We start from the raw sequence: 57671 nt of genomic DNA, 5'->3' as shown, positions 1-57671 counted from the left end.
TGAAGACCATATGTCCTTCGGAGATGTCGGAGATGTCAGTGTCATCCCGCACGATGTACCGGGGACGATGGACAGGATTGAATCCTTTGCGGAAAATCTGTGGAAATCCGGTAAATTCATCGTCGGACTTGGCGGCGACCATGGTATTACTTATCCGGTGGTAAAGGCGCTGACAAACACTGGGAAAAAAGTCGGCATCATCCATCTGGATTCCCATTACGATAATATGCCGCATCATGAAGGGGATAAGTTTGCACGCAGCACGCCTTTCATGCGGCTGTATGAAACTGAAGGCGTGCGTAATGAAAGCCTGATCCATACGGGGATTAAGGGTCCGAGAAATAAACCGGAAACCGGAAAATACGCGGCTGAAGCCGGGGCTGTCACGCTGACGATTAATGATATTAAAGAGGCTAAAGATTTAAAAGCTTACGCAAATGAAATATACGATATGGCCAGCAGGGATGTCGATGTCGTTTATCTCACAATATGCAGTGATGTACTGGACTTCGCATTTAACCCGGGCGGTCCTGTCGATGGCAATGGTCTGACTTCCTATGAGCTGCTTACCATGATTCATGAATTCGGCAAAAGAGGTGTTTGCGGCATGGACTTCGTGGAAGTGTATCCGCCGCAGGACGCCAACCAGAATTCAGCTCATTTTGTTTCCACGGCTGTGCTATATGTCCTTGCAGGCCATATAAACGGCGGCCATCATAAATAGGTTTTCAGGAGAGCTCAGGCTCTCCGTTTGATACTTAAACAAAGGGTGTGGAAAATAGTGATCAGTAAGATAAAAGAAAAAATATCCATTATTGGTCCTGGCGCGATCATCACGGCTTCATTTATCGGCCCGGGAACTGTGACAACCGCAACACGCGCAGGTGCCGGATTCGGTTTTGCGCTTCTATGGGCGGTTGTTTTCTCCATATTTGCCACGATTGTACTGCAGGAAATGGTGGCGAGGATCGGTATCGTAACTAAACAGGGGCTGGGTGAAAATATACGCGATCTTTTCGATAACGTCATATTGAAATTTGCAGCAGTGTGGATTGTTATGATTGCAGTGTGTGTGGGGTGTGCTGCCTACATAAGCGGCGACCTTCTCGGCACTTCGCTCGGCGTGTCCTATTTGACTGACATTCCTGAAAATTTCGTAGCGCCGGTGATAGGACTCATTATTCTGGCAATCGGACTCAGCGGCAGCTACAAGATCATTGAAAAAATTATGATTGTACTCATTGCCATAATGAGCGTCACTTTCCTGACAACGATGATTGTTTCAGCATCTGATATAGGGGCGATTCTGCAAGGGGCATTCATCCCGGGAATACCGAACGGCTCAATCGTTATGATTATTGCTTTAATAGGAACGACGGTCGTCCCGTATAACTTCTTTATCCATGCCTCGACAGTCAGTGAGAAGTGGAACAGTACTGATGGACTGAAAGCGTCCCGAACAGATACGATACTGACGATTACCATCGGCGGAATTATCACTGCGGCGATCCTCATTACGGCAGGCGCTCTGATTGAGGGACGGGAGGTGACGAATGTGGTTGAATTGGCAGCGCCGCTTGAGCCCCTAATGGGTGCATTCGCACCGCTTTTCATCAGTATCGGACTGTTTGCAGCCGGACTATCTTCAGCAATCGCTTCACCGATGGGGGCGGCGGTGACTGTGAGCAGTTTTATGGGATGGAAAGGCGGTTTTGACAATACGAAATACAAAATCGTTTTTGGGTCAGTGATTAGCCTCGGCATCATCACCTCTGCCATTGGTTTTGAACCCTTGGAAGTACTGTTATTCGCACAGGCACTCAACGGACTGATCCTGCCGATCATAGCGATCATCATCATGGTGGTCATCAACCGTAAAAACTTCATGGGCAGGCACGTCAATCCGCTCTGGCTGAATATCATCGGCTGGGCAGTGGCTGCTGTGGTGTCATTCCTCGGTATTTACAGTCTGGTTGATGCGGTCGGCACGTTCCTATAATCAATTTGTTTAAAGTGAGTGTGTTGAATGTTCTATAATATAAGTACTATACTTTGAAAGGGTGTAATTATGAATATACAGGCGAAATGGCAAAGCGGTATGTCCTTCAATTCATATGGAGACAGCTCAGGATATGATATCACTATGGATGCTTCCAGCGATGTTGGCGGCAATGATTCCGGTCCCAGACCGATGGAAGTGCTGCTGCACGGTGTGGCAGGCTGCATGGGTATTGACCTGACAGTCATCATGCGTCGCGAGATGGAAAAAATCGAATCCATAGAGATAGATATTTCAGGTGAACGCAGGGAGTCGGATCCGAAGAGTTTCACCAATATAGATCTGATCGTCAGGATCAGGGGTGATGTAACAGCCAAAAAAGCGCAGCGCGCTGTTGATCTATCAGCGGATAAATACTGTTCGGCTATCAATTCCCTGACTGCAGATGTGAATACGAAGCTCGAACTCAATGGAGAGATGCAATAAAAAAAGAGCCTTTGGCTCTTTTTTTATCCTTCATAAAATTCTGTATCTTCAAGGTTTTTATACTGAATGACGATTTCAGTGATCCTGTTATCCTGATCATAGTTCAACATGACGAAATAATCATTTTCAGTATCGCTGTCGTAAAACATGCGGAAGTTGGATACATCATCAGTCGTCGGCCAGCCGAAATTTGACACCGCATCTTCCTTATAGAAATCTTCAGGGAAAATGACAATGCCGTCCACGCTCAATTCACTGGTATCTCCGGCATCTTCCCGGCTTTCGGGAAAATTGAATCCGATATGATCATAATGATAGTATGTGCCGTCTACAACACTCCCGGAGCCGGAAGGTTCTCCAAGCATGTTGACCATATAATCATAACTGGACTGGACTGAAATGGTTCTGTATTCAAAGTTGCCGTTGAAGAAACTGGAGATGAATCTTGAGCTGGTAATGTCAATCGGTGTCACTTCCGGCGGTTCTTCCGTTTCATTTCCCGAATCGCCCTCTGTTTCAGCTGTTTCTTCAGTGTCATCCTCTTCAGTGTTTTCCTCTTCAGGGGCATCTTCGGTAATCCCAAAACAGGCAGTGAATGCTAAAGGGATAAAAAGTATGGATAAGAAAAGTTTCATGGGGAGCCATCCCTTCTTATATATTCTGATCAGATGCTGTTATAGCCTCCGGATGCGTAAGTTATGTATTATTATAATAGAGGAATTTAGAAAATACCAGTGGGTGTTGAGTGTTATGTTAGAAATCCAGAATCTTGGGATGGACTATGGAAAATTCAAATTATCAGTGAATCAGCTGGCTTTTGGGAGAGGGCTTCATGTCATTCTGGGGGCGAATGGAAGCGGTAAAAGCTCTTTGCTTAAAGGCATCATCGGTTACGGCGGAGAGAAACTGAGCAGCCGTGAAGTGTATTGGAACGATTTTAAGGCTGCAGAGACAGCATCATTTATCAGCTATCTTCCACAGATGAACCCTGTGTTTAAGATAAGGGTCAGCGACTATATAGGATTGACTTCCCGTAAATCAGACAGCAGCCGTAAGGGTGAATTGCTCCGGTATTTTGATATAGAACATTTGATGCATCAGTCTGTGGAATCTCTTTCAGGCGGGGAATTAAAACGGGTGCAGTGCGCCCAGGTGGCGATGGAACAGAAGGAGATAATGATGTTTGATGAAGTGGAGCAGGGATTGGATTTAAAATATCAGCACCACATATTAAACTGGATGAAAGAAGCAGGAAACAATAGGACAGTCATCGCAAGCATGCATGATGCTGCCCTTGCGATGACTTATGCAGACAGTGTGACTTTATTGAAAGATGGCGGTGTGATTGCCGGGAGCGAAAGTCCCCGGAACATCACTTCAGAGATGTTGTCTGAATGCTATGATATCCCATTGGATGTCGGAAGAGTTAATAACCGGATCATCATTTTCACCAGGGCATTATAATATTGCTCCGATTGCTCCGGAAAATTCACCGTTCTTTATAATGTGTGCATCGGCACCCTTCAGCCCTGCATACCTGAGTATGATTTTTTCCATTACTTCATTGTTTAGCAGTGTTGATCCGATAAAGACGATATCTTTTGTTTCGAAGCCATCTGCCAGACTGATGCCAACAGCAGTTACGGTTTCTGCTATAAGTGCAATGACCGATTGGATCTTATCAGCATCATTTAAATCTGCGTTGTCGTGGTTTAATACATTACCAAAGTTACTGGCAGTCAGATCTCCTGGAATCGGCGTGGGTCTGCCGGCATAGATATGATGGACCTTAAGGTCGATTTCATCACGATTACCTTCTTTTGCCAGGCTGACAATTTCCTCAAAATCACTGATGCCAGTGAGCAGGCTGGAAAGCCCTAAAAGCGTGCCGCCCCCGACCCCGGAGCCCCCCACGCGTTTTTGGCCATCATGATCCGCCTGATGGAAACTTGTTCCTGTACCCACATTCAAATACACGAATCGCTTGAGTCCGAGACCCTGTTCTTCTATCAGGGACATCAACCCTGAGTATGTGGCATCAAATTCCACAGATATACCGGCATTTTGATTTAAATTCTCACTCATGTATTCAGCCTTACCGCCTGTGAGGTAAATTTGATCCTGAGAATGGTGATTGTTCAGATCGTCAATCAGATGATCGATATGTGAGGAAGGACGTTTTTCAAAGCGCCTTTGGCCGCCGTTCACATAAACGATTTTTAAGAGTGTTCCCCCGGCGTCAATTCCTATTTTCATATGTGCCTCCAAAAAAAGAATGTCATTGGTCCATTATACCAATGACACTCATGGATTTTAACTTAATTTTTATGCTTTAGTTCTTTTTCGTTTTTTTCTGTCTGCGTTTCATGGCATCATTCGGTTCCCGTCTCAGTGACTTGGTTACTGAAACAATCATTAGTATGAGGACGATGCCAAATGGCAGGCCGGCAAGTAATGAAGCGGCCTGGAGACTTGTCAGCCCTCCAGCGATGATCAATGTAACAGTCAGTGTACCCAGCAATACGCCCCATAAGATTTTGAGTCTCATCTGAGGATTGTCAGTATTCCCTGAAGTCATCCCCGCAACGATGAAGGTTGCAGAATCAGCTGATGTCACAAGGAATGTAAAGATCAGCAGAATCGCCAGTGCTGAAAGAATGTCAGTCATCGGCAGCTGCTCGAACAGAGAAAACAGCGCTGCGGTATCATCTTCCAATACGAGCTCACCGATATTTGTACCGTTGAACAGATCGCTGTAAACAGCAGTGCCTCCAAGTGCACCGATCCAAAGGAATGACAGCATCGGCGGTATGATCAGGATCCCCATGACATATTCACGGATGGAGCGCCCTCTGGAGACACGGGCGACGAATGAACCGATGAACGGGCTCCAGGCGATGACCCACGCCCAGTAGAATACAGACCATTCCTGCACCCATGCTTCTCCGGAATACGGCTGCAGCCGAAGTGAATACCCTGCATAATTGGAGAGGTAATCACCTAATCCGACGACGATGGATTCCATGATGAAGGTAAATGGTCCGACTGCCATCACGAATATTGTAATGACGGCTGCAAGGAGCATGTTCAGGTTGCTCAGCCATTTGATCCCGCGTTTTAGGCCGGTTGTTGTAGAAAGGATGAATAATCCTGTCATCAGAGCTGTAAGGATAATTTGTGTCCATGCCCCGGAAGGCAGACCGAATGCGATGCTCAGACCGCCGTCCATCTGCATGATGCCGAGGCCTACGGATGTTGCCATACCAGTCACTGTAGCGATGATAGCGAGAATGTCGATTGCTTTTTTAGCTTTTTCGTTATAGCCTGTGCCGAACAGCGGCTCAAGTGAAGTGGATACCAGTCCGTCCTTTTGCTTGCGATACTGGTTATAGCCTATAGCAAGTCCTGCCACTCCGAAGATCGACCATTGGGAAATCCCCCAGTGGAAAAAGGAATATCCCATCGCTATCCGTGCGGCTTCAAACGTTTCAGTTTCTCCGTCAACGAAAGGTGAAATCATGTAATGGCTCATCGGCTCGGCAACGCCGAAAAACACAAGCCCGACACCAAGACCGGCTGAAAACAGCATCCCCACCCATGAACGGAATGAGAACTCCGGTTTGGAATGATCCCCACCGAGCTTGATGCGGCCATAGGGCGAAAGGGCAAGGAATATCAGGAAGACCCCGAAGCCGAAGACCGACAGCATAAAGAACCAGCTGAAATAGGATGAAATCCAGCCGTATACGGATTCAGAGTATGTCTGGACCAGGCTTGGAAATATGGCGGCAATAATGGCCGTCAGAAGAATGATGCTGCCTGAGGCCCAGAACACTATGCCAAGTTTTGATTTGCCATCCGTTGCCTTTCTATTATTTATGTTTCTATTTTTTCGATTCTTGTCATTATCATTATCACTGTCATTATCCACTGTTTTCCCCCTAGATTTTTCAAAATCAAATTTACAATACCCTGACGGTTCTGAATTAAACGTCTGTTATCAATTATAAAACTGACAGCTGAATATTTTATACTGTTCAGGGTATAATGTGTATCATAACAAAATGATAAAGTATGTCAAAAAGGAGTTAATGCATGAGTGAAATTACAATGAGACCGTTCAAAGAGGCAGACAGAGACGGACTGTTGGATTTTGAACTGAGTGAAAAGCAGCAGGTATATTCCAGTCTGCCGAAAGAAGTGCTTGATGACGCGATAGAAGATCCTGACCGTATGCCCTCTGTTGTACATAATGAGGAAGGTGAAATAATAGGCTTCTTTATATTGCATAAGCATTATCAGCATGAAGGTTATGACACACCATATGAAGTTTTATATATCCGTTCATTGTCCATCAATGAAAAACTGCAGGGCAGAGGTTACGGGACAAAAGTTGCGATGGCACTGCCGCAATATATTCAGAATGAATTTTCTTCACTGGATCATCTGTACCTTGTCGTGGATGCTGAAAATCAGGGCGCATGGAACCTTTATGAACGGGCAGGGTTTATGCATACAGCAACCAAAGAGGACGGGCCGATTGGCAAGGAGAGATTATATTACCTGGATTTGGACCAGAAATATGTACGTAATGTTAAATTACAACGCAATGAAGATATTTTACAGCCGGCAGTGAAAATTGACATAGTGCAAAATCAAAAAAAACATGTCGGATATATAGAAGGAGAAGCATATGGTAATACGCTCCGTATCAGGCATTTATTTGTAGAGGAAAAAGAGAGGGATAAAGGCATTGCTTCCAGCGGACTTCGCCAGCTGGGCACATTTCTGAGAAGGAATATGCCTGACATAAAAGTGCTTGTTGTTCATACGGACGATGCAGCAGAGCGCATAAAATTATTTGAACGTGTCAATTTTGTAAAATTTGATGAGGATGAAAACAGGAAGTTGTATAAGAAGTATATCAAATATTAAAATAACGCTTGATTCAAACAGTAATTCACTGTATGATATCCCTTGATATTCCAGACTGGAAAGGATGATTTTTTTGATGCGACTGGATGACTATTCCAAGGAAATGATGGACGAGAACTCCTTTATAGACATGGCTCACATGTATTTGGTGGATAAAGGCAAAGAAGCAAATCTATATGATATTATTGATAAATTCAAGGAGATAGGCGGATACTCTAATGATGAAATAGAAGAGCGCGTGCTTCAATTTTATACAGACTTGAATACTGACGGCAGATTCCTGTCTACAGACGATGGTGTATGGGGATTGAGGGACTGGTACTCAGTCGATGATATTTCTGATAAGATCGCACCGACGATTCACAAGATTGAACTGGCCACCCAGGAAAATGAGCCTGAGATCTACGATGAAGAAGCTGGGGTTGACCAGGATAAAGAACTTGTGCAGGATGACACTGAGGGCATCGATTCGCCGCTCAATGAAAATGAAGTGGAGTCTGAGAGCGATCTGGAGGATGCGCTTGACGACTCTATTGAGGAAAATGTCGAATACAATGATACAGAGGATCTTGAAGATGACTACGAGGATAAAACCGAAGAGTAAGGTTTTAGATTCTATTTGACTTTATGTTTAAACGTGATATTATTTTATTGGGCTCCCTGAAAACAGGGAAAGTTAATGAACAGCTCCTTCTCACCAAGTGTGAAAGGGAGCTATTTTTATTTTTACAGGAGGAAGTGCAATGACTAAGTATATTTTTGTAACCGGCGGCGTCGTCTCATCCCTGGGCAAAGGCATCACTGCTGCTTCACTGGGAAGACTGCTCAAGGACAGAGGCTTCTCTATAACAATACAGAAATTTGATCCATACCTGAATGTTGACCCGGGAACGATGAGCCCGTATCAGCATGGAGAGGTCTTCGTTACTGAAGACGGCGCCGAAACAGACCTTGACCTTGGCCATTATGAAAGATTTATAGACATAAATCTTCACAAATATTCCAATGTAACTGCCGGCAAAGTGTATTCTGAAGTGATCAGAAAAGAGCGTCGCGGAGACTATCTTGGCGGCACCGTCCAGGTGATTCCCCACATTACAAATGAAATTAAATCACGGTTGCACCAGGCAGGGCAGGAATCAAATGCAGACATTGTCATTACAGAGATCGGCGGCACCACGGGGGATATTGAGTCACTGCCATTTTTGGAAGCCATCAGACAGCTCAGAAGCGATCTGGGTACAGAAAATGTGATGTTTATCCACTGCACCCTTCTGCCATATATAAAAGCGGCCGGTGAAATGAAGACGAAGCCGACACAGCATAGTGTTAAAGAACTGAGAGGCCTGGGGATACAGCCTGACATGATTGTTGTCCGTTCAGAATATGAAATGGCTGAAGACCTGAGAGATAAAATTGCACTCTTCTGTGATATAGAGAAACAGAGCGTCATTGAGGCACGAGATGAGGATACGATATATAAGATCGTCATTCGTCTGCAGGAACAGCACATGGATACATTAGTCATTGATCGTCTGGGACTGTCCAGCGTACCGGAAGCGGAACTCAAAGACTGGAATCATCTCCTTGATCATCTAAGAAGCATCAGCCGAACGGTCAAAATTGCACTGGTCGGTAAATACGTCACGCTGCAGGATGCTTATCTTTCAGTCGCTGAATCTTTGAGACATGCAGGGTATGAGTATTATGCTGATATCGATATTGAATGGATCAATTCCGAATTTCTTACAGAAGACAACTGCCATGAGAAGCTGGATGGTACAGACGGCATCCTGGTTCCGGGCGGATTTGGCGAGCGCGGGGTGATGGGTAAAATCCATGCATTGAAATATGCACGTGAAAATAACGTACCGCTTCTGGGGATCTGTCTTGGCATGCAGCTTGCCACAGTGGAATTTGCGCGTAATGTGGCCGGTTTGGAAGACGCCCATTCAAGTGAACTTGATCCAGACAGTCCGCATCCTGTCATCGATTTGATGCCGGACCAGAAAGATGTGGTTGATCTGGGCGGCACACTGCGTCTGGGCAGTTTCCCATGCGAGCTTGAAGCAGGGACGATTGCACAGAAGCTGTATACAGCAGATCATATCGAAGAGAGACACCGCCACCGCTATGAATTTAACAATAAATATAAAGCGCAGCTTGAAACGCATGGAATGGTTTTCTCAGGATCCTCGCCGGACGGGCGCCTTGTAGAGATGATTGAGCTTAAAGATCATAAGTATTTTGTAGCCGTGCAGTTTCATCCGGAATTTCAGTCCAGACCGACCAGACCGCATCCTTTATTCCTCGGTTTGATCAGTGCATGTATAGAGTAATTGATTTATGATGTCGGGATTCATATTAGAATCCCGTGTTTTTTGCGGTTTTTCTGTCGGAAGCCGCAGTGTAATAAAACAGCCAGCCGAAAGGCTGGCTGATCAGTAATCTTCATTGGTCATTTCATCGATCAATACATATATATGATTATATAGATAAAGGAACGCGGACAGACAGGGGTTTACAATTTTATCAAAATTCGGCGTAGGTACCAGCGGCCTGGGTGATGACAGGTCGATGTAATGATGGACTGTATCCAGGAAACGGGATTCATGTTTGTTGTAGTTGGATATGAGCACGAAATCGGCAGCACTATCACTCAAGTTTTTTACAAACGCTTTAACTTCATCATCAAAAGCGTCTGCAATCACAAGAACGCGGTCCGGCGTATCGACAAGATCTATGCCTTCAAATGATCTGACTCTTGGCAGGGAGAGGGCGCTCTCTTTTAAATAGCTTTCTATGCCGGTAAAGTCATGGAACGTTTTCAAATGAATTTCACCTTCGCCCCCTGTCGCCTGTGCGAGGAGTCTTGCTGCCATCTCGATCTCTTCTTCCTGAGCGTTGATATGCTCATAAATATTCACGAGCTGAGTCTGTAAGATCTTATCCATTGTGACCCCTCCGTTCGTTGGAATAGTAAAGCAATGTTACCAGACGTTTGACAATATTTAAATCCTTTTGAATGAAACAGTGGTTTCAATGGCAAATTAACAGAGTTTTAATCATTTTTAATCCTTCCTTAATTGTCATTGGCACGCTTTTTTGTCAGATTCACATATATAAGATGCATCAATATTTCATGATCTGACAGAAAACGTATACATGGTCAGAGAGCGCCAAATTCATTGCCCAATCCATCATAACTGCTTTATAATGAAATGAAGAATTGTTAAAAAGAGAAAAATTATTAAAGTACGTAACCTGGAGGTTTGATTATATGAAATATTTTATCGATACAGCGAACATGGATGAGATCAGAGAAATACACGAATGGGGGGTGCTGGCAGGTGTGACTACCAACCCTTCACTTGTGGCGAAAGAACAGGGGATTTCCTTTCATGAACGGCTTGTTGAGATCTGTGAACTGGTCGGCGGCCCAGTGAGCGGCGAAGTCATTGCACTTGATGCTGAAGGTATGATTGATGAAGGCAGGGAACTCGCCAAGCTTCATGAGCACATCATTGTTAAAATCCCGATGACACAAGATGGGATGAAAGCAGTGAAAGTTCTGTCTTCTGAAGGGATTAAGACGAACGTCACGCTGGTATTCAATACGGTACAGGCATTGACGGCAGCCCGCGCAGGAGCGTCATATGTTTCACCTTTCATCGGGAGGCTTGATGATATTGGGCTTGAAGGTCTTGACCTGATAGAGGATATCAATCATATTTTCACAGTGCACAACATTGATACTGAGATCATCGCAGCTTCCATCCGCAATGAAACCCACATACATGGTGCCGCAATGCGCGGGGCGGATATCGCTACCCTCCCATTTAAGGTGCTGAAAAATCTGACTGCGCACCCGCTGACTGACAAAGGGATAGATAAATTCCTTGAAGACTGGAACAGTATTAAAGACCAATAGACGTATTTAATGTATAAGGAGAAGATTATGAGTAGAGAAGTGATTAAAATCAGAGGCGGCAGCACGCTTTCTGGTGAAGTTGAAATCAGCGGTGCCAAAAATAGTGCTGTTGCCCTTATCCCTGCTTCGCTGATGGCCGCTGAAGGTGAGGTGGTCCTGGAAGGTCTGCCTGAAATTTCGGATGTCAACACGCTGATGAGCCTTTTGAATGATCTGAATATCAGAACAGAACTTGATGGTACTGTGCTGAAAATCAATGCCGACAAAGCCGAGAATATGCCTCTGCCGAATACGAAAGTACAGTCGTTACGCGCATCATATTATATGATGGGTGCAATGCTGGCGCGGTTCAAAAAGTGTGTGATCGGGCTGCCCGGCGGCTGTCCGATCGGCCCGCGCCCGATTGATCAGCATATTAAAGGCTTTGAAGCTCTGGGTGCAAAGGTGACTAATGAACACGGTGCGATGTATCTTGAAGCAGAAGAATTGAAGGGTGCCAAAATTTTCTTTGACGTTGTTTCCGTAGGCGCAACAATCAATATGATGATTGCAGCAAGTGGTGCAAAAGGACAGACTATCCTTGAAAATGTCGCAAAGGAGCCAGAAATCGTAGATGTCGCATCACTGCTTAACAGTATGGGTGCGGATATTCGCGGGGCAGGCACTGACAGTATTAAAATTAACGGTGTGGAAAAACTTCACGGTACAACACATAGTATCATACCGGACAGGATAGAAGCAGGGACGTATATGATTGTCGGTGCGGCTGCCGGCGAAGATTACACGGTGAGGAACATCATCCCGACGCATATGGAATCTCTGATATCAAAACTGCAGGAGCTCGGGGTCAGGATTGAGACGGGAGATGACTTTGTCAAAATGACCAAACCTGCCAAGTACAGCCCTGTATCTGTAAAGACGCAGGTGTATCCCGGATTTGCCACTGATCTTCAGCAGCCGATGACACCGCTGCTATTCATGGCCAATGGTGTGAGCAAAGTAACAGAAACGATATATCCCGCCAGGTTCAGACATATTGATGAATTGTCCCGCATGGATGGTAAGATTGAACAGAAAAGCGGCTCTGCCCTCATATTCCCTTCGAATCTTAAAGGCGCAGATGTTTATGCCAGTGACTTAAGGGCCGGCGCCTGTCTCCTCATCTCCGGATTGATTGCAGAAGGTGTTACAACGATCCATAATGTAAACCATATCGACCGCGGTTACACGGATATCGTGAAAAAATTGCAGACACTGGGCGCAGATATTTGGCGTGAAGAGATTTCGGACCACTAAATTGAAATACAGACATGACTCAGCGGACGTCAATTTCTTCATGGGGGGAATCAGACGTCCGTTTTCCCTTTGGTTTTTGGACATGTATCGTCCCTTCCGCCTTTTATTTTATCTTTGAATGGTGTAGAATATGAAATTGTTAAATTCTCGTATATCCTCGTCTATCTTTCCTTTTGAAAAAGTAATATCCCGAAAATATGAAAGTGAAGTGAATATATGGCAGACCGACAAAAGCAAGGATTGAAATATGAATCCTTCGACGCACTCTATAAGAAAAACAACACGAAAGAACTGACGGTTCGTGCAAAAGAATTAGGACTGGCAAACTATAGCAGACTGAATAAGAAAGAACTTGTACTTGCTATAATGGAAGCCGAGATGGAAAAAGAGGGCAATTACTATATGGAAGGCGTCCTTGACGATATCCAGCAGGACGGCTATGGCTTCCTGCGCACTGTCAACTTTTCAAAAGGTGAGAAGGATATTTATATTTCTGCATCACAGATCAGACGCTTCGAGTTGAAAAAAGGTGATAAAGTTACAGGGAAAGTCCGCCGTCCGAAAGAAAATGAGAAATACTACGGCTTGCTTCAGGTTGATTTCATCAACGACCAGAATGCGGAAGATATTAAAAAACGGCCGCACTTTCAGGCTCTGACGCCGCTTTACCCTGACACCCGCATAAATCTTGAAAATAACTCAACAGATCTATCCACGCGTATTATGGACCTGGTGACGCCCATCGGTTTTGGCCAGCGCGGTATGATTGTTGCGCCCCCAAAAGCAGGGAAGACTTCTTTATTAAAAGAGATTGCCAACGCCATTACAAAGCAGCATCCGGACACCAAATTATTCATACTGCTTATCGGTGAACGGCCGGAGGAAGTAACGGATATTGAGCGTTCTGTGGAAGAAGCGAATGTCGTACATTCCACGTTCGACGAGCCGCCGCAGCATCACGTCAAAGTGTCTGAACTATTATTGGAACGGACTAAGCGCCTTGTGGAAATGGGAGAAGATGTTATTATTCTTATGGATTCCATTACACGCTTAGCGCGGGCCTACAACCTGGTCATGCCGCCGAGCGGCCGTACTTTATCGGGCGGTCTGGACCCTGCCAGTCTGCACCGTCCGAAGCATTTCTTCGGAGCTGCAAGGAATATAGAAGCTGGCGGCAGCCTGACCATCCTTTCGACTGCGCTGGTGGATACTGGGAGCCGTATGGATGATGTCATTTATGAAGAATTCAAAGGCACGGGAAATATGGAGCTGCATCTTGACCGGAGCTTAAGTGAACGGCGTATTTATCCGGCCATAGATATAAGACGTTCCAGCACCCGCAAAGAAGAATTGCTGCTCAGCAAGAAGGAGCTTGAAATTCTATGGCAGCTGCGCAATCTGTTTACAGATGCACCGGATTTCACCGAAAGGTTCCTGAAACTTCTGAGGCAGGCGGAGACTAACGAGGCGTTTTTTGATGTACTGAGACAGAGAATGCTGTCGTCCCAGCAGACAGGCAGACCTGTGATTTAAGTTGAAACAGAACTATTGATTTTAAGCGATACTCAGTGTATAATGTATAAGTACTGAAGTGGAAACCCACTAATTAACTCTGTTCCAGATGGTTCAGGGCAAAGGAGCTGAATGTAATGAAACAAGCAATTCATCCGGAATATAACCAAGTCAAAGTGACGTGCTCATGCGGTAACGAATTTGAAACAGGTTCAGTAAACAATGATGACATTAAAGTAGAAATATGCTCTGAATGCCATCCATTCTATACCGGCCGCCAAAAATTCGCATCTGCCGATGGCCGTGTTGAGAGATTCAACAAAAAATTTGGCTTCAAATCCGCAAACGAATAAACACTTGATCAACTGCACTGAGGATTGCACTTCAGTGCAGTTTTTTTGTGTATGAAATATGATATAATTAACAGGATTAATGAGACGAAAAGGTGAATATTATGTTTGATCAACTTGAAATCATAGAAAATCGATATGAACAACTCAATGAACTGCTGAGTGACCCGGATATTGTCAGCGATTCCGACAAGCTGAGAGACTATTCGAAGGAACAGAGTGACCTGCAAAGGGCTGTTGATTTATTCAGACAATATAAACAGCAGAAAGAAACGATTGAAGAGTCGAAAATGCTGCTGGGTGAAACTGGAGACAAGGAGATGCTGGATATGCTCAAAGAAGAGATATCCGATGCAGAGAAGCGCATTCCCGACCTTGAAGAACAAATGAAGCTTGAGCTCATTCCTAAAGACCCCAACGATGACAAGAACGTGATCATGGAGATCCGGGGAGCTGCGGGCGGCGACGAGGCCCAAATTTTCGCCGGCGATCTGTTTAGAATGTATTCCAGGTATGCAGAATCAAAAGGATGGAATATTGAAGTGGTTGAAGCCCATGAAAGTGATCAGGGCGGATACAAGGAAATCAGTTTCATGATTCAGGGTCAGGGCGCTTTCTCCAAATTGAAGTATGAAAATGGCGCCCATCGTGTGCAGCGGGTCCCGGAAACTGAATCCGGCGGACGTATTCACACTTCTACTGCAACAGTCGCAGTCCTTCCCGAAGTGGAGGAGGTGGAAGTTGATATCAAAAATGAAGACCTTAAAATTGATACGTACCGTTCGAGCGGTGCCGGCGGACAGCATGTCAACACGACTGATTCAGCTGTAAGGATTACCCACTTCCCGACAGGATTGGTCGTCACTTCACAGGATGAAAAATCACAGATAAAAAACCGCGAACGTGCGATGAAAGTTATGGTAGCGCGTATATATGACATGAAAGAAAAGGAAGCAAAGGCAGAATATGCCGAAAAACGCAAAAGCGCTATAGGTACCGGTGACCGTTCAGAGCGTATCAGGACGTATAACTATCCGCAAAGCCGTGTGACCGATCACCGCATCGGGCTGACAATTCAAAAACTGGAACAGATTGTTGAAGGCAGGTTGGATGAAATCATTGACGCCCTGACGATTGAAGAGCAGACATCAAAATTGGAAGATTTAAACAATGCAGCCATATAGTTATAAAAGTATGGTTCAGGAGGCGGAAGCCTCTTTAGTTTTATCCGGGAAAGACCGGGGGATCGCTATGCTTCTGCTGGAAGATTTGTTTGACATCAGCCGGGCGGACTTCCTGCTGGACGGGGAGGAGCCAGTGAGGGATGATGAACACATGCAGTTCAGGGGGGTGATTGACGATGTCATATCCGGTGTGCCTTATCAGTATGCCATCGGTTTTGCGTGGTTTTTTGGTGAGAAATTCAAAGTGGATGCTCACACTTTAATTCCCAGAAATGAAACTGAAGAGCTTGTTGAACATATTTTAAATTCTGAAACTGATGACGGCAGGACGGTTGTGGATATCGGCACCGGGACAGGGAATATCGGACTGATTCTGCAAAACAGCTGGCAGAATAATGAAGTGATCCTGACAGATATGTCAACGGAAGCTTTAAGCGTGGCAATGTATAATGCAGAACAATTTAGTATTTCTCCGCTGATGCTGGCAGGTAATATGTACGCCCCTCTGATTGATAGAGGATTAAAGGCCGATGTTATAGTGTCGAATCCGCCGTATATAGGATACAATGAAACAGATGAAATGGATGTTTCAGTGCTTCGCCACGAGCCGCATGAAGCGCTTTTTGCATCAGATGACGGACTGGGGTTTTATAAAGAGATGATTGACGGTCTGCCTGAAGTACTGAATTTCGGAGGGGCAGTTTATTTTGAAATCGGCTGGCAGCAGTTTCAGCCGTTGCAGCAATATATCTCAGCAAAGTGGCCGAACACCCGTCCGCATCTCAAAAAAGACATAAATGGCAATGACAGAATACTCTTTTTCAGGTGGGAGGATTAAAATGGATACCAAAGTATGGGAAATCAATATAGAACAGTTGAAGCATGATGAAACACAAGACAAGTTGGATGAGATAAAAACTGCCCTGGTCTATGGCGAAGTGGTCGGTATTCCGACAGAAACAGTATACGGCCTTGCCGGAGATGCGCGCAATGCCGAAGCCATACATAAAATATTTTCAGCCAAAGGGCGCCCCGGAGACAACCCGCTCATCGTCCATATTCACAGTCTTGAACAGCTGGATGATTTCACTGTACAGAGGGACAGCAGAGTAACTGCGCTGATGAATCATTTCTGGCCTGGCCCGATTTCCTTTATACTTCCTTTGAAGGGGAGTATGCTCTCGGGTAAGACGGTGGCTGAATTAAGTTCCGTAGCAGTCAGGATGCCCAGCCACCCCGTCGGCCATGCGATTTTGGAACATGTGGACTTCCCGTTGGCGGCACCCAGCGCAAATTTGAGCGGCAAACCCTCCCCGACAGATCACAAACATGTCATCGATGATTTGAATGGCAAGGTGTATGGTGTTGTAGCAAGTGATCCGGCCACCTACGGACTCGAGAGTACAGTGCTCGACTGTACCCAGTATCCATACAGGATCGCCCGGCCGGGCAGTATTACCAAGGAAGAATTGGAAAATGTACTTGAAGAAACAGTCGGAAAACATGAACCAGGCTCAGAACAGCCGGTTTCACCCGGCATGAAATATAAGCATTATGCGCCTCGCCAGCCATTAATCGTCATTGAAGGCGGCATCAGATCAAAGGCGCATTTCAAGGGCTATGGAACTCAGAAAATCGGAATCATTGGGCCTGAAACGGTACGGGAGTATGCGCCTAATGAAGCACTTTTCATCAGTCTGTGCTCAAGTGAAGCTGATTACAGGGAAGCTGCCAGAAATCTTTATGCCGCACTCAGGAAAATGGATAAATCAGAGGCGGATGTGATATTCATACACGGCTTTTCGAAGAATGAAGACTCTGAGGCACTGATGAACAGGATTTATAAAGCAACAGGGGATAAGATAATCAAGGGTGAGCAGGAATGAGGAAAATATTCGTCTGTACGGGAAACACCTGTCGAAGTCCGCTTGCAGAAAGCTATGCGAATACCAAGTATCAGAATGAAAATTTCGAGTCCAGGGGGCTGATGGTCACTTCAGGTGCAACAAGTTGTGAAAGTATTGAGATCATAAAACGGGAGTCGCTGCTCCACCCTTCCGCCCCTGAACAATTGACTGAAGCAGATACCGCAGACTCGCTGATTCTTACAATGACAGCACCCCATAAACAGAGGATCAAAGCGCAGTATCCGTCGGCCAATGTGATGCTGGTCAGCGAGTTCGCCGACGGTTCAAAAGTGTCGGTTCCTGATCCGGCTGGCGGCAGTAAAGCGCAGTATGAAGATGTATTTAATCAGTTGAAACATTATATCGATCAGTTCGATTCGTAATAAATACAAAAGTTTATTTTTATAAAATCGTATTTCAGATATAATATAAGTTAAAGAGGTGAAATTATGAAAGTAATCATTGCTTCAGATCATGGTGGAGTAAAACTGAAAAGGTCCGTTTTCGAAATGTTGAAAGCACAAGGCGTCGACGTTACAAATTTTGGACCGGATACGGATGAATCTGTAGACTATCCGGATTATGCACAGCCTGTAGCTGAAAAAGTGTCCGATGGTGAATTCGACCGAGCGATTTTAATCTGTGGGACAGGAATAGGCATGAGCATTTCAGCGAATAAGGTCAAAGGTATCCGCTGTGCTTTAGTGCATGACAGCTTTTCGGCTAAAGCTGCCAGACAACACAATAATTCCAACGTGCTGGCGATGGGGGAAAGAGTGATTGGGCCGGGGCTGGCCAATGAAATTGCTAGTCTCTGGCTAAATACTGAATACGAAGGTGGCCGTCATGAGAGAAGAGTTAGTAAGATTGAAAAATGATATCGACACTCTGATTGCAAACCTCGAATCCAATGATTTCTTTACACCGGGGGATGATCTCATCATTGGAAGTTCAACATCTGAAGTCCTTGGTCATCATATCGGAAAAAACAGTTCAATTGAGGTGGCTGAAATTCTATTTGAAGCGTTTTTAGAAGCTGCTGAGAAGCACGATGTCAATTTAATGTTCCAGGGATGTGAGCATATTAACAGAGCCGTTACGATGGAATATGAAACAGCACAGTCGAAAGGCTGCCGCCCGGTCAATGTAATCCCTCACAGTCAGGCAGGCGGCAGCTTGAGTGAATACGCGTATAAGCATCTCAGGCACCCTGTTGTTGTTGAATACGTGGAGGCGGATAAGGGTGTCGATATCGGTCAGACATTGATCGGAATGCATCTGCGACATGTAGCAGTACCACTCAGAACTGAACAGAAACAGGTCGGCAACGCGAATGTTACGGTTGCATTTACCAGACCGAAATTAATCGGCGGTCCGCGCGCCCGCTATTAATGAAACAATTATTTTCACTTGAAGGAGAGAGAGTATGTCACATATCGAGTCACAAGATCCACAAATTTTTGAAGCAATGGAAGCAGAGCTTGGTCGTCAGAACAACAACATTGAACTGATTGCGTCAGAGAATTTTGTATCAGAAGCTGTTTTCGAAGCTCAAGGTTCAACACTGACTAATAAGTATGCGGAAGGCTATCCGCACAAGCGTTATTATGGCGGGTGTGAACATGTTGATGTTGTAGAAGACCTGGCACGTGAACGGGCTAAAGAGCTTTTCGGAGCAGACCATGCAAACGTGCAGCCGCACTCTGGCTCACAGGCAAATATGGCTGTATATTTTTCAGTGCTTGAACCGGGGGATACTGTGCTCGGTATGAACCTGAATCACGGCGGGCATTTGACCCATGGCAGCCCGGTTAACTTCAGCGGTAAAATTTATAAGTTTGTTGATTATGGTGTCAGGCAGGATAATGAACAGATCGACTATGATGAACTGCTGGCACAGGCAAAAGAACATGAACCAAAGCTGATTGTAGCCGGTGCAAGTGCTTACTCAACAGCCATTGATTTTGGCCGGTTCCGTGAAATCGCTGATGAAGTCGGCGCCTATCTGATGGTGGATATGGCACATATCGCCGGTCTTGTAGCTTCCGGTATTCATCCGAACCCGGTCCCTCATGCAGATTTTGTTACTTCCACTACACATAAGACGCTCAGGGGACCGCGCGGCGGATTGATCCTGACTACAGATGAATATGCCAAGAAAATAGATAAGAATATTTTCCCGGGCATCCAGGGCGGACCGCTCATGCATGTCATTGCTGCAAAAGCGGTAGCGTTCGGTGAAGCACTTTCCCCGGAATTCAAGGCGTACCAGGCGCAGGTGGTGAAAAATGCCAAAGCGCTTGCTGAAAGGCTGAACGACAAAGGCTTGAGAATCGTTTCAGGAGGTACCGATACCCACCTTTTACTCGTCGATGTTAAAAGTTTCGGCCTGAGTGGCAAACAAGCAGAGGAAGCGCTGGACGAGATTGGTATTACATGCAACAAAAATACGATTCCTTTTGATGAAGAATCTCCATTCGTAACGAGCGGCATCCGCCTTGGAACGCCTGCTATGACGACACGCGGCTTTACCGAAACGGATATGAGAGAAGTTGCAGATCTGATTGCTGAAACGCTCGTTCACGTCAAGGAAGGCACTAAATTTGAAACTTTGAAAGAAAGAGTTACAGCTTTAACGGATAAATATCCGCTGTATAAATAAAAATCATTCGCCGGAGTAAGACTTCTTATTCCGGCATAATTGAGCAGACAGGAGGAAAAATATGTCCAAGGTTCAAGTCATGCATCATCCGCTGATTCAGCATAAGATGAGTTATATCAGGGATGAGCAAACTTCTACAAAGGAATTTAGAGAGCTTGTCGATGAAGTTGGGGCACTGATGGCATATGAAGTGACCCGTGACCTTTCACTTGAAGATGTTGAGGTGGATACACCCGTAGAGCGCACAACCGCCAAGAGGCTCACCGGCAAAAAACTTGGAATCGTACCGATTCTGCGTGCAGGATTAGGAATGCAGGAAGGCATCCTTAAACTCATTCCATCTGCCAGAGTCGGACATATTGGCCTTTACCGTGATCCTGAGACACTTGAAGCCATTGAGTATTATGCAAAATTCCCCGGAGATATCGTGGAAAGGGATATTTTTGTCATTGATCCGATGCTGGCGACGGGGGCGACTGCAGTGGAAGCTATAACAGCGATTAAGAAGCGCGGGGCCACCAAAATCCGATTCATCTGTCTGGTTGCCGCCCCTGAAGGAGTGGAAGTGCTCAAAGAAGCGCATCCGGATGTCGATATTTACATCGCTGCTCTGGATAAAGGCTTAAACGAGAAAAGTTATATCGTTCCAGGACTTGGAGATGCCGGAGACAGACTTTTCGGCACAAAATAGACCAAAGCAAGGAGAAGAGTGATGAAAAAAATCATGACAATTTTCGGTACTCGTCCAGAGGCTATAAAAATGGCACCTCTTGTACTTGAGCTTGAGAAAGACCTTGAACTGGAATCTGTTGTAGTTGTTACAGCACAGCATAGGGAAATGCTGGATCCGGTGCTTGAAACTTTCGATATTACACCTGATTATGATCTGAACATCATGCAGCAGGGACAAACGCTTGCGGAAGTTACCAGCAGAGTGGTAGAAGGGCTTGAATCTGCGATTAAAGAAGCGCAGCCTGATATGATTTTAGTCCATGGTGATACAACAACCACTTTTGCAGGCAGCCTGGCTGCTTTTTATAATGAAGTGGATATCGGTCATGTGGAAGCCGGTCTCAGAACAAACAACAAATATTCCCCTTTCCCCGAGGAGATGAACCGTCAGATGACCGGAGTGCTTGCTGATTTGCATTTCGCGCCTACTGACAATTCAAAAAATAACCTGCTTAATGAAAACAAGGACGGCACCTACATCTCAGTCACAGGCAATACCGCAATCGATGCGTTGAAAACAACTGTCAATGAAAGTTACAGAAGTGATATCATAGACAGACACCAGGATAAGAAAGTCATATTGCTCACAGCACACAGACGGGAAAATATTGGTATGCCGATGGAAAATATTTTCAGTGCAGTACGTGAGATTGTTGAGGAATTTGAGGATGTGACAGTCGTCTATCCAATTCATAAGAATCCAAAGGTCCGGGAGATTGCATCAAAATATTTGGCGGACCATGACCGCATTGAAATCATCGAGCCACTCGATGTATTTGATTTCCACAATTTTGCAGCAAAGAGTCATATCATTATTACGGACTCTGGCGGGGTGCAGGAAGAGGCACCGTCACTGACTAAACCAGTGCTCGTATTGAGGGATACAACTGAAAGACCGGAAGGTGTTGAAGCAGGGACGCTGAAAATAGCCGGGATTCAAAAGGAGAATATTTACAGCCTTACCAAAAAGCTGCTTACAGATGAAGAAACATATGAAAGAATGGCCCATGCATCGAATCCGTATGGAGATGGTGGAGCCTCAAAACGCATCTGTGAAAACATCAAATATTACTATGGATTCATAGAAGACAAACCCAAGAATTTCAGAATGTGAAAAATATGTCAATAATATGTCAGAACTATTGCCATAACAATTATTTAGGGACTTGTTATTGACATAAAATTTTCGCTAATATATCATTATAAGAGTAAAGTAACGGTTTCATCACAATCGTTAAAACACACTAGGAGACAGTGTTAGAAGTGCCATTTTTCAGACGGTTTACAAAACATTTCTTGAATTTTTTACTCTTCCCTCTTATTGTAAGTCTACTCATTTATGTATTTACAACTTCATCCATTGCAGCTGGATTCGCACTCGGTACTTTTGCGTCAATTCTGTTACTGTGGAACTGGTATTATAATCTTGAGAAGTCTTATGAAAATGAAGAAGGCAGGGTAAGCACTGGCACAGTTATGCGGTTAGTGATTGTGGTGGTTACATGTTTATTTTGGGTGAGATTCCCGGATACATTCAATATCTTCGCTATAATGGCTGGTCTTGTTCTCAGCTATATTATGATTATGTTTCAGGGGATTAAAGAATTAACGAAGTGAAAGAGGTGAGAAAATGGATCACGGAGCTCCGATCGTTGAATTAGATATTTTTGGTTTTCCCATTTACTTTAACTTGTCAACGGTAATGATGATTGTAATTTCTTCATTACTTGTGTTTTTTCTAGCGTTCTTCATGACAAGGAACCTTTCAGTAAAGCCAACAGGTAAAAAACAGGTGCTTATGGAAGTGCTGATGAACTTCGTTAAAGGCATAATTTCAGGGAACATGGCATGGAAACAGGGCGGAAGATTCCACTTCCTGGCTTTGACACTTATTTTATACATAGCCATTTCGAATTTCCTCGGGCTGCCATTTATGTTTGTAGCACCGGATGAAAATCATACGCTTTGGTGGAAATCTCCAACTGCCGATCCGGTGGTGACATTGACACTGGCAAGTCTGATGATTATTTTAACCCACTATTATGGTATTAAGATGCGTGGCATAAAAGCTTATTTTAAAAGCTACGCAACCCCTGTCTGGTTTATGGCACCGTTCAATATTATTGAAGAATTCACATATAACCTGACTCTTGGTTTACGTCTTTACGGTAATATTTATGCTGGTGAAATCCTTCTGGGATTACTTGCCGGGTTAATGACAAGCGGTATAATCGGTTTTGCAGGCGGTATTATCCCGATGATGGCATGGCAGGGATTCTCTATCTACATCGGCGCAATACAGGCATTTATCTTTGTTATGTTATCAATGGTCTATCTGTCCCACAAGGTCGCTGATGACCATTAATATAAAATTATGTTTATTATTTAAAAAATATTAGGAGGAACTATTTCTTATGATGAATTTACTGGCAGCAGCCATTACAGCAGGACTTGCAGCACTTGGTGCAAGTATTGGTATCGGACTTATCGTTTCTAAAACAGTAGAAGGGGTTTCACGTCAGCCAGAGGCCCGTGGACCGCTCATGACAATTATGTTTATTGGTATCGGTGTTACAGAGGCTGTTCCGATTATCGCGATTGTTATTTCATTCATGCTTATGTTCATGTAAGTATCGTTACACCAGGCGAAGTCTTTAATATTGGATTTCGCCCTCTTATTATGTCGACCGTGAATAAAGAATGAAACTCTCGCGAAAGGAGTGTACACAGGTGGAATTTCTATTTTTAACTACTTTGGGCACAGTGCCGACAGCAATCGGGACAAGTCTTGTACAATTGGTTGCTTTTCTTATCCTGATCGGGGCGCTTTCATATTTTGTCTGGAAGCCGCTAAAAAAAGTAATGGATAACAGGGAGCAGCTGATCCATACAGAAATCGATGATGCAGAAAGCCAGAACAAGGAAGCTGCACGCCTGAAGGAAGAGAACGAAGCTGTTCTGAGAGATACACAGGCTGAGATCTCAACAATGATGGACAATGCGAAGCAGCAGGCGAAAAAAGAGCAGGAAGATATTATCCATGATGCGAATACACGTGCGAATCAGATGATGGCAGATGCAAGAACAGACATCGAGAGAGAAAAAGAAAAAGCGATTGAGGACATTAACTCACAGGTGTCCGAGCTTTCGGTATTGATTGCGGAAAAGATGATTTCCAAGGAAATCGACCAGGAAGATCAGAAGGAACTTGTATCGAGGTACCTGAAGGAAGCAGGGGATAAATAATGGCGAATGCAGCTCAAAAATATTCCCAGGCGCTTTTTGACAGCGTTCCAGAGGAGAAACAGCTTGAAGAAGTGAAAACGGATTTCGACGAGGTCGTCAAAGCGGTTAAAGCATTGCCGGTTTTTATAGAATTCATGAACAACCCAAAAATTTCTAAAGGGGAAAGAAAAAAAACGGTGGAGGCCACATTTGAGAACGTCTCACCGCCACTTTTCAATCTGCTTTTGATTTTAACGGACAGGCATTTATTTGAAGAAATAGAGTCTGTATACAACAGTTTTTTGAAGGTCTATAATGCACATTACAATCAGGAGCATGCCATCATCGAGTCGGTGTATGCACTTTCTGATGAAGAGATACAAAGCATCGGGAAAGTGTTTGTCAAAAAGACCGGTTTCTCGAAACTCCTCATTGAAAATAAGGTGAATCAAGAATTGATTGGCGGCATCAGGGTGTTTGTCGGCACAAAGGTTTATGACGGCTCTGTTGAAGGGCAGCTTGCAGACCTGAAAAATCAATTCAAAGAACGGACAATCAGTTAATTAAGGAGTGATATTTTATGGCAATTAAAGCTGACGAAATAAGCGCTCTTCTCAGAAGCCAGATTGAAAACTATGAGGCAGATATGAAAGTATCTGACGTCGGTACAGTCATCCAGGTTGGTGACGGTATCGCACTTGCTCACGGACTTGAGGATGCAATGGCTGGAGAATTGCTTGAATTTCCAACGGGAGTTCTGGGGCTTGCCCAGAACCTCGAAGAAAATAATATTGGTATCGTACTTTTTGGTGAGGATACCGGCATTAAAGAAGGCGATGAAGTGAAGCGTACAGGACGCATCATGGAAGTGCCTGTAGGCGAAGAACTTATCGGACGTGTTGTAAACCCGCTGGGTCAGCCGATCGACGGCAAGGGAACAATCGAAACAACCAAATCAAGGCCGATTGAAAGTCCGGCGACAGGCGTCATGGACCGCCAGGAGGTCAATGAACCGCTTCAGACTGGCATCAAAGCGATCGATGCGCTTGTACCTATCGGCCGCGGACAGCGTGAACTGGTCATTGGTGACCGTCAGACCGGTAAAACAACTGTGGCAATCGATACAATTCTCAACCAGAAAGATCAGGATATGATTTGTATCTATGTAGCTATTGGACAGAAAGAATCGACTGTCCGTTCCACTGTAGAAACATTCCGCAGAAACGGTGCGCTGGACTACACGATTGTAGTTTCTGCAGGTGCGTCCATGCCGGCGCCGTTACTCTATGTGTCACCATATGCCGGCGTCGCAATGGCGGAAGAATTCATGTTCAACGGCAAAGATGTGCTGATTGTATATGACGACCTGACAAAACAGGCGGCTGCCTACCGTGAACTGTCATTGCTTCTGCGTCGTCCGCCGGGCCGTGAAGCATTTCCGGGTGATGTATTCTATGTACACAGCCGCCTGTTGGAACGTGCGGCGAAATTAAACGATGATCTCGGAGGGGGTTCAATCACTGCACTCCCATTCATCGAGACACAGGCCGGGGATATCAGTGCCTTCATCCCTACGAACGTGATCTCCATCACCGACGGACAGATATTCCTGCAGTCCGACCTGTTTTTCTCGGGTGTCAGACCAGCGATTAACGCCGGGCTGTCAGTTTCCCGTGTCGGGGGCTCTGCACAGATCAAAGCGATGAAAAAAGTTGCCGGTACACTGCGGTTGGATCTTGCGGCATTCCGTGAGCTGGAATCATTTGCCCAGTTCGGTTCTGACCTGGACGAAGCAACCACAGCTAAACTGTCACGGGGTCAACGCACTGTTGAAATTCTGAAACAGGGAGAAAACAAACCGCTGCCAGTAGAACGTCAGGTAGTGATCATTTATGCACTTGTAAATGGCCACCTGGATGATATCCCTATAAAAGATATCACTCGCTTTGAAGATGAATTCCTCAGCTGGCTGGATTCAAACAATGCTGAGCTGTTAGATGGTATCCGGGAAACGAAACAGCTGCCGGATGAGGACTCATATGTGAGTGCGGTCAACAGCTTCAAGAAACTATTCAATCCTTCAGAATAAGGCAGTTGAATAATTATTAAGGTGGTGAATTCATGGCTTCGATAAAAGAGATTAAAGGTCGTATCGGTTCGACCAAAAAAATGAGTCAGATCACTCGGGCAATGCAGATGGTTGCGAACTCCAAACTGAAAAGGGCGGAGGAGAACTCCAAACGTTTCCGCCCTTACATGGACAAAATTGAGGAAACTGTTCAGGCAATGGCATCCGGGGACGATGCGAGCTCTCACCCGATGCTTGAAGAAAGACCGGTGAAACGTACAGGATATATCGTCATTACCTCGGACAGTGGTCTCGCCGGTCCATTTAATGCCAATATATTAAAAACTGTGACGAACGAAATCAGAGAACACCATAACAACAATGAGGATTCATATGATTTGTTTGTAGTGGGAAGCAAGGGTATGGAATTTTTTGAAAACCGCAAATACACTGTTGCTAACTCCCGTACAGGACTCGCTGATCAGCCTGATTTCAGCAGTGTGAAGGAGATCACCCAGGAGGCAGTAAGCGGTTTTGCGGAAGAAGTATTTGATGAACTTTTTATCGTCTATAACAAATTTATCTCAGTACTTTCACAGGAAGTGGCTGTCAGAAAGCTGCTGCCTTTAACTGATAGTGAACTGTCAGATCAGTCAGAATCTCCAACTGTTGCAAAGTATGAGTACGAACCGGACAAAGGATCCATTCTCGAAACCATACTTCCACAGTATGCCGAAAGTCTGATATACGGAGCGCTGCTCGATTCCAAAGCGAGTGAACATGCTATGCGGATGACAGCCATGCAGGCTGCTACAGACAACGCAAAAGAACTGGTTGATGATCTGACACTGCAATACAATCGTGCTAGACAGGCCGAAATCACACAGGAAATCAATGAAATCGTGGGCGGCGCGGCAGCACAAGAATAAAGAATGACTAGGAGGAAATCTAATGGCTTTAGGTCAAGTAATTCAAGTTATGGGACCGGTTGTAGACGTTAGATTCGAGGAAGGCCAGCTTCCCGATTTGAACAACGCGCTATTTGTCAATATTGAAAAAGACGACCAAACTGTTTCCCTGGCTCTTGAAGTCGCGCTCCATCTGGGGGATAACGTTGTAAAGACCATTGCAATGAGTTCAACTGATGGACTGCAGCGCGGTGTTGAAGTAACGAATAGCGGCAGCCCAATTTCTGTGCCGGTAGGCCAGGTCACACTTGGCCGGGTGTTTAATGTACTGGGTGAGAATATCGATCTTGAAGCAGCGATCCCCGAATCCGAAAGAAGAGATCCGATTCACCGTCAGGCACCTGACTTTGATGAGCTGCAGACGGGCGTAGAAATATTGGAAACAGGCATCAAAGTGGTTGATCTGCTCGCGCCTTACACCAAGGGCGGAAAAATTGGTCTGTTCGGCGGTGCCGGTGTCGGGAAAACGGTGCTGATCCAGGAACTGATCAACAATATCGCCCAGGAACACGGTGGTATCTCCGTGTTTGCGGGCGTAGGTGAACGGACGCGTGAAGGGAACGACCTTTATTATGAAATGAAAGATTCCGGAGTCATCGAGAAGACCGCGATGGTATTCGGTCAGATGAATGAGCCGCCGGGTGCGCGTATGCGTGTAGCCCTTACAGGGCTTACCATGGCGGAATATTTCCGGGATGAAGAAGGGCAGGATGTGCTGCTGTTCATCGATAACATCTTTCGTTTCACCCAGGCTGGTCAGGAAGTTTCCGCATTGCTCGGGCGCATGCCATCAGCCGTAGGTTATCAGCCGACTCTGGCTACTGAGATGGGACAGCTCCAGGAACGTATTACATCTACCGGTACGGGTTCAGTCACTTCCATCCAGGCGGTATTCGTACCTGCCGATGACTATACAGACCCAGCGCCTGCACAAACGTTCGCCCACCTGGATGCGACGACTAACCTGGAAAGAAGTCTTTCCGAGATGGGAATCTACCCTGCGGTTGACCCGCTTGCTTCAACTTCCCGGGCATTGCAGCCTTCTGCTGTCGGTGAAGAGCATTATGAAGTGGCCCGCGGTGTCCAGTCTACGATTCAAAAATATCGTGAGCTTCAGGATATCATTGCAATTCTTGGAATGGATGAACTGTCCGATGAAGATAAACAGACAGTTGCCCGTGCACGCCGTCTGCAGTTCTTTTTATCACAGAACTTCCACGTGGCGGAACAGTTCACCGGCCAAAAAGGGTCTTATGTCCCGGTTTCAAAAGCTGTAGAAGACTTTAGAGAAATTCTTGATGGCAAATATGACCATATTCCTGAGGATGCATTCCGTCTTGTTGGAGGAATTTCAGATGTGCTTGATAAAGCACGTGATATGGGTGTAGAAGTTTAAAATCGGGGGTGTAGCAAATGAATACAATGGCACTGGATATAGTCACGCCGAACGGTTCTGTCTTCTCGGAAGAGGACTGTGAGATCATCATACTCCAGACCAAGCAAGGTGAGCTTGGCGTTATGGCCGGCCATGTCCCGACAGTATCTGCACTGAAGATCGGCAGCCTTCGCGCAAAAATAGACGGCCGCTACGAATATTTTGCAGTCACAGAGGGCTTCGTTGAGATTCGTCCTGAGAGAGTTTCCGTACTTATTCAGGCGGGTGAATTTGCTGAGGATATTGATACTGCAAGGGCAAGACAAGCCAAAGAACGGGCGGAGCAGCTTCTTGAACAGGCGAAGGATGAGAAAGTTGACCGCTATCGTGCAGAACTCGCCCTGAACAGAGCAATCAACAGGATAAATGTGTCTGAGCACGCATAAAATACTACCCGGGCGAAAGCCCGGGTTTTTAAAGGTGATCTAAATGATGTTAGCCCAACTGTCATTCATCCATATTATACTTCATATTCTCTGTGTCATATTTGCTTTCTGGGTGTTGGGCGCACTCAATGTTGATGGATGGTTTAAGAAGTACGATACAGGGAGAATCCGGTTGTTCTTCATACTCATGGCTATTCTGTTAGGAAGTGCACTGAGTAATTTCATCATGGATTTTTTCAGGCTGGTCCAGGAGGCTGCATTGATGTTTTGACAAATGCTTTGCAAACATGTTTATACATATTTAAAATGGTGAAAAGTGTATTGTAAAGGTTATTGAAAGTATGGAGTATGGAGTGAATGATATGGATAGTATTATTGTTAAAGGCGGGAACCGATTATCGGGTTCAGTGCGTATAGAAGGGTCGAAAAATGCTGTATTACCCATTCTAACTGCATCTTTACTTGCTGAGAGTGGTGTGTCTTATTTAAAAAATGTCCCAAAGTTATCCGATGTAGATAATCTGACTGAACTGTTAGAGCATTTAGGCGCAGATACTGAGCGAGATAACGGTACAGTTGGAATTGATGCTGCAAAAGGTTTATCATGTGATGCGCCTTATGAGCTGGTCAACAGAATGCGTGCGAGCATGCTGGTGATGGGGCCGCTGCTGGCAAGATACGGGTATTGTAATATTGCTATGCCCGGTGGATGTGCAATAGGTTCAAGGCCAGTTGAGCAGCATATTAAAGGTCTGGAAAAAATGGGTGTGACTTTCAGGACGGTTGATGGCAGTTTTGAAGGTAAAAGTGACGGGCGGCTAAAAGGGTCAAAAATCTATCTTGATTTCCCGAGTGTCGGGGCTACACAAAACCTGATGATGGCCGCAAGTCTTGCTGAAGGGACAACTTATCTTGAAAATGTGGCCCAGGAGCCCGAAATTGAGGATTTGGCGCAATATATCAATGCAATGGGGGGCAACGTTAAAGGTGCAGGTTCCGGACATATCACCATCGAAGGGGTGGAGTCGCTTCACGGTATAGAACATGAAGTGATTCCGGACCGCATCGAGGCCGGTACATTGATGGTTGCCGGCGCAATTACAAAAAGTGAAATTGTTCTTGAGAATGTAGTCACTGATCACCTGACTGCTGTCATTTCAAAACTTGAGGAAGTGGGCGTCAGGATTGTTCAGGAAGGCAGGAATGTACGCGTGGTGCCAGCGGACACACTGAAACCTCTGAGATTAAAAACAATGCCGCATCCCGGCTTTCCGACAGATATGCAGAGTCAGATGATGGCGTTGCTTGCTTCCATCAAAGGAACCAGTGTCATTTCTGAAACTATTTTTGAAAACAGGTTCATGCACGTGGAAGAGTTTATAAAAATGGGTGCAGATATAGATCTTGAGGATAACAATGCAATGATTAAAGGCGTTGACAAACTGAAAGGCGCATCTGTGAAAGCGACAGATTTAAGAGCTGCATCGGCACTCATTCTTGCAGGTTTAGCTGCTGAAGGTTATACTGAGGTGACCGAGCTTAAGCATCTGGATCGCGGATACGTTGACTTCCATAAGAAGCTTGAAAAGCTGGGCGCAAATATTGTTCGTACAGGTGATGAAGCTGTTCGAAAAAGTGTGGTAAAACAGAAGTAAAGAGGTAATTGTATGGCGGAACAATCCAAAAATCTAGTCCACCGCAGATTCCCGTTAATCGTCCGGATATTGTTATTTGTCTACATTGCAGTCATCGTATTCTTCGTGGGATTGATGATTGGCTATGGCATACTAGACAATCCGATCGAAGTTTTCCGATTGGAAACATGGGAACACATCATCAATTTGACCAAGGAATGATAACATGCTGACGTACGACCAAATTAAAGCAATAATACCCCATCGCCCGCCGTTTCTGCTTATAGACAGGATTACGGATATTGAACCGGGTGTGAAATGTACTGGTGTGAAGCAGGTTTCAGGCAACGAACCCTTCTTTCCCGGCCATTTTCCTGATTATGCAGTAATGCCGGGTGTGCTTATTGTAGAAGCTTTAGCACAGACGGGAGCAGTTGCGATTCTTAAAGAAGAGCGGTTTAAAGGGAAACTTGCCTTTTTTGCCGGGATTGATAAATGCAAGTTCAAAAAGCAGGTGACTCCTGGTGATACTGTGGAGTTAAATGTTGAAATCACTAAACTCAGGGGGCCGATTGGCAAGGGAGAAGCAGTTGCCCGTGTAGATGGTGATATCGCCTGCCAGTGTGAGATTACATTTGCGATACAGGACAGTAAAACATCCGATGATTAATTATCATCGGATGTTTTTAATTCCGTTCGGGATTCCATCATGGCTTTAAACTCGTTGAGCAGATCTATATCCTCGTAACCTTCTCCGATAAGGTATTCAAGCACCTCCTCGGGATAATTGGGACTTTGAACAATAATTCTGCCGGTGAAAATGAGTGACAGGGCATTGTCGATTTCAATCATCTCATTGAATACCCCCGTGAACCTTGCCGGTTCATTTGAAGGTCTTGTAATTGTCACTAACAGGTTGACTTGCTGCCCCACAAAATCCTTCAAAATATCTTTAAAATCAGGGGAAATGGAGGTTTCCAGCAGCCATGGATCTTCTTCTGTTTCCTTATTTATGATAATTCCGTCAATCAGGTCGAAAATGATAAAATTATTGTTGTGTTCCAGTCTGATTTCTATCACTTTAAACGATTTCATTCAAATTCCTCCCTTCGAACCAAAAATTTTAAATCACAGATAAGGCAAAACTGCCTAATGCATCTCATCCGTTACATACAGTTCACTTCGAATATAGTCTAATTGTATAAGAAATGGATATAAAATCAAATATCTGTTATTTGCAGAATATTTTGTGCCGTCTTATCTTTATATCAGGAAGGGGGTGAACATATGATGAATAAAGTTCTGCTGGTCGGAGAACTTGTAAAAAATGCAACCATTTCTAAAACTAATAACGGCAGTATCAATTCTTTTGTTCTGGCTACAATCAGGGTGCCCAAAGACGAGCGGAAGCAGAATGAGGTGCACTTCATCTACTGTAAAGCTTTCGGAAAAGCAATACCGGGGATACTGTCAGCTACCAGAGAAGGGGAGATAATCTGTGTCAGCGGACAGATTGCTACTGCACTCTATACGATGCCCAATGGGGCAAAGGAATACAGAATGGAAATCTGGGCTGAAAGCATAAAGCGGATGCCTGAAAAAATGGCTGACCAGAAAGACTTTAGCAATCCTTCCCAGATGATCGGTGATGCAGTCCGCTATTACGATCAATTTGATATCGTCGGCCAGAAAGAAGTTCATGTACTGAGCAGTGATAAGGCTGACACAGACACCAATGGCCGGGATACGCATCTTGATCCAATTGAAAAAATACTGGGAAAGGAAACACCGCTCATCAGCCCCGATCAAGGGGAACAAAAAGAAAAAGGTAATGACAAGAAAGATGAGAAAGCTTTTGCCTGATTGACACATCGTCACTTAATCTTTTGAAATTCTACACTCACACACTACTCACTTGTCCTGCGGCAGGCAAACATTGCTGCGAAAAAAAGCCTGTGCAGGGCTTTTTATTTTTATCAGAAAAAATTTAATCATTTATTTGTTACATTTCAAGTCGTTGTATTACTGTTTTCTGATAATAAGCTTTATTCATTTTTTTATATAGATAACAGATATATTTTAAAACATTGATATGACAGTTTTTACAGTTACTTAACTTCAGTTTATTTGCGTTTGGATCTTGTCTGTAATTATACGTTTACATAATTAGAGTACTTCATTGCAACACTTTGGCTTAGGGAGAAATCTTTCTGTAATATAAACGTAAAAGAACAGTTTATATTTTATATTCCTGTAACCTGCGAGATATTTTTTTCTGATATAGTTCAACATAGTTAATAAAATCGTACGAAATCAGGAGATCTAATATTAAGAGGTAAACGGGAGGAAAACAATAATGAAAAAAGTATTATCCATCGGTACAGCACTAGCTGTGTCATCCACTTTAGCCTATACTGCGGAAGCTTCAGCAGAAGATCATACAGTAGAAAAAGGCGATACGATTTCAGAGCTGGCTCATGCCAATAATACTACTGCAGATGCAATTAAATCAAACAACAATCTTGATTCAAATATCATTGTTCCAGGACAAGTTCTAGAAATCAATGGCGAAGAAAGCTCAGAGAAAGAAAGTTCTCAAGACGGAAATTATGAAATCCAGCCTGGCGATACACTATTTGAAATTGCAGCTGAATTTAATGTCTCAGTTTCAGAACTTAAAGAATGGAACAACCTTTCGTCAGACCTCATTTTCCCAGGTAAAACAATTGCAGTAACTGGAGGCAATGCAGAGCAGGTGCCGGCAGTTGAAGCAGCACAGGTTCAGGAAAATGAAGCCAGAGAAACAGCAGCTCAGGAGCAGCAGCAAACAGAACAACAAGTTCAACAGCAGCAATCTGAAGATGCTCAGCCAGTTGCACCTGAACAGAACACAGAGCAGCCTCAAACTGAAAATGTATCAACTTCAAGTAATGACAGCGGTCAAAACTGGGGCGCACTGGCTCAATGTGAATCCAGCGGGGACCCTAATGTTGTCAGCTCAAACGGACTTTACCACGGACTTTATCAGTTTGATGTACAGACGTGGCAGTCTGTAGGCGGAAGCGGGGTACCGTCTGACGCATCTGCAGCTGAACAGACTCAAAGGGCTCAAATGCTTTATCAAGACAGAGGTGCTCAGCCTTGGCCTGTATGTGGTTCAAACCTTTAATACAGTAAAATTAAATGAATACGAAAAATTTAGACGCCAGGTGTTTTCACCTGGCGTCTTTTACAGTGTTTGACAAATCATAAGTACTCTAATATTATGACTATTAAGTGAATATTTCTACCGCTAGGGGTGCAATTTGCTGAGACAGCCACGGGCTGATCCCTTTGACCTGATCTGGATAATACCAGCGTAGGAAAGTGGTTTGGTCAGGCGATTGATGTCTTTTATACTAAACCCATTTCCACGCATTCCGGAGATGGGTTTTTATCATTTATAGAAGATGGGAGACAATATGCTTACGGAAGAACTTACTGATAAAGTCCAGCCAATGATTGAGGAAATATATAATGGTGATTTCATTCAGGGGCTGATCCATGGTACTGTCGATAAAAATGCCATTGTTCATTATCTGCAGGCTGACGCACTTTACCTAAAAGAATTTTCTAATTTGTACGCAATGCTGATTAAGCAGACTGAATCCAAACCGATCGCTGAATTTTTACTTTCACAGAAAGAATTCTCACTGGGAGGTGAGAGTGAAGCCCATGCGGTGCTTGCCGGTTATGCGGATGAAAAATATGAAGAGATCATTGCGGGTGGTTCATGGTTTCCATCTGCGGATCATTATATAAAACATCTGTATTACAATGCATTTACAAAGAGTAATCCGGTGTTCACACTCAGTGCGATGGCACCATGCCCATACGTATATAAAAAGATCGCAGAAATGGCAATAGGGCGAAATAATTTTTCCAATGACCATCCTTTTAAAGGATGGTTCGAGTTTTATCACAATGATATAGATCCGTCGATCGATGGGCTGTTCAGTATCATAGATAAAGAAGCTGCTTCATTGAGCGGGGGAGACAGGGAGCAAATCAGGAATAATTTCCTGGAAAGTACAGAACATGAACAAAGGTTTTTCCGCATGGCGGCAAAAAAAGAAAAGTGGAGGCTCAAATAAATGCATGATTTAAGGATTGCCCTTACCGTTGCCGGTACTGATCCTACCGGCGGGGCGGGGGTTCTTGCAGATAGTAAGGCATTTCATTCGCGCGGCGTCTTTGGTATGGCAGCAGTGACTTCTTTGACCGCACAGAATACAATGGGGGTGGATGATGTATTTCACATACCTGCAGAATTTTTGGAAAAACAGCTGTTCAGTATTTTTAATGATGAAGCGCCTCACGCTATGAAAAGCGGCATGGTTGCAACAACGGAAATGATGGAAGTGCTCGGAGATGTGGTGAAGAATCACGACATACCTTTTGTCATCGATCCGGTGATGATCGCGACGAGCGGTGCTTCTCTTGCCAATTCCAAATCGCTTGATTATCTGCGGAATCATCTTTTGCCTTCAGCCGTAAATGTAACGCCGAATGTGCATGAAGCTGAAGAAATTTCCGAAATGAAAATTCATGATGAATCTGATGTGAAAAGAGCAGCAAAAATTTTTATTGAAGAAATCGGCTGCCGGAGTGTCATCATCAAAGGGGGGCACCTGGATGGAGATGCAGCAGACTATCTATTTACACGGGACAATGAACTCGTTTTAAGTGAGTCACGAGTGCAAACGGATCAGACCCATGGGACAGGATGTACCTTCTCAGCTGTCATTACCGCTGAGATGGCGAAAGGCAGGACGTTGGAGCAAGGTTTCAGAACAGCAAAAAATTATATTACTTCTGCCATAAATAACAGCCCGGGCATCGGTAAAGGACGCGGTCCGGTCAATCATTTCAGTTTTAAAGGAGAATGATGATGAATCGTATCAAACACTTAAGAGAAACCAATCCGCTTGTTGTATGTGTAACAAACGATGTCGTCAAAAATTTTACGGCGAATGGCATGCTTGCTGTTGGCGCATCACCAATCATGAGCGGGGAGAAGTCAGAAGCTGAGGATCTGATGAAAGCGGCGTCAGGTTTATTGATCAATATCGGTACTGCAGATGAAATGAAGAAGGATTTGATGTCAAAAATGATAAGTGAAGCCAACAGAAATGGTGTTCCGGTCGTCTTTGACCCAGTAGGATACGGCGCTTCAAAATTCCGAAGCACCCTTACAGACACCTTTCTCGACACCTACAGAATCGATCTTATCAAAGGGAATGCTGGAGAAATGCTCGCCCTCTCGGGTGCCGAGAGTGAGCTGAAGGGTGTTGATTCCAGTGAGAAGACGGACACACTTGAGATTGCTGAAGCCGTCTATGACAAATTCCAAGTGCCCGTGCTTGTTACAGGCGAAAGGGATGCCCTGGTAACCGGGGACAGAAAGGCTGTCATGACTGACGGTCACGGACTGCAGGGAAAAATCACCGGATCCGGCTGTCTGGCTGGTGCTATGGCTGCAGCATTCATTGGGATAGAACAGCCGTTTAATTCACAATCAGTTGTAGATGCAGTGAGCTTCTATAATCTGTGTGCAGAAGCGGCAGTGGAAAGCACAAGAATACCCGCGCCGGGCACGTTTCCGGCCAATCTCATCGATCAGCTGTACCTAAACGAAAATGATATTCTCTCCGATAAAAAAGTGGAGGTGCTTTAATGGACAAAAGCCTTCTCAGACTGTACTTCATATGCGGTACGGAAAATGTTGAGGGGAAGCCGCTGAATGTCATTGAAGAAGCGCTGGCAGGCGGTGTGACGATGTTCCAGCTGAGGGAGAAAGGGCCCGGCGGCCTTTCGGGCGATGATTTATCCGCCTTTGCCTCTGAAATAAAACAGCTGTGTACTGAATATCACGTGCCTTTCATCATAAACGATGATGCCGGGCTTGCTGAGAAAATCGGCGCAGATGGTGTGCACCTCGGTCAGAATGACCAGGATATAACAACTTTGACCTCTTATTTTGATGATAAAATAGTCGGGTTGTCCGTCGGTAATGAGCGGGAGTTTGATCAAAGCAGTATTCAAAAAGCAGATTACATCGGTACCGGTCCGGTGTTCAGTACATCCTCTAAAGATGATGCCGGTGATGTCATAGGTGCACAAGGGCTTGTGGCCATGAGGGAAAGAATTGGAGACCTGCCGATGGTGGCAGTGGGCGGCATCACGCATGACAATTATACAATCTGTCTTGAATCAGGAGCAGACGGGGTATCGGTGGTTTCAGCAATTGCTGGCGCCAGTGATGTAAAGCAGGCAGTGAATTTGTTCTTTTAGTGAATGATGGATAAAAAATATCAGCGGTACTAATAAAATTATTTTTTTTACCTCTTTGTTTATGTTACAATTTCAGTTATGTGAGATAATTTTTGAGGTGAAGAAATGAGTAAAAAATGGCTCTTCCCCATTATGATCGGTCTCGTACTCGTACTTGCAGGCTGTGATTATTCCCAGGAAGAAAATAGAGATGGTTTTTTCTTTAATACGCTTGTACAACCGATGGATACGGTGCTGCATTGGTTAGGTGACAACCTAAATAATAACTATGGTCTGGCAATTATTCTAATTACCCTGATTGTCCGTCTTGCCATCTTTCCATTCATGATGCGTACATATAAAAACCAGATGATGATGCGCGAAAAGATGAAGATCGTTAAGCCGGAAATGGAAGAAATTCAGAAAAAAGTAAAAGTCGCTACTACTCAGGAAGAGAAGATGGAAGCACAGCAGGAGATGATGGGGCTTTATAAGAAACACGGGATCAACCCGCTGAATATGGGCTGTCTCCCGATCGTTATTCAAATGCCTATCGTCATGGCGCTTTACTTTGCACTCAGGTTCCCGTCAGAAGGCGGTATTACTGAATACCCTGAATTCCTTTGGATGAATCTGACAGAAACCGATTATTTCATGGTAGCAATTGCAGGTCTCGTTTATGCGGGCCAGGCATGGGTCTCCATGAAGTTTGTCTCTGAAGAACAGCGTAAACAGATGCAGCTGTTCATGTATATTTCTCCGATCATGATCATCTGGATTTCAATCATATCACCAGCAGCACTTCCGCTTTACTGGGCAGTCGGTGGTCTGTTCCTGATATTCCAGACATGGGCAGGTAACATGTTCTACAAAAGAAAAGTGGCCGAAGAGATGGCTCCGATTATCGAAGCACATGAAAAGGAAAAAGCTGAGAAAGAAAAACGGATTAAAAACGCTAAAGTGATGCCCAAGAAAAAACGCAAAAAGAAAAAGTAATGCATGATAAAAGTCCTCCAAAATTTTGGAGGACTTTTATCATGCTGATCTGCAAATATTATAAAATTGGGGAAATCAGATTTGAAAAACCTTCCTTCAGTTTAATCCACCTGCTTCTTGCTTTATATTTATCTTTTGTAAGCAGAGTGGAGTATTTCATGTCATGCTCAAACATATGGCGCTGCTGAACAGCCTCTTTTTCATCATAAATGAAGGTGTTGACTTCGAAGTTCAGGGAAAAACTTCTTACATCAATATTGGTTGTACCAAGGCTGAGCAACTCGTCATCTATCATCATGACCTTTGCATGGAGGAATCCATTTTCATATATATAGACATCTGCACCCATGTCCACAAGTGCACCGGCATTGGAATATGTAGCCCAATACACGAATGGGTGGTCGGGATGGTCGGGTATCATCAAATGCACCTTGATATCGCTGAGGATGGCAATTCTTATCGCTTCGAGCACAGATTGGTCGGGGATGAAGTACGGTGTCTGGATATAGATGGATTCTTTGGCATTATAGATCATCTTTAAATATCCGTATTTGACTTGCTGCCATTCTTCATCAGGCCCGCTGGAAGCAATCTGCATCGGTATATTTCCATGGGATTCGACAGCCGGGAAGTAGCGCTCGTCTCTGACCATGTTGCCGCGTGTACTGTGCGAGTTCCAGTCAAGCATGAATCTGAGCTGAAGTGGTTTGACAGCATCGCCCTCTATCCTTAAATGCGTATCGCGCCGGTGAGGCAGCCGGGCTTTCTGCCATTGGCCCTTATGCTTATCAAAACCGACATACTCATCTCCGACATTGAAGCCGCCCACATATCCCACGACACCATCAATCACGACGATTTTACGGTGGTTCCGGTTGTTGATACGAGGGTTGATCAACGGCAGCTTGCTGGGGAAGAATGCTTCCACAAGGCCGCCTAATTCCCTGATTTTTCTGAAATTACGCAAGCTTAATCCTCTTGAGCCCATATCATCGTATAGTATTTTTACTGAAATGCCCTCTTTCTGTTTTTGAAGCATAGCGTTATAAAGTTCCTTGCCAATTGTGTCCATCCGGAATATATAGTACTGGAAATGGATATGGTCTTTGGCGTTTCGTATGTCTTCAAGCAGGTGATCAAATTTATCACGGCCGTTAGTGAATGTCTGAACGGAATTATTGACAGTTAAAAAGGATTGGTTATTATAGAGCAGCATGTGTATCAGTTTCCTGTGCTTTTCAGCTACTGCGCTTGAAAAATCCAGCTCTTCACTCTTAAGCGCATCAAGCTGCTCACTTACAAGGTGTTCGAGTCCGACTTTGTCTTCTTCCTGGATGGTAAATATCTTCTGGTTATAGATGGTTCTGCCGAAGAGCATGTATATGAAAAACCCAAAAACAGGGATGAAAAATAGGACCAGAACCCATGCCCAAACGCTTTGTGCAGTCCGATGTTCAAGGAATATAAGACTGACAGCGAGTAAAAAATTTATAAGGATGATGATGATGGTTACAATGCTCAATGTTCTAGAATTAAATACATATTCCATCAGGAACGCTTCCATGAAATCCACCTCTTTAACTATTCTATTATAAATTATAAGATATTTAAAATATTGTAATAATTAATTTTTAAAAATCATAGAAATATGGTGCAAAAAAGGGTAAAATGGAATCAAGATGTAAATGAAGGAGTGTCATTATGCATAAGAAAGACAATTCTAAAGTGAGACAGGTTGTCACGATGCTAAATGAACTCGGGGTCAAAGTGCAGGTTTCGAGATCTAGATTCGACATGATGAATCGCATCGCACGGAAAGAGAAGCTGCGATTGAAAGAACAGAACACTTAATGATTAACCGCAACTGATTGCAGTTGCGGTTAATTTTATGTCTGTTTTCGGTATTCGTGGAAATATATGCTCATGATGATGCCGACTGCTATCATGTTCGCCCACAGTCCGCTGCCGCCGTAACTGATGAAAGGGAGGGGGATACCCGTAATCGGGAGAAGCTGCACTGTCATGCCGATATTTTGGAATATGTGGAAAACGAGCAGTGACAGGTAGCCAACGATAAAGTATGATGAAAAACTGTCATTTACAGTTGCTGCAATTCTGAATAGATGCAGCATCAGTAAAAATAGGATAACGATGACAAATGTGGAACCGATAAAACCGAATTCTTCGCCGATAATGGTAAATATAAAGTCGGTGTGGTTTTCCGGAATGTAAATGATGCCATCACCGAACCCTTTGCCATCCATACCGCCGGAGCCGATCGCTCTTAATGAGTTGCTGAGCTGATACCCGCCCTCGCTCACGTATTCTTCAGGCTGCAACCAGGAGTAGATACGTTCAAATTGATAGGGGTGGATACCCAGATACCTTTCGACCAGCTCCGGACGGTAGAGTATTCCGAGGATCAGGGCGCCGCCAAGTGTTGCGATCACTCCGAAGGTTGGCAGAATAATCCACCAGCTGATGCCTGAAACCACAATTATACCAAGCAGTATGGCAATCATTACCAGCGTTGTACCCAGATCATTCTGCACCAGGATAAAGATCATGGGGAGGACTGAGACTGCAAACAGCTTGATAAGCAGTTTGACGTCCACGGTCAGGTCACTCGTCAGTTTGTATCTGTTATGCTGGCTGACCACATAGGCGAGGGTCAATATGTAGACGATTTTGACCAGCTCAGAAGGCTGAATGCTGAAAAAACCAAATTGGTACCAGCTTTTTGCACCGTTGATGATTGGTGTGACAGGTGAAACGGGGGCAAAGAAGAGAATCATGAGTGACAGGACACCAATGCCGTATATCAACCATATATGTTGTTTGATCCACCTGATTGGGATAAACGCAATTGTAAAGACTATGATGAAGCCGGACAGGTAAAAGATAATCTGACGAATACTGAAATCGGTATTATATTGTCCGCTGGTCATTGCGGAGCGTATCATAATGACACTGATGACCCCGAGAACTGTGACGAGCAGTAACAGAATCCAGTCGATACGGCCCAGTATATTTGTATTCTGTCTTTTATATCCTTGTTTATTCTCCAAATGTTTCACCTTACCCATATTGAAATCATGCTTTAATTATACACTATTTTAATCCTGATTTTTAATATTATCATAGTCTGATCATCAAATTCCATTTGTTGCAGTTATGTAATTTTGACAGTTCATTGATGATACTGGCATCATCCTGTACTATAATGTAACTGTGATAAAAATTTTGTAAAAACTATTGAGAAGGAATGGTATTCAATTCATGCTGGAAATAACGATAGAACAGGTGGCTGAAATCTCAGGGGGGAGGTTGAATCAGGCTGCCTCCAGGATAAAAGATCATTCGATCGAAGGGGTGTCCATAGACACGAGAACGATTTGTGCCGGAAATCTTTTTATCCCGTTCCTGGGGGAAAATGTGGACGGGCACAGATTTATCAGCGACGCATTTGAAAAAGGGGCCGCTTTAAGTCTGAGTGAACACGAGATGCACATGGGTGAGACAGTGCCGCTGGTCCATGTCGAGGACGGACTGAGAGCGTTGCAGGATATTGCCCGGTTGTATTTGGAAAAAGTGTCGCCGACAGTGATTGCAATTACGGGTTCAAATGGTAAGACAACGACTAAAGATATGGTTGAATGCCTCCTTTCACCGTATTTCAATGTGAAGAAGACGATTGGCAACTACAACAATGAAATCGGTTTGCCGTTGACAATTTTAGAGATTGACAGTGATACTGAGTTTTCCATTTTAGAGTTGGGAATGGATGCAAGAGGTAATATCGATTTCCTCAGCAGAATGACAACGCCTGATGTCGCCATCATTACAAACGTCGGGGAGTCACATATAGAAAAACTAGGTTCAAGAGAGAATATTGCTGCGGCCAAATATGAAATAGTCAACGGTTTGAAAGATACCGGGACCTTCATATATTCACGGGATTATCCCCTGCTGGAGCGGATTGTGGACAAAGAAGTGTCCTATTCTGTCCGAACAGGGGGCATGGATGCAGCCAATGATTTGGAAATCACCGGCGTGGCAGAAACTGAAGACGGTACTGTATTCAATATATCCCCCATTGAAGGTGAAATCATCATTCCGCAGCTGGGGGCTCATAATGCGGCTAACGCCACACTTGCGCTGGCCGCAGCTGAAGCGGCGGGCCTTGATATGGATGAAGTCAAGGGACATCTCGCCCAATTGAAAGTGACGGATATGCGCATGGAGCAGCTGCAGCATGAGAGTGGTGCTTTGATCATCAATGATGCCTATAATGCCAGTCTTTCAAGTATGAAAAGTGCAATCAGAACAATTGAGGGCATGGATTACGGGTATAAGATACTGGTGCTGGCAGATATTTTGGAACTCGGTTCACACTCGGAGGAACTGCATCGGTCCGTCGGCGCATACATCAATGACTCGACCCGGACGATTGATCTGCTCCTCACAATTGGCGATGAAGCCAAAAGGATCAATGAGGTTTCAGACGTCATATCCAAGCGCCATTTTGATTCCATTGAAGCATTATCAGCAGCATTATCCCCGCATTTAACAAAGGACGCTGTAGTTTTATTGAAAGGATCGAGGGGAATGGCTGTCGAAAGGGTGATGGAATATATCTAAAAATACAGGCATTTTATTCTTACACGGGTATACAGGCGGGAGACATGAACTGGACCCGTTGTTTGTCTATTTGAAATCCCGTTATGAATTCGATTATGAGTTCCCGGTCTATCCCGGTCACGGCACACTCCTGGATTTGAAATCTTCGGGCGGAGATGACTGGTATAATGAAGCTGAAGATGCCTATCATGCACTTAAAAGCAGAGTGGAGACAATCTATATCATCGGCTTTTCAATGGGCGGTGTGTTTGCCAGTCACCTTTCACAACAGGGTGAAGTGGCAAAACTGCTGCTGATAGCCCCTGCATTCGATCATACAAAACTGAGCCAGCTCAGCAGGCTTAAGCTGACCCCCAGACATTTCAGCGAACATATGAAGCTGAACATGTATAGCCGGATCAGGAAAAGGATCAGGGATATTCCGCTTGCTGCGTTTCAGGAATTTAAAAATATAGTTGAAATGAAGCGGGGAGGACTGGAGAACATTAGTTCAGAGACATTGATTGTGCACGGCACGATAGACCTCTTGGTCCCATATCAGTCAAGTATCGATGCCGCGGAGAAAATTCCGGGCGGACAGCTGAAACTTATCGAAGGGGCGCCGCATCTATTCGCTTATACTGAGGAATCCCAGCTCGAACTGAACATCATCGCAGAACGCTTCCTTTTCGATGATGAAAAAGTTTTCCTTGTTTAATGACACTCCAGGTGTTAGAATTGAGAAGTTATGCGTAACGAAAATGTGAAACAAAGTCAAAGGAGACTCTAATTTGAAGTTTTTTAAACAATTGGGTGTTAGTGATGAAACCTTAAAATCACTAGAAGAAATGGGATTTGAATCACCAACTCCTATTCAGGAGGAAAGTATTCCTCAAGCAATTGAGAGGAAAGATATTCTAGGCCAGGCACAGACTGGCACAGGTAAAACTGGTGCGTTCGGTATCCCAATTATTGAAAACACAGAGAAGCAGGCGGGCACACAAGTGCTGATTTTAACGCCGACACGCGAGCTCTCAGTTCAGGTAAGTGAAGAGCTCAAAAAATTCGCCAAGTATAAAAGCCTTGGCGTAAACGTAATTTTTGGCGGCATGAGTATCGAACGCCAGATCAAGGACCTCAAAAGGCGTCCGGAAATCATTGTAGGTACACCGGGAAGGATTATCGACCATATCAAACGTAAAACACTGAAGCTCGAAAATATCAGGACGCTGGTATTGGATGAGGCAGATGAAATGATGAATATGGGATTCATCGATGATGTCAAATTCATCATGTCCGGTCTTCCTGCAGATGACAGGCATACATTGCTGTTCTCAGCGACCATACCGCCGGCAATCCAGGAACTCGTCACCAAATTCATGAAAGATCCGGAGATTGTCAAAACAATGAGTCAGGACGCATCTTCACCTCAGATCGAAGAGTATTATACGATCGTTAAAGAACTTGAGAAACTCGATGTTTTTACAGATTTTCTGGATACTCACCAACCCGAACTTGCCATCGTATTCGGCCGGACAAAACGTCGTGTCGACGAATTGACAGGTGCGCTGGTAGCAAAGGGATATCGTGCTGAAGGACTTCATGGGGACATCACCCAGTCTAAACGGCTCGAAGTGCTGAAAAAATTCCGTAACAACGCACTTGATATTCTTGTGGCTACGGATGTTGCTGCCAGAGGGCTTGACATATCAGGCGTTTCCCATGTATATAACTTTGATATTCCCCAGGATGCTGAAAGCTATACACACAGAATTGGCCGTACCGGCCGTGCAGGCAAAGAAGGCATGGCGTTAACATTCGTCAATCCTGTTGAAATGGATTATCTCAGAATGATCGAGAACGAGAAGAAAAAGACGATCTCGGCTTTAAGACCGCCAAACAAGAAAGAAGTGTTTAAGGCGAGAGAGGCAGAAATCTTTGAAAAGATTGAGCAATGGATTTCTCAAAATGACAACAGTCATACTGGAGAAATCGCCAAACGTCTGCTGGAACAGAACACTTCGGAAGATGTAGTGGCCGCACTGCTGAATGAGTTCCTGTTCAGCAAGTCAAACGATAACATCCAGCTGTCATTTGAGAAACCGTTGACGCGCAAGGGCGGCGGTCGACGCGGCAAACATGCCGGCGGTAAGAAACAACAGTACCGCAAAGGACGCGATAACCGCGGCGGCGGACGTAATAACAAGCGTCATGACAATAAGCCGGGCGGTGGACAACCGAACCCGAAAGGCCAGAAAAAAAGCCAGGGCGGGCGCACTTTCAAAGATCACATTAAATAAGTAAAATCGTTTATAATGGAAGCATCCATGATTTCAGTGATGACTGAAATACGGATGCTTTTATTTTTACCAGTATATCTTAATTGGGTTTGAACAATGAGTACTTTTAATTTAGAGTTATAATTGTAAAATCAAATTTAATGAGGGAGATCATATGAAGGCCTTACATAAAAATGTTATCCGGTACTTAAGAGCAAGACAATTTTGGGCGCTCATGATCTGGGCAGCTGCTGCCGCCATTTTGAGCGGGCTGACAGCGTATTTTGAGTGGCCGGCTTGGTTTTACTATGTCGCTTTGGGGTGGGTGCTGTTATATTTCATAGCCATGACACTGATTCAGCCGGCGATATATAACAAGGTGACCAGATATGAGTTGAAAGAGGATCTGTTAATCGTGCGGACCGGCTTCTTTACAGTGAAAACACGGATGGTTCCGATAAAACGCATACAGGGAGCGAAGCTGACCACCGGTCCGATTTCCAGGAAGTATAAACTGGCAAATGTAACTGTTAATACAGCGAGTACCATTTTCATGCTGCCGCCGGTTGAAACAGAAGAGGCACAGATGCTTAAAAGTGATATTATAGAACGTGTGAAAGGGGAACTGACAGATGTATAGCCCGCAGAAGCTTCATCCAGTTGCCTATCTTGGCAGTCTTGCTAACGGTATCAAAAATCTATGGGTCCCTCTGATCATCATTGCCATCAATTCAAGAGATGAATTATTTTCCGGGGATATTTCATTCATGTATATCCTGATTTCCCTCGGTGTTCTGATATTCGCCTTCATATTGATCGGGGGGTTTGATTTTCTGAATAAATATCTCACGCGCTTTTGGATAGACGACGGGAAGTTCACATATAAGGATGGCGTAATCACCAAAAGAGAAAAAGAACTGGATATTAACAGAATACAATCTGTAGACTTCAATGAGCCGGTTTTCCATAGAATATTCGGAGCGGTCAGACTGGAGGTGTTGACTCCCGGTGAAGGGATTAAAATTGATACGATAAAGAAATCCCAGGCTGAAACGATACAATCGATCATTTATGATGAGAAGGAAAATTTGAACACTGCTGTAGAAATTGGTGATTACAGCAAATGGCCGAGAGAAGAAGCAGAAACAGAGCCGGTTCAGCAAAGTGACCTGCTATATCGTATGGATAACAAGTCATTGATACTCATGTGTATGACCAGCGGAGCACTCGGGGCCTTTGTTGCTATTGTTTTTGGTTTTTTGAATCTGATCGGTGCGAATTTCTTGATTGAAAACTACTTTGAATACTTTGAAGGTGCTGTGAGAAATGCAGTATTCGGCATCATATTGTCAATCGTAGTCTTTGTGGCAGCGGGCTATCTGATCGGGGTATTGATCCTGTATGTAAAATATTATAAGTATTCTCTTGAGAAGCGGACGGAGGACCTGATCATCGAGCACGGGCTGCTTGAGAAAAAACAGAAAAGTGTCAATATCAACAGAGTCCAGAATGTGATCATCCAGGATTCCCTGCTCAGACGGATGATCGGCTACTACTCACTGAATGTAACAATAACGAGCGACTCATTTGAGCAGGGAGAAGTAGACGGCACAGTCGCATTGCTCCCGTTCATTAAAAAGGACAGACTTTATGAATTCATAAAAGAAATATTTCCAAATTATAATGTGGTCATTCCAGAAAAGACAGTGCCTGTCAGGGGATACCGGAGATATTTTCAAATAATGGCTGCACTCGTGATTGTCGCCACTGCTGCCGTCCAGTACTTCTGGCTCGGGTTCGCCTGGATGATCGGACTGGCATTATTATTGCTGATTTTTGCCTCCGGTATATATTCAGCCCGCAATACGGGGTACTCTATTGAAGATGATGAAATAAATATGATGTCTGCTGGCTTCTTTAAAAGATCCCATTATGTGATTAAGCATGAGAAGCTCATAGAGACGGAATGGAGATATAATCCATTCCTGAAACGGGCTTATCTGGGTGTCATTACACTCGTTACAGCCGGGGGTCTTGCCGGTTCCCGGGCAACGTTGAAATTTATCGATCGGAAAGATGTGGATGCCATCTGGCATTGGTCCGAAAGGGGGCAGGCAAATGGAGAAGATATCACCGAAAGCGATTAAAGTCTGGCGGATTTCTGAGGCAATCACCGCCGCTGTCATGTTGCTGGCGGCAGCTGCAGCATTCATCCTATCCCAATGGGTATGGGACTTCCTGCCATGGTGGATCTCTCTGATACTGTTTGTCATTTTCGTCATACATATGGTGATATTCGTATGGTTGATGCCGAAATTGAAGTATAAGTATTTTCGCTATGAGGTGCTTGCAGATGAGATTAAAATCCATCAGGGCATTCTGATCAAGGCGCAGAATCAGGTCCCGTTATATAGAGTGCAGAATATCGATACGAATGTCGGCCCTTTAATGAAAAGATATGGGCTGAAAAGTGTTTCGCTGAGGACATCGGCAGAGCGTATTCAAATTCCTGAATTGGAAAAAGATGAAGCGGACCGCATCAGAAATGATATACGAACATTGATTAATGAGCATTCGAGGCGTGAGTTATGATACTGGGACTGGGTACTGATATTATAGAAGTTAACAGAATCAGGAATATTGAAAGCAAGAACAGCCGGCTGTCTGAAAGAATATTGGCACCCGAAGAGATGGAATATTATCACAAGTTAAATGCTGAAAAGCGCAGATTGGAATATCTGAGCGGCAGATTTGCTGTGAAAGAGGCTTATAGTAAAGCTCTGGGTACAGGAATTGGCAGTGCCGCATCATTCAAAGACATCGTCTGTTTGAATGATGCGGCCGGCAAACCATTCATCAAAGATGACAGACGAGTCCATGTTTCCATCTCTCATGCAGAAGAATATGCGGTGGCAACGGTGATTATTGAAGATGAGTAGGAGGCGTGTCAAGTGTCGGAAAAATATTACAGGCACACAAAAGTGGATGTAGATCTTGAAGCTCTTCAGCACAACTACAAAGCAATACAGTACCTGCATCCGGCTAAAACATTCATTGCAGTGATCAAAGCGAATGCCTATGGCCTGGGCAGTGTCACTGTTGCAGAATATATGTCTGAAATTGGCGTCGAATTTTTTGCTGTGGCAACACTGGATGAAGCAATTGAACTCAGAATGCATGGTATCAGGGAGAAGATTCTCGTTATGGGGGTCATCCGGCCGGAGGATATCAACAAGGCAATCCAGCACCGGATTGCGGTAACGGCACCAAATCTTGAGTGGATAACCTCAGCTAAATCACACGTCAAAGAGAAATATGATAAAGAAGTCTGGGTACATATTAAGGTGAACTCAGGGATGAATCGTCTCGGCACATCCGATACAGATGAGATCAGCCGCATGATCGAAGAGATTGAGTCATTTGACAGATTCATCTATGAAGGTATTTTCAGTCATTTCAGCTCTGCTGACGTAGATTCAGCGGTGAATGACCGAGAGTATAGTAAGTTTAAAGAGATCACAGGCAAGGTGAGGCGCCCGGAATATGTGCATATACAGAACTCTCCGGGCGCTCTCCGAGTGGTTGATGATTATTGCGATGCGCTCAGAGTCGGTATTTCACTGTACGGTTATTACACTTCACCGTTCATTAAAGATATTTCCAGAGTCGAATTGAAACCTTCTGTTAAACTTTCTACGAAAGTGATGGATATGCACGTTCTGAATGAAGGGGAAGGCTTAAGTTACGGGCTGGAATACGAGGCGGTACAGGATGAAAAGATAGCTACCCTGCCGATTGGTTACGCGGATGGGCTTTCGCGGAGTATGACAGGGTATAGAGTAAAACTTGAAGATGGCACTGAATGCCTGATTGCTGGTAAAATATGCATGGATTCGTGTATGATTTCAGTACCGGATGATACTGCTGTCGGTGATAAGGTGATCATCATAAGCAATGACACGTACTCCAGCCAGTCGATGGAAGCTTACAGCGAATATGCCGGTACAATCAGCTATGAATCACTGGTGCGGATTTCCCGCCGGGTGCCGCGTGTTTACCACGCCGCAGGCAATGGGCATGTGAATAATGAAGTGTTAAAATAAACTAGTAATGATATTTTCCGCATGTTACCATTGGCATTAGTTTAATGTTACTGAGGAGTGGTCTGGCAATGAGTAATTCAGTTTTTTTTGGCAGCAGCGAGCTTTCTCTTGAACATGGATATATTGAAATGAGCGAGATTAATCTATCAATTGCAAATGAGTGTGATGAGGCGGAATGTGAAGCCTGGCAGTGCAATGAAGAGTTTCTCGTTTACAGTAAAGATGGTGAATAGATGAAAAGAGGAGAAGTATATCTTGCGGATCTATCACCGGTGCAGGGATCAGAACAGGGGGGGAACCGTCCTGTGGTCATTATTCAGAATAATGTGGGCAACTATCACAGTCCGACTGTGATAGTTGCCGCTGTTACCGGTAGAATCGACAAGGCAAAGATTCCGACACACGTAGAAATTTCCAAAGATATATATAACCTGGACAAGGACTCAGTAATACTTCTTGAACAGATTAGGACAGTGGATAAAAAAAGGCTTAAAGAGAAGCTTACATATTTAAATGATGATAAGATGAAGGAAGTGGATAAAGCATTGCAGATTAGTTTGGAACTTACGCCTGCCAAATCCAAAAATTCTGAATCCGAATCTAATTCGAGATAGACTTTTGCATGCAAAAGTCTTTTTCCGTATGAGGTGGTTTAATTGACAGATATAGATGAATTAGTGAACAAGTACAGGGATATTCTTCAATTGTACTTGTATGGCAATGATGAAGATCAGGCGTTTGAACAGTGCCATACATTCAGCGAAGAAGTCATTGAGATGGATACTTCGCCGGAAGAAATTGTATCACTTCATATCGATCTTCTGAATGATATGCATATTGAAGACGGCGCTATGGTAAAAAAGTCTCTGGATATACTGCATGAAGTGACCATTTCCTTCGGCTTTACATACAGGGATTATAAATCCATGATGAATAAATTAAAGATTCATGATAATGAGATGAATGTTGCTTCCAGCCTGCAGGAAGAGATGCTGAAGACGGTAATTCCAACTTTTGAAACGATGGAAATTGGCGCAATCAGTGTACCTGCAGGAAAAGTCAGCGGAGATTACTTCAACATCATTGATCATAACGATGGCATGTTGAGTTTTGCTGTTGCTGACGTGATCGGAAAAGGGATTCCTGCAGCGCTCGCGATGAGCATGATCAAGTTCGGCATGGATTCCTACGGTTATTCCCAGCTGCCAAGTGACAGTTTGAAGAAACTGAACAGAGTTGTGGAGAAGAACGTCAACCAGAATATGTTTGTGACAATGTTTTATGGTTTGTATGACCATAACACGAACCTGCTGTATTATTCTTCAGCCGGACACGAACCCGGACTCCTTTACCGTTATGAAACCGATGAATTTGAAGAGATAGATGCCAAAGGTATTGTGCTCGGTGTAAAAAAACACACCCGATATGAGCAGAAAGAAATTGAAATCGGGAATAAAGATATGATCATCGTGTTTACAGACGGTGTCACAGAGCTTAGAAGACATGATGATACATTTATCAATTTTGAAGAAGTGAAGGATATGGTCCGGGAAGTCAGGGATTACCATCCCCAGGATATCGTCCAATATATTTATGAATCTCTGATTCGTACGCAAAATCCAAAAAAGAAGGATGATCTGACATTGTTCATATTAAAAAATAATAAAAAGCCGGAGAATTAAGTTTGAATGGGTGAACTGTAGGGTAAAAAGTTAAAGTTCTATGTATTTATCTAAATGGGAGTGTAGTCTGTATGAATATCGATACAATGGAAAAGGAACAGGAATATTTAATCATTCTCGATGGAGAATTAGATGTATATACCGCACCGGAATTACAAAAGGTGCTTGATCCAATCAGACAGAACGGCAGTCATGATGTGAAAATTGACCTGACGAATGTCAGTTATGTGGATTCTACGGGTCTCGGCATCTTTGTCGGCACACTCAAAGAACTCAACCAGCATGATCGTGAATTACATGTCACCGGAGTCTCAAGCAGGATACTCAGGTTATTTGAGATTACAGGGCTCCGTGATTTGATGCATATTAACGAGAAGTCGGAGGTTGAATAGAATGACTGTGCAGTATGATTATATAGAGATGAAGTTTCCTTCCAGTGCAGAATATGTCGGGTTGATCCGTTTGACATTGTCCGGTGTCCTCTCAAGAGCCGGAGCAACATACGATCAGATAGAAGATTCCAAAATTGCGGTGTCGGAAGCAGTCACCAATGCAGTTAAACATGCATATGGCGAAGAAACGACCGGTGATGTTCTGGTCGGCTTTGCTGTTTACGAAGATAAAGTGGAAATTATTGTGGCAGATCACGGGCAGAGTTTTAACTACGAAGATGTGAGGAAGGAACTTGGCCCATATACTGAAGACGACAATGTCAATTATTTGAAAGAAGGAGGTTTGGGACTCTTCTTGATTGAAACATTAATGGATGAAGTCTATCTTAAAAAGGACCCTGGTGTCACGATCAGCATGACGAAGTTTATTAATGAAAGTCAGGTGCATTCGAATGGAGAAACAATCGTCAACCGATAGAAGCCTTACAGCTGAAGATATTAATGCACTGATACGCAGCCATCAGGAGAAAGAAGATCAGGAGGCCCAGACAAAGCTCGTTGAACACTATCAGAAGCTGATTGAATCTCTTGCTTACAAATATTCCAAGGGTAAAAGCCATCATGAGGATTTAGTCCAAGTAGGCATGGTAGGACTGCTCGGGGCGATAAAAAGGTTTGATGTCTCTTATGATCGCAGATTCGAGGCGTTCCTTGTACCGACTGTTGTCGGTGAGATTAAGCGGTATCTCAGAGACAAAACATGGAGTGTCCATGTTCCGAGAAGGATAAAAGAAATTGGTCCCAAAATCAAAAATGCCAATGATGAGCTGACAAACAGATTAGAAAGATCGCCGAAGATCAATGAAATCGCTGAGCATCTCAATGTTACTGAGGAGGATGTGCTTGAAGCGATGGAGATGGGGCAGAGCTATAATGCACTGAGCGTAGATCATTCGATAGAAGCGGATAAAGATGGTTCAACAGTTACTCTGCTTGATGTAATGGGGCAGTCGGATGGTAACTATGACTTATCTGAGAAACGGCTGATACTGGAAAATGTGCTGCCTATACTTTCAGACCGTGAACGTGAGATTATCCAGCATACGTTTATGGAAGGATTAAGTCAGAAGGAGACCGGAGAACATGTGGGTCTCTCTCAAATGCATGTTTCCAGGCTTCAGCGGACCGCGATTAACAAATTGCGCGAGGCAGTGAGCAAGGATGAATGAGCGGCTGTATCCCGTCCGATTGGACGGGTTTTTTAGTGTTATAATGAATATATCGTTTTAAAGTGCAACAAGAATGGGAGAGATAGTATGAATATGGGATTGGTCAAAGAATTAAAGACGACAACAGGAAAATCGGAAAAACATATTAAAAATGTATTGGAACTCCTTGAGGATAAAAATACGGTGCCGTTCATCGCAAGATATCGGAAAGAAATGACCGGCGGTATGGATGAAGAAGAAATTAAAGAGATATCGGACCGTTTCACCTATCTTGAAAATCTGGAGAAGCGTAAAGAAGAGGTGCTCCGCCTGATTGATGCGCAGGATCTGCTGACTGAAGATTTGAAAAATAACATAATGAAACAGACTGTACTGAACAGGGTCGAAGATTTATACCGGCCGTTTAAACAGAAGAAGAAAACAAGAGCCACTGAAGCGAAAAGAAAAGGTTTAGAAACACTGGCAAATCGGATACTTGAACAGCAGCCAATGGATGTAGAAGGCGCAGCTTCAGAATATATCAATGAGGAAGTGGCAACAGCTGAAGCAGCCATTAAAGGCGCTGTGGATATCATAGCTGAGAAAATCTCAGATGAACCTAAATACCGCTCCTACATCTTGAAAGTCATTAAGGAGACTGCAGATATCGCAACGAATAAGAAGAAAAACGCTGAGGACGAGACAGGTGTTTTCGAGATGTATTATGATTATGCTGAGCCGGTTCGTAAAATTGTTCCGCACAGGGTGCTGGCTGTAAATCGCGGTGAGAAACTCGGCGTACTTAATGTGAAATTTGACTATGATCTGGAACGGCTGAAACGCTATATCGCTAAACAGGAGCTTAAATACAATTCAGGAACAAAAACATATATAGAAACTGCTATAGAGGATGGTCTGAAGAGACTGGTCATGCCTTCCATTGAAAGGGAAGTGAGAAATGAACTGACCACGGCAGGGGAGCAGCATGCGGTGGATATTTTTGCTGAAAATTTGAGAAAACTGCTGCTTCAGCCGCCGCTTAAAGGACGTGTGATATTAGGGCTGGACCCTGCATTCAGGACAGGGTGCAAGATGGCGGTCATTGATCATTCCGGACAGTTTATCGATAAAGGTGTTATCTACCCGCATCCGCCGCAAAAGAAAATTGAAGATGCGAAAAATGCTGTTCTCGACACCATCGAAAAATATGATGTATCACTGATTGCCATTGGAAATGGTACGGCTTCCCGTGAAACTGAGCTGTTTGTCAGTGAACTGGTAAAAGAGCGTCACCTCGACATACAGTTCATCATCGTCAATGAAGCGGGGGCAAGTGTATACTCCGCGTCCGAAGTGGCAAGAGAAGAATTTCCGGACTTTAATGTGGAGGAGAGAAGTGCTGTCTCCATTGCCCGAAGAGTCCAGGACCCGCTCAGTGAATTCGTCAAAATCGATCCGAAATCAATCGGTGTCGGCCAATACCAGCATGACGTGAACCAGAAGTTTCTGGCTGAAACACTGGATTTTGTCGTAGAAACAACCGTGAATAAGGTCGGTGTGAATGTGAACACAGCCTCCCATACATTACTTGAACATGTCGCGGGATTGTCCCCAACGATCAGTAAGAATATCGTTAGATACCGTAAGGAGAACAACGGCTTTAAAACCAGGGATGATATTAATAAAGTCCCCAGGCTCGGAGCCAAAACGTATGAGCAGTGCATCGGTTTCCTTAGAATTCCTGAAGGTGTGGAACCCCTGGACCAGACGCCGATCCATCCGGAAAACTATGATTCTGCCTGGAAATTAATCCAAGAGATGGATCTGTCAAAATCAGAAATCGGTTCACCAGAAATGGTTGAGGCGTTAGACGATATTAAACTGACAGATATGGCAGAACAGCTGGATATCGGGTTGCCGACACTTGAAGATATTGTACAGGCGCTCAAAGCACCGGCCCGGGATATCAGAGATGACTTTGAAACACCGCTGCTTAAGAGCGATGTACTTTCCATGGAAGATTTGAAACCGGGGATGCAGCTTTCGGGTACTGTACGCAATGTCACAGACTTTGGCGCATTCGTGGATATTGGCGTGAAACAGGACGGTCTTGTGCATATTTCAAAGCTGACAAAACGGTTCATCAAACATCCGATGGAAGTTGTAAGTGTCGGGGATATTGTGGAAGTTACGGTGCTGGATGCGGATGTGGATAAAGGCAGAATTTCCCTGTCCACGAAAAGCTAGTGTTCCGAATTACTTAGAAACGTTGTACATTTATATACTATAAATGTATGAATTAAAAAGAAAGGAGCGTTTATATGCCGAAGATGAACGTAGAGAGCTTTAATCTCGATCATACAAAAGTGGATGCGCCGTATATCAGGCTTGCGGGTAAAAGCGAAGGTGAGCATGGCGACGTCATCTATAAATATGATATAAGATTCTGCCAGCCGAACAAAACGCATATGGAAATGCCGGGGCTGCACTCATTGGAACATCTGATGGCTGAAAATGTCAGAAATCATCACGATAAAGTGGTGGATTTAAGTCCGATGGGCTGTCAGACAGGGTTCTATCTGTCACTATTGAATGATTATGATAATGTAACCGTGTTAGTTGAGAAAACATTAAACGATGTCACAGAAGCAGTTGAAGTCCCGGCCTGTAATGAAGTGCAGTGCGGACGGGCTGCAAGCCACAGTCTTGACGGTGCAAAGGCAATTGCGAATGATATGCTGGAGAAATGGGGCAGCTGGAGTACTGTGTTTGTATAGTTTAAATTGAAATATAAAAAAACGGCATCCGGGGTCAAAATCCCCCGAGTGCCGTTTTCATTATGGTGTCAACCATCGATTACATGTTGTGGAAGAAATCGTCATTTTCCAGGTCAACATCACTGATATCTACACCAAGTGCTTTGGCTACACCTTCACCGTATGCAGGATCTGCTTTGTAGCAGTTTCTGATATGACGGTGCTGTGTTCTTTCAGTCGTACCTTCCATTGCACGTGCTGTGTTACCGAACAGGCGCTCTTTCTCTTCATCAGATTGCAGTCTGAAGAGTTTGCCTGGCTGTTCATAATAGTTGTCATCATCGTCACGGAAGTTGTGCTCGTAAATTGTAGACATTTCCATTTCCATGGACGGCTGTTTTGCATGTTCCTGCGAGTTGTGCGCGCCATAGCTGTTTGGATAGTAGTTTGTATGGGCACCCATGTTGCCGTCAGTTCTCATTTGACCATCACGGCTGAATGGGCATACATTTTCTGCTCCTTTAGGCTGGTTTACCGGAATTTGATGATGGTTTACACCCAGACGGTATCTCTGAGTATCTCCATAGGAGAAAATGCGTCCCTGCAGCATTTTGTCCGGTGAGAAACCAATGCCGGGAATGATATTCGTTGGAGCGAATGCAGCCTGTTCCACATCTGCGAAGTAGTTTTCAGGGTTGCGGTTAAGCTCGAATTCGCCGACCGGAATCAATGGATAATCACCCTTAGGCCAAACCTTGGTCAGGTCAAATGGATTGTCTGGATGCTCTTTAGCCTGTTCTTCAGTCATCACCTGAATATAAAGCTTCCATTTAGGGAAGTTACCTTCTTCAATGTTATTGAACAGATCGCGCTGGGAAGACTCCCGGTCTGTACCAATGACTTGTTCAGCTTCAGGATCTGTATAATTATCGATCCCCTGCTGAGTGCGGAAATGGAATTTAACCCATACGCGTTCATTATCTTCATTAATCATGCTGTAAGTATGGGAACCGAATCCATGCATGTTTCTGAAACCTTTCGGAATGCCGCGGTCAGTCATAATGATTGTCACCTGGTGCAGCGCTTCCGGCAGATTCGTCCAGAAATCCCAGTTGCTTTCGTTGTTTTTCATGTTCGTTTTAGGGTCGCGTTTAATGACGTGATTCAAACTTGGGAAAAGTTTAGGGTCACGGAAGAAGAAGACAGGTGTGTTGTTGCCAACCAGGTCCCAGTTTCCTTCTTCTGTATAGAATTTGAGCGCAAATCCGCGAATGTCACGGTCAGCATCTGCTGCGCCGCGTTCACCGGCGACTGTTGAGAATCGGGCGAACATTTCAGTCTGCTTACCGACTTCACTGAAGATTTTTGCTTTTGTATATTTAGTGATATCATGTGTTACTGTAAAGGTGCCAAAAGCACCTGATCCTTTAGCATGCATGCGGCGTTCCGGTATTACCTCGCGGTCGAAGTGCGCCATCATGTCCAGGAAATATGGATCCTGCATTACCATTGGGCCGCGCGGACCTGCAGTTGCAGAGTTTTCACGATCGCCAACTGGATTGCCAAAAAGCGTAGTCAAACGGTTATCATTTTTATCGTTTGTCATTAGTGCCCCTCCAATTAATAATTTAGAATGATTCTAAATAAATATTAACACATTTAATTTAAAAAACAATAGAAATACTGCAAATAAAACATAAGATCAATAATTTGCCACATTTTATCATTGAGATTCACACACAATTAATATATGATGTATTTAAAATTTTATAAGGCATTATATAGGAAGTTTTTCAGTTAAAGTAGCTTTATGCTCATAAAATCCAGTATTTTAATAGGTAATTCAGTAAAAAGATATTGACTTTGCCTCCATATACGTTTATCATAAATATCGTTGTCAATTCAATGGCCCGTTGGTCAAGTGGTTAAGACACCGCCCTTTCACGGCGGTAACACGGGTTCGAATCCCGTACGGGTCACTTATTCCATTAATATTAACTTTACAATATTAAAAAGAACTTAATATAATTGTTGACATTGAATGCCGTAAGTTGTAGAATAATATTTGTCGCCAAAAAAGGCGATGTACTCAAAAATTAATACATGCGGTTGTGGCGGAATCGGCAGACGCGCTAGGTTGAGGGCCTAGTGGGAGTTAATCCCGTGGAGGTTCAAGTCCTCTCAACCGCATCAATACTTCACTTTTTACAAAGTGGCTCATCTTAATTTTAATGATAACATGCGGGTGTAGTTAAATGGTATAACCCCAGCCTTCCAAGCTGATGTCGTGGGTTCGATTCCCATCACCCGCTCCATATTTTTCACTAAGACAGAGAACATTGAAAACTGAATGACAATATGTCAACGTTAATTCCGAAGAAACGGGATGAGGAATCATCCCGAAATTGAGGCGGACAATAGAAACGCAATCGAGCTTAAGATAAGCTTTCCAATCATGGAGAGTTTGATCCTGGCTCAGGATGAACGCTGGCGGCGTGCCTAATACATGCAAGTCGCACGCGGCCCCGGGGTGCTTGCACCCCGGCGGTCGAGTGGCGGACGGGTGAGTAACACGTAGGCAACCTGCCCCGCAGACCGGGATAACCACGGGAA

The 57671-nt window shown here is 44.3% G+C and carries 65 protein-coding genes, 3 tRNA genes, 1 rRNA gene and 1 riboswitch (1 of these 70 running past the window's edge); of the genes, 61 read left to right on the top strand and 8 right to left on the bottom strand.

All coding sequences use genetic code 11. The annotated features are described in order from the left end of the window. The 3 genes from G343_RS0106275 to G343_RS0106265 form a co-directional block, all read left to right on the top strand. Positions 1-724 carry the 3' portion of an agmatinase family protein gene (locus G343_RS0106275; RefSeq protein WP_020007271.1) on the top strand. The gene continues 218 nt to the left of window position 1, outside the view, so the window shows 724 of its 942 coding nt (coding positions 219-942); its start codon lies off the left edge, out of view; the stop codon is at positions 722-724. A 57-nt stretch (positions 725-781) separates the two neighbouring features. Beyond that, complete coding sequence (locus G343_RS0106270) at positions 782-1999, top strand: Nramp family divalent metal transporter (RefSeq protein ID WP_156823579.1); 1218 nt, start codon at positions 782-784, stop codon at positions 1997-1999. A 69-nt stretch (positions 2000-2068) separates the two neighbouring features. After that, on the top strand, positions 2069-2485 hold the full coding sequence (locus G343_RS0106265; RefSeq protein ID WP_020007269.1) for an OsmC family protein: 417 nt from the start codon (positions 2069-2071) through the stop codon (positions 2483-2485). 23 nt (positions 2486-2508) lie between these two features. On the opposite strand, the gene G343_RS0106260 is transcribed toward G343_RS0106265, so the two are convergent. Beyond that, positions 2509-3120: a hypothetical protein gene (locus G343_RS0106260; RefSeq protein WP_020007268.1), complete on the bottom strand. Its 612-nt coding sequence runs from the start codon at positions 3118-3120 to the stop codon at positions 2509-2511. A gap of 115 nt (positions 3121-3235) precedes the next feature. On the opposite strand from G343_RS0106260, the gene G343_RS0106255 reads away from it, so the two are divergent. After that, positions 3236-3949, top strand: a complete 714-nt coding sequence (locus G343_RS0106255) for an ABC transporter ATP-binding protein (RefSeq protein ID WP_020007267.1) — start codon at positions 3236-3238, stop codon at positions 3947-3949. Here G343_RS0106255 and coaW read toward each other — a convergent pair. Together coaW and G343_RS0106245 are read right to left on the bottom strand one after the other, a co-directional pair. After that, the gene (coaW, locus tag G343_RS0106250) at positions 3944-4741 is read right to left on the bottom strand and encodes a type II pantothenate kinase (RefSeq protein WP_020007266.1); all 798 of its coding nucleotides are present in this window, start codon (positions 4739-4741) and stop codon (positions 3944-3946) included. The two genes, G343_RS0106255 and coaW, sit on opposite strands and share 6 nt — an antisense overlap. Positions 4742-4817: 76 nt before the next feature. Then, entirely contained in the window at positions 4818-6416 is a 1599-nt protein-coding gene (locus G343_RS0106245) for a BCCT family transporter (protein ID WP_020007265.1), read from the bottom strand. 164 nt (positions 6417-6580) lie between these two features. Between G343_RS0106245 and G343_RS0106240 the strand changes: the two genes are divergently transcribed. The 3 genes from G343_RS0106240 to G343_RS0106230 all read left to right on the top strand — a co-directional run bounded on the left by G343_RS0106240 (position 6581) and on the right by G343_RS0106230 (position 9759). Then, positions 6581-7420 (top strand): GNAT family N-acetyltransferase, encoded by an 840-nt coding sequence (locus G343_RS0106240; protein WP_020007264.1) that lies wholly within the window; start codon positions 6581-6583, stop codon positions 7418-7420. Between the two features lie 76 nt (positions 7421-7496). Beyond that, complete coding sequence (gene rpoE, locus G343_RS0106235; RefSeq protein ID WP_020007263.1) at positions 7497-8024, top strand: DNA-directed RNA polymerase subunit delta; 528 nt, start codon at positions 7497-7499, stop codon at positions 8022-8024. Between the two features lie 139 nt (positions 8025-8163). Continuing rightward, positions 8164-9759 (top strand): CTP synthase, encoded by a 1596-nt coding sequence (locus G343_RS0106230; protein WP_020007262.1) that lies wholly within the window; start codon positions 8164-8166, stop codon positions 9757-9759. Between the two features lie 102 nt (positions 9760-9861). Here the strand turns inward: G343_RS0106230 and G343_RS0106225 are convergent, their stop codons facing one another. After that, positions 9862-10374, bottom strand: a complete 513-nt coding sequence (locus G343_RS0106225) for a DUF2529 family protein (protein WP_020007261.1) — start codon at positions 10372-10374, stop codon at positions 9862-9864. 326 nt (positions 10375-10700) lie between these two features. Between G343_RS0106225 and fsa the strand changes: the two genes are divergently transcribed. From fsa to fabZ, 26 genes are all read left to right on the top strand, one after another. Further along, positions 10701-11351, top strand: a complete 651-nt coding sequence (fsa, locus tag G343_RS0106220) for a fructose-6-phosphate aldolase (RefSeq protein ID WP_020007260.1) — start codon at positions 10701-10703, stop codon at positions 11349-11351. Positions 11352-11378: 27 nt separating this feature from the next. Beyond that, on the top strand, positions 11379-12647 hold the full coding sequence (locus G343_RS0106215; RefSeq protein WP_020007259.1) for a UDP-N-acetylglucosamine 1-carboxyvinyltransferase: 1269 nt from the start codon (positions 11379-11381) through the stop codon (positions 12645-12647). 216 nt (positions 12648-12863) lie between these two features. Next, positions 12864-14180 (top strand): transcription termination factor Rho, encoded by a 1317-nt coding sequence (gene rho / locus G343_RS0106210; RefSeq protein ID WP_020007258.1) that lies wholly within the window; start codon positions 12864-12866, stop codon positions 14178-14180. A 116-nt stretch (positions 14181-14296) separates the two neighbouring features. Further along, on the top strand, positions 14297-14512 hold the full coding sequence (rpmE, locus tag G343_RS0106205) for a 50S ribosomal protein L31 (RefSeq protein WP_020007257.1): 216 nt from the start codon (positions 14297-14299) through the stop codon (positions 14510-14512). 101 nt (positions 14513-14613) lie between these two features. Further along, the gene (prfA, locus tag G343_RS0106200; protein ID WP_020007256.1) at positions 14614-15693 is read left to right on the top strand and encodes a peptide chain release factor 1; all 1080 of its coding nucleotides are present in this window, start codon (positions 14614-14616) and stop codon (positions 15691-15693) included. Further along, positions 15680-16531, top strand: coding sequence for a peptide chain release factor N(5)-glutamine methyltransferase (prmC, locus tag G343_RS0106195; protein ID WP_020007255.1), 852 nt, complete (start codon positions 15680-15682; stop codon positions 16529-16531). The genes prfA and prmC overlap by 14 nt, the downstream gene beginning before the upstream one ends. Before the next feature lies 1 nt (position 16532). Next, complete coding sequence (locus tag G343_RS0106190) at positions 16533-17579, top strand: L-threonylcarbamoyladenylate synthase (protein ID WP_020007254.1); 1047 nt, start codon at positions 16533-16535, stop codon at positions 17577-17579. Beyond that, positions 17576-17983: an arsenate reductase/protein-tyrosine-phosphatase family protein gene (locus G343_RS0106185; protein ID WP_020007253.1), complete on the top strand. Its 408-nt coding sequence runs from the start codon at positions 17576-17578 to the stop codon at positions 17981-17983. The genes G343_RS0106190 and G343_RS0106185 overlap by 4 nt, the downstream gene beginning before the upstream one ends. Positions 17984-18049: 66 nt before the next feature. Continuing rightward, entirely contained in the window at positions 18050-18478 is a 429-nt protein-coding gene (gene rpiB, locus G343_RS0106180) for a ribose 5-phosphate isomerase B (RefSeq protein ID WP_020007252.1), read from the top strand. After that, positions 18447-18992 carry a TIGR01440 family protein gene (locus G343_RS0106175; protein WP_020007251.1) on the top strand — a complete coding sequence of 182 codons (546 nt, stop codon included), beginning with the start codon at positions 18447-18449 and terminating at the stop codon, positions 18990-18992. Before rpiB ends, G343_RS0106175 begins: the two co-directional genes overlap by 32 nt. Before the next feature lie 34 nt (positions 18993-19026). Further along, a complete protein-coding gene (locus G343_RS0106170; RefSeq protein WP_020007250.1) occupies positions 19027-20262 on the top strand; it encodes a serine hydroxymethyltransferase in 1236 nt (411 codons plus the stop codon). Positions 20263-20323: 61 nt separating this feature from the next. Then, complete coding sequence (upp, locus tag G343_RS0106165) at positions 20324-20953, top strand: uracil phosphoribosyltransferase (protein ID WP_020007249.1); 630 nt, start codon at positions 20324-20326, stop codon at positions 20951-20953. Positions 20954-20974: 21 nt separating this feature from the next. Further along, positions 20975-22108, top strand: coding sequence for a non-hydrolyzing UDP-N-acetylglucosamine 2-epimerase (gene wecB / locus G343_RS0106160; RefSeq protein WP_020007248.1), 1134 nt, complete (start codon positions 20975-20977; stop codon positions 22106-22108). 140 nt (positions 22109-22248) lie between these two features. After that, entirely contained in the window at positions 22249-22611 is a 363-nt protein-coding gene (locus tag G343_RS0106155; protein ID WP_156823578.1) for an ATP synthase subunit I, read from the top strand. A gap of 13 nt (positions 22612-22624) precedes the next feature. After that, positions 22625-23359, top strand: a complete 735-nt coding sequence (gene atpB, locus G343_RS0106150; protein WP_020007246.1) for a F0F1 ATP synthase subunit A — start codon at positions 22625-22627, stop codon at positions 23357-23359. Positions 23360-23411: 52 nt separating this feature from the next. Continuing rightward, positions 23412-23624 (top strand): F0F1 ATP synthase subunit C, encoded by a 213-nt coding sequence (gene atpE / locus G343_RS0106145; protein ID WP_026366298.1) that lies wholly within the window; start codon positions 23412-23414, stop codon positions 23622-23624. A gap of 100 nt (positions 23625-23724) precedes the next feature. Continuing rightward, entirely contained in the window at positions 23725-24240 is a 516-nt protein-coding gene (locus G343_RS0106140; protein WP_020007244.1) for a F0F1 ATP synthase subunit B, read from the top strand. Beyond that, positions 24240-24782, top strand: a complete 543-nt coding sequence (locus tag G343_RS0106135; RefSeq protein ID WP_020007243.1) for a F0F1 ATP synthase subunit delta — start codon at positions 24240-24242, stop codon at positions 24780-24782. Before G343_RS0106140 ends, G343_RS0106135 begins: the two co-directional genes overlap by 1 nt. Before the next feature lie 17 nt (positions 24783-24799). Then, the gene (gene atpA, locus G343_RS0106130; RefSeq protein WP_020007242.1) at positions 24800-26308 is read left to right on the top strand and encodes a F0F1 ATP synthase subunit alpha; all 1509 of its coding nucleotides are present in this window, start codon (positions 24800-24802) and stop codon (positions 26306-26308) included. Positions 26309-26340: 32 nt separating this feature from the next. Beyond that, positions 26341-27216 carry an ATP synthase F1 subunit gamma gene (gene atpG / locus G343_RS0106125; protein WP_020007241.1) on the top strand — a complete coding sequence of 292 codons (876 nt, stop codon included), beginning with the start codon at positions 26341-26343 and terminating at the stop codon, positions 27214-27216. A gap of 22 nt (positions 27217-27238) precedes the next feature. Further along, positions 27239-28651, top strand: coding sequence for a F0F1 ATP synthase subunit beta (gene atpD / locus G343_RS0106120; RefSeq protein WP_020007240.1), 1413 nt, complete (start codon positions 27239-27241; stop codon positions 28649-28651). A gap of 17 nt (positions 28652-28668) precedes the next feature. Beyond that, positions 28669-29076: a F0F1 ATP synthase subunit epsilon gene (locus G343_RS0106115; protein ID WP_020007239.1), complete on the top strand. Its 408-nt coding sequence runs from the start codon at positions 28669-28671 to the stop codon at positions 29074-29076. Between the two features lie 46 nt (positions 29077-29122). Then, positions 29123-29347 (top strand): DUF1146 family protein, encoded by a 225-nt coding sequence (locus tag G343_RS0106110; protein WP_020007238.1) that lies wholly within the window; start codon positions 29123-29125, stop codon positions 29345-29347. 91 nt (positions 29348-29438) lie between these two features. Continuing rightward, entirely contained in the window at positions 29439-30731 is a 1293-nt protein-coding gene (gene murA, locus G343_RS0106105) for a UDP-N-acetylglucosamine 1-carboxyvinyltransferase (RefSeq protein ID WP_020007237.1), read from the top strand. A 12-nt stretch (positions 30732-30743) separates the two neighbouring features. Then, the gene (locus G343_RS0106100; protein ID WP_020007236.1) at positions 30744-30932 is read left to right on the top strand and encodes a DNA-directed RNA polymerase subunit beta; all 189 of its coding nucleotides are present in this window, start codon (positions 30744-30746) and stop codon (positions 30930-30932) included. Positions 30933-30936: 4 nt separating this feature from the next. Beyond that, entirely contained in the window at positions 30937-31380 is a 444-nt protein-coding gene (gene fabZ, locus G343_RS0106095; protein ID WP_020007235.1) for a 3-hydroxyacyl-ACP dehydratase FabZ, read from the top strand. Here the strand turns inward: fabZ and G343_RS0106090 are convergent. Beyond that, complete coding sequence (locus G343_RS0106090) at positions 31377-31805, bottom strand: YwpF family protein (protein WP_020007234.1); 429 nt, start codon at positions 31803-31805, stop codon at positions 31377-31379. The genes fabZ and G343_RS0106090 overlap by 4 nt on opposite strands. A 192-nt stretch (positions 31806-31997) precedes the next feature. Between G343_RS0106090 and G343_RS0106085 the strand changes: the two genes are divergently transcribed. From G343_RS0106085 to yidC, 7 genes are all read left to right on the top strand, one after another. Beyond that, entirely contained in the window at positions 31998-32573 is a 576-nt protein-coding gene (locus tag G343_RS0106085; protein WP_020007233.1) for a single-stranded DNA-binding protein, read from the top strand. A 493-nt stretch (positions 32574-33066) separates the two neighbouring features. Beyond that, positions 33067-33879: a transglycosylase family protein gene (locus G343_RS0106080; protein WP_020007232.1), complete on the top strand. Its 813-nt coding sequence runs from the start codon at positions 33067-33069 to the stop codon at positions 33877-33879. A 115-nt stretch (positions 33880-33994) separates the two neighbouring features. Beyond that, positions 33995-34092: riboswitch (TPP riboswitch) on the top strand. A 79-nt stretch (positions 34093-34171) separates the two neighbouring features. Then, positions 34172-34843, top strand: a complete 672-nt coding sequence (tenA, locus tag G343_RS0106075; RefSeq protein ID WP_020007231.1) for a thiaminase II — start codon at positions 34172-34174, stop codon at positions 34841-34843. Then, positions 34844-35638 (top strand): bifunctional hydroxymethylpyrimidine kinase/phosphomethylpyrimidine kinase, encoded by a 795-nt coding sequence (gene thiD / locus G343_RS0106070; protein ID WP_020007230.1) that lies wholly within the window; start codon positions 34844-34846, stop codon positions 35636-35638. It begins immediately after the preceding gene. Positions 35639-35640: 2 nt separating this feature from the next. Then, a complete protein-coding gene (thiM, locus tag G343_RS0106065; RefSeq protein WP_020007229.1) occupies positions 35641-36426 on the top strand; it encodes a hydroxyethylthiazole kinase in 786 nt (261 codons plus the stop codon). Further along, positions 36426-37043 carry a thiamine phosphate synthase gene (thiE, locus tag G343_RS0106060; RefSeq protein ID WP_020007228.1) on the top strand — a complete coding sequence of 206 codons (618 nt, stop codon included), beginning with the start codon at positions 36426-36428 and terminating at the stop codon, positions 37041-37043. The genes thiM and thiE overlap by 1 nt, the downstream gene beginning before the upstream one ends. A 105-nt stretch (positions 37044-37148) precedes the next feature. Further along, positions 37149-38018 (top strand): membrane protein insertase YidC, encoded by an 870-nt coding sequence (gene yidC, locus G343_RS0106055; RefSeq protein WP_020007227.1) that lies wholly within the window; start codon positions 37149-37151, stop codon positions 38016-38018. A gap of 58 nt (positions 38019-38076) precedes the next feature. On the opposite strand, the gene cls is transcribed toward yidC, so the two are convergent. Beyond that, on the bottom strand, positions 38077-39582 hold the full coding sequence (gene cls, locus G343_RS0106050) for a cardiolipin synthase (RefSeq protein WP_020007226.1): 1506 nt from the start codon (positions 39580-39582) through the stop codon (positions 38077-38079). Positions 39583-39719: 137 nt separating this feature from the next. Here cls and G343_RS15570 point away from each other — a divergent pair, with 137 nt between their 5' ends. Continuing rightward, a complete protein-coding gene (locus tag G343_RS15570; protein WP_020007225.1) occupies positions 39720-39869 on the top strand; it encodes an Lmo0850 family protein in 150 nt (49 codons plus the stop codon). A gap of 35 nt (positions 39870-39904) precedes the next feature. Here the strand turns inward: G343_RS15570 and G343_RS0106040 are convergent, their stop codons facing one another. Next, the gene (locus G343_RS0106040) at positions 39905-41104 is read right to left on the bottom strand and encodes an FtsW/RodA/SpoVE family cell cycle protein (RefSeq protein ID WP_020007224.1); all 1200 of its coding nucleotides are present in this window, start codon (positions 41102-41104) and stop codon (positions 39905-39907) included. A 193-nt stretch (positions 41105-41297) separates the two neighbouring features. On the opposite strand from G343_RS0106040, the gene G343_RS0106035 reads away from it, so the two are divergent. The 16 genes from G343_RS0106035 to G343_RS0105960 all read left to right on the top strand — a co-directional run bounded on the left by G343_RS0106035 (position 41298) and on the right by G343_RS0105960 (position 55079). Next, positions 41298-42659, top strand: coding sequence for a UDP-N-acetylmuramoyl-tripeptide--D-alanyl-D-alanine ligase (locus tag G343_RS0106035; RefSeq protein WP_020007223.1), 1362 nt, complete (start codon positions 41298-41300; stop codon positions 42657-42659). Next, entirely contained in the window at positions 42652-43356 is a 705-nt protein-coding gene (locus G343_RS0106030; protein ID WP_342662103.1) for an alpha/beta hydrolase, read from the top strand. The genes G343_RS0106035 and G343_RS0106030 overlap by 8 nt, the downstream gene beginning before the upstream one ends. Before the next feature lie 73 nt (positions 43357-43429). Continuing rightward, positions 43430-44938 (top strand): degradosome RNA helicase CshA, encoded by a 1509-nt coding sequence (gene cshA, locus G343_RS0106025; RefSeq protein WP_020007221.1) that lies wholly within the window; start codon positions 43430-43432, stop codon positions 44936-44938. 154 nt (positions 44939-45092) lie between these two features. Next, complete coding sequence (locus G343_RS0106020; protein ID WP_020007220.1) at positions 45093-45557, top strand: PH domain-containing protein; 465 nt, start codon at positions 45093-45095, stop codon at positions 45555-45557. Next, entirely contained in the window at positions 45550-47064 is a 1515-nt protein-coding gene (locus G343_RS0106015) for a PH domain-containing protein (protein WP_020007219.1), read from the top strand. Before G343_RS0106020 ends, G343_RS0106015 begins: the two co-directional genes overlap by 8 nt. Next, positions 47036-47509: a PH domain-containing protein gene (locus G343_RS0106010; RefSeq protein WP_020007218.1), complete on the top strand. Its 474-nt coding sequence runs from the start codon at positions 47036-47038 to the stop codon at positions 47507-47509. The genes G343_RS0106015 and G343_RS0106010 overlap by 29 nt, the downstream gene beginning before the upstream one ends. After that, positions 47506-47856 (top strand): holo-ACP synthase, encoded by a 351-nt coding sequence (acpS, locus tag G343_RS0106005; RefSeq protein WP_020007217.1) that lies wholly within the window; start codon positions 47506-47508, stop codon positions 47854-47856. The genes G343_RS0106010 and acpS overlap by 4 nt, the downstream gene beginning before the upstream one ends. 12 nt (positions 47857-47868) lie before the next feature. Beyond that, positions 47869-49020 (top strand): alanine racemase, encoded by a 1152-nt coding sequence (gene alr / locus G343_RS0106000; protein WP_020007216.1) that lies wholly within the window; start codon positions 47869-47871, stop codon positions 49018-49020. A 68-nt stretch (positions 49021-49088) separates the two neighbouring features. Beyond that, on the top strand, positions 49089-49253 hold the full coding sequence (locus tag G343_RS15565) for a hypothetical protein (RefSeq protein ID WP_020007215.1): 165 nt from the start codon (positions 49089-49091) through the stop codon (positions 49251-49253). Beyond that, complete coding sequence (locus tag G343_RS0105990; protein WP_020007214.1) at positions 49254-49634, top strand: type II toxin-antitoxin system PemK/MazF family toxin; 381 nt, start codon at positions 49254-49256, stop codon at positions 49632-49634. A gap of 51 nt (positions 49635-49685) precedes the next feature. Beyond that, positions 49686-50702, top strand: coding sequence for a SpoIIE family protein phosphatase (locus tag G343_RS0105985; protein WP_026366294.1), 1017 nt, complete (start codon positions 49686-49688; stop codon positions 50700-50702). A 71-nt stretch (positions 50703-50773) separates the two neighbouring features. Beyond that, positions 50774-51094 (top strand): anti-sigma factor antagonist, encoded by a 321-nt coding sequence (locus G343_RS0105980; protein ID WP_020007212.1) that lies wholly within the window; start codon positions 50774-50776, stop codon positions 51092-51094. Position 51095: 1 nt separating this feature from the next. Continuing rightward, positions 51096-51572, top strand: coding sequence for an anti-sigma B factor RsbW (rsbW, locus tag G343_RS0105975; protein WP_020007211.1), 477 nt, complete (start codon positions 51096-51098; stop codon positions 51570-51572). Then, positions 51547-52323: an RNA polymerase sigma factor SigB gene (sigB, locus tag G343_RS0105970; RefSeq protein ID WP_020007210.1), complete on the top strand. Its 777-nt coding sequence runs from the start codon at positions 51547-51549 to the stop codon at positions 52321-52323. Before rsbW ends, sigB begins: the two co-directional genes overlap by 26 nt. A gap of 87 nt (positions 52324-52410) precedes the next feature. Next, positions 52411-54549, top strand: a complete 2139-nt coding sequence (locus G343_RS0105965; RefSeq protein ID WP_020007209.1) for a Tex family protein — start codon at positions 52411-52413, stop codon at positions 54547-54549. Between the two features lie 74 nt (positions 54550-54623). Further along, positions 54624-55079 (top strand): S-ribosylhomocysteine lyase, encoded by a 456-nt coding sequence (locus G343_RS0105960; protein ID WP_020007208.1) that lies wholly within the window; start codon positions 54624-54626, stop codon positions 55077-55079. A gap of 79 nt (positions 55080-55158) precedes the next feature. On the opposite strand, the gene G343_RS0105955 is transcribed toward G343_RS0105960, so the two are convergent. Continuing rightward, a complete protein-coding gene (locus G343_RS0105955) occupies positions 55159-56664 on the bottom strand; it encodes a catalase (protein WP_020007207.1) in 1506 nt (501 codons plus the stop codon). A 301-nt stretch (positions 56665-56965) separates the two neighbouring features. Between G343_RS0105955 and G343_RS0105950 the strand changes: the two genes are divergently transcribed. The 4 genes from G343_RS0105950 to G343_RS0105935 form a co-directional block, all read left to right on the top strand. Continuing rightward, positions 56966-57037: transfer RNA gene (locus G343_RS0105950), tRNA-Glu, on the top strand. 126 nt (positions 57038-57163) lie between these two features. Further along, a tRNA-Leu gene (locus tag G343_RS0105945) sits at positions 57164-57248 on the top strand. A 51-nt stretch (positions 57249-57299) separates the two neighbouring features. After that, positions 57300-57373, top strand: a tRNA-Gly gene (locus G343_RS0105940). A gap of 137 nt (positions 57374-57510) precedes the next feature. Continuing rightward, positions 57511-57671 (top strand): 16S ribosomal RNA (locus tag G343_RS0105935); the annotation flags it as partial.

It is taken from the genome of Salinicoccus albus DSM 19776, assembly GCF_000385175.1.
Classification (GTDB): domain Bacteria; phylum Bacillota; class Bacilli; order Staphylococcales; family Salinicoccaceae; genus Salinicoccus; species Salinicoccus albus.
This window is presented reverse-complemented; position numbering and strand designations above follow the sequence as displayed.

Coding starts and splice junctions, on each gene's coding strand:
- wecB (WP_020007248.1), top strand. CDS start 20,975: ATGAAAAAAATCATGACAATTTTCGGTACTCGTCCAGAGGCTATAAAA.
- atpG (WP_020007241.1), top strand. CDS start 26,341: ATGGCTTCGATAAAAGAGATTAAAGGTCGTATCGGTTCGACCAAAAAA.
- G343_RS0106215 (WP_020007259.1), top strand. CDS start 11,379: ATGAGTAGAGAAGTGATTAAAATCAGAGGCGGCAGCACGCTTTCTGGT.
- G343_RS0106225 (WP_020007261.1), bottom strand. CDS start 10,374: ATGGATAAGATCTTACAGACTCAGCTCGTGAATATTTATGAGCATATC.
- G343_RS0106265 (WP_020007269.1), top strand. CDS start 2,069: ATGAATATACAGGCGAAATGGCAAAGCGGTATGTCCTTCAATTCATAT.
- sigB (WP_020007210.1), top strand. CDS start 51,547: ATGGAGAAACAATCGTCAACCGATAGAAGCCTTACAGCTGAAGATATT.
- thiM (WP_020007229.1), top strand. CDS start 35,641: ATGAATCGTATCAAACACTTAAGAGAAACCAATCCGCTTGTTGTATGT.
- atpE (WP_026366298.1), top strand. CDS start 23,412: ATGAATTTACTGGCAGCAGCCATTACAGCAGGACTTGCAGCACTTGGT.
- cls (WP_020007226.1), bottom strand. CDS start 39,582: ATGGAAGCGTTCCTGATGGAATATGTATTTAATTCTAGAACATTGAGC.
- G343_RS0106040 (WP_020007224.1), bottom strand. CDS start 41,104: ATGGGTAAGGTGAAACATTTGGAGAATAAACAAGGATATAAAAGACAG.
- fabZ (WP_020007235.1), top strand. CDS start 30,937: ATGCTGACGTACGACCAAATTAAAGCAATAATACCCCATCGCCCGCCG.
- G343_RS0106035 (WP_020007223.1), top strand. CDS start 41,298: ATGCTGGAAATAACGATAGAACAGGTGGCTGAAATCTCAGGGGGGAGG.
- murA (WP_020007237.1), top strand. CDS start 29,439: ATGGATAGTATTATTGTTAAAGGCGGGAACCGATTATCGGGTTCAGTG.
- G343_RS0106100 (WP_020007236.1), top strand. CDS start 30,744: ATGGCGGAACAATCCAAAAATCTAGTCCACCGCAGATTCCCGTTAATC.
- G343_RS0105965 (WP_020007209.1), top strand. CDS start 52,411: ATGAATATGGGATTGGTCAAAGAATTAAAGACGACAACAGGAAAATCG.
- G343_RS0105955 (WP_020007207.1), bottom strand. CDS start 56,664: ATGACAAACGATAAAAATGATAACCGTTTGACTACGCTTTTTGGCAAT.
- G343_RS0106170 (WP_020007250.1), top strand. CDS start 19,027: ATGTCACATATCGAGTCACAAGATCCACAAATTTTTGAAGCAATGGAA.
- coaW (WP_020007266.1), bottom strand. CDS start 4,741: ATGAAAATAGGAATTGACGCCGGGGGAACACTCTTAAAAATCGTTTAT.
- G343_RS0106190 (WP_020007254.1), top strand. CDS start 16,533: ATGGATACCAAAGTATGGGAAATCAATATAGAACAGTTGAAGCATGAT.
- thiD (WP_020007230.1), top strand. CDS start 34,844: ATGCATGATTTAAGGATTGCCCTTACCGTTGCCGGTACTGATCCTACC.
- rpoE (WP_020007263.1), top strand. CDS start 7,497: ATGCGACTGGATGACTATTCCAAGGAAATGATGGACGAGAACTCCTTT.
- G343_RS0106240 (WP_020007264.1), top strand. CDS start 6,581: ATGAGTGAAATTACAATGAGACCGTTCAAAGAGGCAGACAGAGACGGA.
- fsa (WP_020007260.1), top strand. CDS start 10,701: ATGAAATATTTTATCGATACAGCGAACATGGATGAGATCAGAGAAATA.
- G343_RS0106015 (WP_020007219.1), top strand. CDS start 45,550: ATGTATAGCCCGCAGAAGCTTCATCCAGTTGCCTATCTTGGCAGTCTT.
- prfA (WP_020007256.1), top strand. CDS start 14,614: ATGTTTGATCAACTTGAAATCATAGAAAATCGATATGAACAACTCAAT.
- G343_RS0106260 (WP_020007268.1), bottom strand. CDS start 3,120: ATGAAACTTTTCTTATCCATACTTTTTATCCCTTTAGCATTCACTGCC.
- atpD (WP_020007240.1), top strand. CDS start 27,239: ATGGCTTTAGGTCAAGTAATTCAAGTTATGGGACCGGTTGTAGACGTT.
- G343_RS0106185 (WP_020007253.1), top strand. CDS start 17,576: ATGAGGAAAATATTCGTCTGTACGGGAAACACCTGTCGAAGTCCGCTT.
- G343_RS0106010 (WP_020007218.1), top strand. CDS start 47,036: ATGGAGAAGATATCACCGAAAGCGATTAAAGTCTGGCGGATTTCTGAG.
- rpiB (WP_020007252.1), top strand. CDS start 18,050: ATGAAAGTAATCATTGCTTCAGATCATGGTGGAGTAAAACTGAAAAGG.
- rho (WP_020007258.1), top strand. CDS start 12,864: ATGGCAGACCGACAAAAGCAAGGATTGAAATATGAATCCTTCGACGCA.
- prmC (WP_020007255.1), top strand. CDS start 15,680: ATGCAGCCATATAGTTATAAAAGTATGGTTCAGGAGGCGGAAGCCTCT.
- rsbW (WP_020007211.1), top strand. CDS start 51,096: ATGACTGTGCAGTATGATTATATAGAGATGAAGTTTCCTTCCAGTGCA.
- G343_RS15565 (WP_020007215.1), top strand. CDS start 49,089: ATGAGTAATTCAGTTTTTTTTGGCAGCAGCGAGCTTTCTCTTGAACAT.
- rpmE (WP_020007257.1), top strand. CDS start 14,297: ATGAAACAAGCAATTCATCCGGAATATAACCAAGTCAAAGTGACGTGC.
- G343_RS0106230 (WP_020007262.1), top strand. CDS start 8,164: ATGACTAAGTATATTTTTGTAACCGGCGGCGTCGTCTCATCCCTGGGC.
- G343_RS0106175 (WP_020007251.1), top strand. CDS start 18,447: ATGAGAGAAGAGTTAGTAAGATTGAAAAATGATATCGACACTCTGATT.
- G343_RS0106110 (WP_020007238.1), top strand. CDS start 29,123: ATGTTAGCCCAACTGTCATTCATCCATATTATACTTCATATTCTCTGT.
- thiE (WP_020007228.1), top strand. CDS start 36,426: ATGGACAAAAGCCTTCTCAGACTGTACTTCATATGCGGTACGGAAAAT.
- G343_RS0105980 (WP_020007212.1), top strand. CDS start 50,774: ATGAATATCGATACAATGGAAAAGGAACAGGAATATTTAATCATTCTC.
- G343_RS0106085 (WP_020007233.1), top strand. CDS start 31,998: ATGATGAATAAAGTTCTGCTGGTCGGAGAACTTGTAAAAAATGCAACC.
- G343_RS15570 (WP_020007225.1), top strand. CDS start 39,720: ATGCATAAGAAAGACAATTCTAAAGTGAGACAGGTTGTCACGATGCTA.
- acpS (WP_020007217.1), top strand. CDS start 47,506: ATGATACTGGGACTGGGTACTGATATTATAGAAGTTAACAGAATCAGG.
- G343_RS0106020 (WP_020007220.1), top strand. CDS start 45,093: ATGAAGGCCTTACATAAAAATGTTATCCGGTACTTAAGAGCAAGACAA.
- tenA (WP_020007231.1), top strand. CDS start 34,172: ATGCTTACGGAAGAACTTACTGATAAAGTCCAGCCAATGATTGAGGAA.
- G343_RS0106080 (WP_020007232.1), top strand. CDS start 33,067: ATGAAAAAAGTATTATCCATCGGTACAGCACTAGCTGTGTCATCCACT.
- yidC (WP_020007227.1), top strand. CDS start 37,149: ATGAGTAAAAAATGGCTCTTCCCCATTATGATCGGTCTCGTACTCGTA.
- atpB (WP_020007246.1), top strand. CDS start 22,625: ATGGATCACGGAGCTCCGATCGTTGAATTAGATATTTTTGGTTTTCCC.
- atpA (WP_020007242.1), top strand. CDS start 24,800: ATGGCAATTAAAGCTGACGAAATAAGCGCTCTTCTCAGAAGCCAGATT.
- G343_RS0106115 (WP_020007239.1), top strand. CDS start 28,669: ATGAATACAATGGCACTGGATATAGTCACGCCGAACGGTTCTGTCTTC.
- G343_RS0105990 (WP_020007214.1), top strand. CDS start 49,254: ATGAAAAGAGGAGAAGTATATCTTGCGGATCTATCACCGGTGCAGGGA.
- G343_RS0106135 (WP_020007243.1), top strand. CDS start 24,240: ATGGCGAATGCAGCTCAAAAATATTCCCAGGCGCTTTTTGACAGCGTT.
- G343_RS0105960 (WP_020007208.1), top strand. CDS start 54,624: ATGCCGAAGATGAACGTAGAGAGCTTTAATCTCGATCATACAAAAGTG.
- G343_RS0106090 (WP_020007234.1), bottom strand. CDS start 31,805: ATGAAATCGTTTAAAGTGATAGAAATCAGACTGGAACACAACAATAAT.
- upp (WP_020007249.1), top strand. CDS start 20,324: ATGTCCAAGGTTCAAGTCATGCATCATCCGCTGATTCAGCATAAGATG.
- G343_RS0106255 (WP_020007267.1), top strand. CDS start 3,236: ATGTTAGAAATCCAGAATCTTGGGATGGACTATGGAAAATTCAAATTA.